Origin of the sequence: Bacillus sp. RB3 (genome assembly GCF_030164735.1) — a bacterium.
GTDB lineage: Bacteria > Bacillota > Bacilli > Bacillales > Bacillaceae_G > Bacillus_A > Bacillus_A cereus.
Genome location: NZ_JASNGE010000001.1, coordinates 461372 through 519042 on the forward strand (window position 1 = coordinate 461372; position 57671 = coordinate 519042).

Below are 57671 nucleotides of genomic sequence, written 5' to 3' on the forward strand. Positions count from 1 at the left end.
TTTTGTTTTATCTGGCTGCAGTAATGCAGGCACAATTGATTCACATAGTACGGGAATATGGAACCATTATTTCGTATATCCAATCTCGTATATGATTCAATTTGTTGCTCATCATATACCGGGAGCTAGCTTCGGGGTTGCTATCATTATTATGACGCTCGTTATTCGTTCAGCCATGATTCCATTAGCTGTTTCGCAATATCGCAGCCAAGCGAAAATGAAGAAAATGCAACCTGAATTGCAGAAGCTAAAGAAAAAATACGGTGATGTAAGCAAAGACCTTGAAAAACAAAAGCAGTATCAAAAAGAAATGTCAGAACTAATGAAATCAGGCGGTTGGAATCCACTTGCTGGTTGCTGGCCAATTTTTATACAAATGCCGATTTTCTCTGCTTTGTATTATGCGATTAGCAGAACGGAAGAGATTCGCACATCTTCGTTTTTATGGGTGAACCTAGGACATGCAGATCCATATCATATATTACCGATTATTGCAGCGTTAACGACATTTATTCAGATGAAAGTTTTCCAATCGAATATTACACCTGGAGAACAAGTACAGATGCTAAAGATGCAGCAAATTATGATGCCAGCAATGATTCTATTTATGGGGTTTGCGGCGCCATCAGGACTTGTGTTGTACTGGATAACAGGTAACTTATTTACAATGACACAAACAATTGTATTAAGAAAAATAATGGAACGTGAAGAGTTACAATTACAAAAAGCATAGAGAAACACCGCTCATTACGAGCGGTGTTTTTTATTTGAATCGTTAAGGAAATTTTAAGAAACCAATATTACTATTGGCGTTGTATACGAAAGTGTACATGCTTTAGAAATATGAAGGAGGAAATTTCCTATGAAGAAGAAAACAGTTGGTTATTTAGCGATTGCAGGTGCTTTATCATTCGGAATCATTGGAGGAGTCGGTGTTCCGGCATTCGCGGCAACAAATACTCCAACAGCTGAGCAAGCGACAAAAACAGCGAAAAAAGATTTAGATGACGCTACAAAACAAAAAGTAAAAACGATTATGGACGATACAAAGAAACAGTTACAGGAACTAGGTGTAAAGCTTCCAGAAAAAGAAAAACGTAAAGAAATGTTTGCGGGATTAGATGAACAAACAAAAGAAAAAGCGAAATCCATTTTAGAGCAAGAGAAATCTGGAAAATTAACACGTGAACAAGCAAAAGAGGAATTGACAAAGCTAGGCGTAAAAATGCCGGAGAAAGGTAAGCGTGGAGACATGTTTGCTAACTTAGATGAGCAGGCGAAAGAGAAAGCGAAGTCGATTTTAGAGCAAAAGAAATCTGGAAAATTAACGCATGAGCAAGCAAAAGAGGAATTAACAAAGCTAGGCGTGAAAATGCCGGAGAAAGGTAAACATGGAGACATGTTTGCTAACTTAGATGAACAGGCAAAAGAAAAAGCAAAGTCAATTTTAGAGCAAAAGAAATCTGGAAAATTAACGCATGAGCAAGCAAAAGAAGAATTAACAAAATTAGGTGTGAAACTTCCAGAGAAAGAGAAGCATGAAGACATCTTTGCAGGATTAGATGAAGCAACAAAAACAAAAGCAAAAGCGATTTTAGACAATGAAAAGAAACAATTAGAGGCATTGAATGTTGATTTACCGCACCATAAGTTTTTTATGAAAAAAGATGAGAAATAATTGAATGAAGTCGTATCTTTCGTGTGGGCAACCGAAAGGTACAGGCGTGAGGGGGCTTTCTTTTGAAAGACCTCCTTTTATTGTTGGCGTTTTTTGTTGGTAAATCGATATATTTGAAAAATCGCTGATATAATTTTTACAGCTACACTGCTCCAAAGATACGAGGGAATTAGAGAAATATTACAGCTTCTGTTATAATATAAGAAGATAAATATTTCCTATGTTATATAAAAAATATATTGATTTTTTCTAACAATTCAATATAATGAACAATAACTACAAAATTCGACATCAAGAAGTGATGATGAGGACACGATCAATTTTTTACGATTTACAGAGAGGGAAGCCTTTGGCTGTGAGCTTCCTAATACGGAAAAATAGATTACCACCTCTGAACTGCAGCAGTGAACGAGCATCTAGTAATTGCTTGCCGGCAAAAACCGTTATTTAGACTTGAGAAATTGGTGAAGTGTATTACTTTACGAATTGAAACAAGGGTGGAACCACGAATACAACACTCGTCCCTTTTTTAGGGAGGAGTGTTTTTTTATTTCATTTTTGCATCACACTAGGATTGGAAGGAGGATACGCAGCATGCATCATGATGAGAAGAACAAAATTGGTTTAACAGTAGCACTTTCTATCGTAGTAGGAACGATTATTGGATCTGGTGTGTTTATGAAACCAGGGAGCGTATTAGATTACTCGGGGAGTTCTAATATGGCCATTCTTGCTTGGGTAATTGGTGGTCTGTTGACGCTAGCAAGTGGTTTAACAGTAGCTGAAATTGGAGCGCAAATCCCGAAAAATGGTGGGTTGTATACGTATTTAGAGGAGATTTACGGAAGTTTTTGGGGATATTTATCAGGTTGGATGCAAACAATTGTTTATGGACCTGCTATTATCGGAACATTAGGTTTATACTTTAGTTCTTTAGTGATTAATTTTTTCTATTTAGATAAAGTGTGGAATTTACCAATCGCAATTGGAACGGTTGTGTTCCTTGGCGTTGTAAATAGTATGGGAACAAAATACGGAGGTATCGTTCAAACAATCACGACAATTGGGAAGATGATTCCGATTGTGTTAATTGTTGTGCTAGGTTTCTGGAAAGGGAATAGCGATATTTTTAACGTAGTTGTGCCGATATCGGAAAATCAAAGTATCGGTATGGCAATTTTAGCAACGTTATTTGCTTATGACGGCTGGATTTTACTTGCTTCGATTGGTGGAGAAATGAAGAATCCAACAAAGTTATTACCGAAAGCAATGACAGTAGGGATTTTAATCGTAACGGCTGCTTACGTATTAATTAACTTGGCATTATTAAATGTATTACCAGCAGCGAAAATTGTAGACCTTGGAGAAAATGCAACAGCGACAGCTGCAGGCATGTTACTTGGAGAATATGGCGGAAAAATTATTAGTATTGGTATTATCGTTTCTATTTTCGGCTGTTTAAATGGAAAGATTTTAACGTTTCCACGTATCCCAATGTCTATGGCAGAGCGTGGACAACTTCCATTTTCTAAGTTTATTGCAAAGGAAAGTCCGAGATTTAAAACACCAGCAAATGCGATTACTGTTGAAATCATTTTAGGAATTATTTTAATGATTATTAGTGATCCGAATAAGCTATCTGAGATTTCCGTATTCATTATTTATATTTTCTATGTAATGACGTTTATTGGTGTCTTCATTTTAAGAAAACGTAATAAGAATAAAGAGCGTGCATATAGTGTACCGTTATTCCCAATCGTACCAATCGTAGCGATTTTAGGTTCGTTATTTGTAATTGGTAGTGCGATTATTAACGATCCAGTAAGTTGTTTCTTATCGATTGGAATTGTATTTACGGGACTGCCGGTGTATTGGTACTTGAATAAGAAGAAAGAAACAAAATGATAAAAAGGTAGGCGTATTATACGCCTACCTTTTTTACTGTAAAAAAATTGTACTTGCTTCCACTTTCTGTTTTGGTTACTATGATGGTAGTAACCAAAACAGAAAGCGTGGGGAAAGACTTGAATTTTCGTGTTTATATTTTAGCTATCGCGGCTTTTGTAGTCGGAACGGTTGAGCTAATTATAGGAGGAACGCTCGATTTAGTTGCCAATGATTTAGGAGTATCTATTAGTGCAGCTGGTCAGCTTATAACAATATTTTCGGTAGTATTTGCTTTGTCAGGTCCAGTTTTATTAGCTTTGACAGGGAAGTTTGAAAGAAAAACATTGTATGTTGGAGCATTATCGATTTTCTTAATCGGAAATATTATTTCGGCATTTAGTGTGAATTACGGAATGCTAATGTTCTCAAGGGTTATTTGTGCGGCCAGTGGTTCATTAATTATTGCACTATCGGTAACACTTGCTTCTAGTGTAGTAGAACCGCATTTTCGTGCGCGTGCAATTGGAATCATTTTTATGGGAATTAGTGGATCACTTGTACTTGGAGTACCGCTTGGTCTTGTACTCGGAAATGCATACGGATGGCGTGCACCATTTGTATTAATTTCGGTATTAACAGTTATGGCAATTGCTTGTATTTCATTATTCTTAACGAAAGTACCACCGACATCGGTATTATCAATAAAAGAACAACTTGCTACTTTAAAAGATAAAAAAATTGTAAGTGCACAGTTAACATCATTTTTGTTTTTAACAGGGCATTTAACATTGTATGCATATTTAACACCGTTTTTAAAAGATGTCATGCATGTTGAAGCAAACTGGATTAGTGTGTTTTACTTTATTTTCGGAATCGCAGCAGTAATTGGTGGCGGATTCGGTGGCTGGCTTGCTGATAAATGGGGATCGAAGAAAAGTATTATTTCCATCATTATCGTATTTGCGTGTGCAATCTTCATACTGCCATTAATGACATTCTCATTCCCGCTCTTCATCATTATGATGGGACTTTGGAGTATGCTGAGCTGGGCGATTTCACCAGCGCAACAAAACTATTTAATTGAAATTGCACCAGAATCAGCTGGTATTCAGCAAAGTTTAAATAACTCTGCCCTTCACTTAGGTATTGCGCTCGGTTCAACAGTAGGCGGAGTTGTTATTGAAAAATCATCTGTTATATATAACGCTTGGGTAGGCGGTGGCTTTATTATATTAGCTCTGCTTTGTGCGATTTTCTCGATTACAAGAGGACGTTCTACTCAGTTTGCAAAAGAAGAATCTATCGTTTGATAGGTTCTTTTTTTTGTGAAAAATTGCAGGTTTTAGTAGATGTATGGAGAACGTTGTATATAGCGAGGTGATGGATATGTATACGAATTTTTCAATTATTGGTCTTCTAATTTCAATGCTCCCTTTGTTTCTTATTATTTTTGCACTTAGATGGGTTCGTTTCATCTATCAAAATTCAGAGAAACAAGTGGAGCAAAATGAGAAAATCATTGAGCTGTTGATTGAGATAAAGGAACAAAACGAAAAGGAGTCTAAGTGAAAAACTAGACTCCTTTTTATTATTTAATTAGTATCTTAATTTCATTAACAAACTCTTAATTTCCTCATCTTCCATAAAGAGGTCATGGTGTTTCTGGGTAATCTTTGCAAGTGCAACGTCATGATAGAAAAATTCTGTAAAGAACTTTACAAATGGTTGTGACATTGTTTTCATTGCTTGCCATGACTCTTGTTCTACGCCAGCAAATAAAATTTCACGATCGTCAACGATGAGTAGCAAGTAGCGCTCTAATGCATTAGGTTCTTCAGCTGGGATTAGAAAATGCATGTTTTCTAAGTCTGTTTCTACCTCTCCAACAATAAGGGATTCAATTTGAACACCTTGTTTTGCTTTTTGTTCTAGTAAAGGAAGATATTCTAAAAGAGTATCATTCCAAGCTGAAATACGGATTGATTCTTTTGCACTTTCAATGAGTTCCTTACTTTGAACTCGAATAGAAGATTGCATTTTTAAGCTCCACACACGGTCATCTGTAAATGATTTTTTTGATATATTTGTTTCCAGTTCTTTAATATTTGATTGGAATTCTGTCGTTAATTTTTCAATTGCTAGCTTTAGTGGTAATGCTGTATACAGTTTTTTCTTTTCTGAAACAGAATCCATTACCATTCCTTTATCGATTAGGCGTGCTAGCACTTCATATATTTTTGCTTTTGGAACACCTGAATGCTTCACAATCGTTGTAGCATCTAATGGTTCATTGCTTGATACGACAACTTCATAAGCTTGGCTTTCATATTGTGAGAAACCGAATTTTTGTAACATAGTTCCCTCCGAACGAATGAGATTATATTTTAAGGATAATGAACTATTTGTTTTTGCACAAGTGGTAGTCCGTTTTCTAATTGTATTAAGGTGAGAATTAATTTCAATTTTTTAATTTTATCTATTATACTTAATATAATGATTAATAAGATTTTAATTTAATGCGAAGGGGATGCTGGGGGGAAGATGTTAAGAAGTTTACGTTTAAAAATTGCGGTAGTGTTTTCAGTTCTTATTTCTATGATGTTCGTAATATTGGGTACAGCTGTGTATCAATTACAGAAAGAAAAGGAAGTGCGTTCCTTAGACGAGTATTCTCAAAATGCGATGGATCTTGTAACAGAGCAACTTACGACATTTGTTCAAAGAATGGATGAAGATATGGGGTATTACGCGAACAGTGAGATGATTCGTAATATACTTCAAGGTGGGGTTACTCCAGAAGAGGAAGCGTTTTTAACGAAAGAGTTTGTAGAGTATAAAAAGAATCATCCTGGTATTTTAGATTTATATATTGGTACGAAAGATAAAAAAACATTAAGTGCCAATCTTGCTGAAGGTGGGCAAGTGCCAGAAGGATACGATCCAACGACAAGACCATGGTATAAAGATTCAGAGGCTGATGTAAAAAAGGTTCACTGGGGACAACCTTCTTATGAAATTGCAACAGGAAAGTTAAGTGTAGGTGTTTCTAAAGCAATTACAGCTCAAGATGGATCTGTATTAGGCGTTGTTGCGATGGATGTATCGCTTGGGACGATTCAGAAGTTGCTTCACAATATTCAATACAATAATGACGGAGAAATGTTTATTATAAATGATAAAAATATGGCTCTTGTTTATCCAGAAAAGATAGGAAAAGATGTTTCTAAAGAGCCACTTATAAAGAGCTTAAATAAAGAGGTAACAAAATATGCGGTCAGTACAATAAAAGGTGAAGATGTAGTTGTTTACAGTCAATCATTTGATACGATGAAATGGACGATAGGAATCTTTTATCCGAAAGAAACGATCGATGGGCTATTAAATAGTACGAGAAATACAGTTATTATAATGGCATGTATTAGTTTATTAGTTGGAATCGTAGCTTCCTACTTGTTCTCAAGAAGATTAGCAAGACCACTGCAACTATTAAAGAATCACGTGCAAAAAGTAGCAGAAGGCGATTTAACGCTGCGAATGAAAGTGACAAGTAAAGATGAAGTTGGAGAGTTGACTAAGCACTTTAATGATATGGTTGAACAAATGAATGAAATGGTAAGTAAAATTAAAAACAGCGTATCAACGGTGCAACAATCAACGAATAGTTTACATTACTTAACGAATGAAACAGTAGCGGCTAGTAGAGAAGTTTCAGGAGCAATGGATGATGTGAGTGGAGGAGCCTCTACTCTTGCGAATGGTGTGGATGAAGTTTCAGCTCAGCTCGAGAATATGGCGGAGTCAGTGGAACAAATGAATAGCTCCGTTGGTGAAATAAAAGGAGTGGCTGGCAAAGCGGAAGAGGCATCTAAGCAAGGATTAAATACAATGAGGAATTTAATCCGTACGAGGGGACAATCATCTTCGATTGTTGTTCATACAGAAGAAGCATCGGATAAGTTAGAACAAAGAGTTGGATCGATTCAAAATGTTGTTGAGCTTATAAAAGGCATTTCGGATCAAACAAATTTACTTGCTTTAAATGCATCGATTGAAGCTGCCCGTGCAGGTGAGCAAGGTAAGGGATTTGCGGTTGTTGCTGAAGAGGTTCGGAAATTAGCGGAACAATCAAAAGAGGCAACCGGAGAAATCACAACGATGATTGGTGATGTACAATTAGAAGTAAAAAGGGTTGTAGAAGTTGTAAGTAAATTGAAAGACATTGCAGATGTGCAAAATAAAGTGACGACAGAGGCGGAAATGGAGTTCCGCACAATTATGTCAGTCGTAAATACGATTAGTACTTCAGTTGAAAAAATTGTAGAAGAGGTACATAACATAGGTTACGAGCAAGGGGAAATTACAGCGGTAATGCATACAATTGCTGGTACGAGTCAAGAAAGTGCAGCTGTTTCTGAAGAGGTACATGCTGCAACGGAATCACAGGTGAATCATTTAGAAAAGGTAGCTCACACGATGGAAAGTTTGACAGAACATATGAGAGATTTAGAAAGATTAGTCGAGCAGTTTAAAGTGGAAGAGTAACATATTAGTAAAATGATGAGGATTTCGGTAAAATAGACAATGGATATATAAGAAACGATTATAGGAGGAAGACTACTATGGCAATTGTTGATGTATCGATTATTCCAGTAGGAACAGGTAATCCAAGTGTTAGTGAATATGTAGCAGAAGTACAAAAGGTGCTAGAGAAAAATGCGGATCGCGTGAAGTATCAATTAACACCGATGAATACAATTATTGAAGGAGATCTTCCTGTCATTCTAGAAGTAATTCAACAAATGCATGAAGTTCCATATACGAAAGGTGCACAGCGTGTTGCAACAACAATTCGTATTGATGATCGTCGTGATAAAGTGAGCACAATGGAGAAAAAATTAAACTCTGTTCGATCAAAATTATAAAGAAAAGCAGCGATTTTCGCTGCTTTTTTCATATAGGAGGTAAATAAGATGAGTGAAAAGTTTAACGAACAATTTGACGGGTTGTTAGAGAAATACACGGAACTGTTACTTGGAGAGAGCAATGAAGAGAGAAAAGAACAGGTACAGAAGTGGGCACTTTATTCTTACATAGCGAAGACGATGCCAGCTTTAGTGAAGCATTGGAATGAGACGTATCCCGATGCGAAAGAAGAGATGGTGCAGTTAATTACGGATATTAAAAGGCTGAATGAAGAGAAGCGAAATGAGCAATAAAAAAACTTGAGGGAAATATAATCGTAAGTTTTCTGTATTAATATCCTTATATAATTTACATGGAATATTAAGGGTTTTATAGGCATGTCGAATATTTTCGACATGCCTATTTTATGCCTAGTAAACTCCATTTTTCTAAATGTCGAAAAATATTTCAGTTATATTTATAAGCGGAAATATAGGGTTTTAAATGTTTTTATAGTATTTTATAAATTATCTAAATAATTATTTGTATCCAATAATTTTAAACAATGATATAATTTTGAAGAGGGGTAAAAAACAGATAAATCAAGTCATAGGGGTGAATTACATGGAACAATTAATGCGAAATTCGTTTCTTTTCTTATCTAAAAATAAAGCGCTAACAAAACTGGCTAAAAAGTACGGTTTACGCTTTGGTGCAGGTCGCTTTGTCGCAGGGGAGACAATTGAATTAGCGACAGCAGCTATTAAACAATTGAACAAGCAAGGACTTTGTGTAACAATCGATTATTTAGGGGAATTCGTTGATAATGAAGCGGAAGCAAATGAAATGGCTAACCAATCGATTGAAGCAATCCGTGCAATTGGAAGAGAAGGTCTTGATTCGCAGCTTTCTTTAAAGATGACTTCTATGGGATTAGATATCTCTGATGAAATCGTAATGAACAATATGCGCCGTATTTTAGAAGCGGCGAAAGAAAATGGTGTGTTCGTTACCATTGATATGGAAGACTATACACGCTGTGGTAAAACAATTGATATCTTTAAACAATTAAAATCTGAATACGATAATATTGGTACTGTTATTCAAGCTTACCTATATCGTACAGAAAAAGATATTGAAGATTTAAATGCTTATAATCCTAATTTACGTCTTGTAAAAGGTGCTTATAAAGAACCTGAAGAAGTGGCATTCCCAGACAAGAAAGATGTAGATGACAATTATAAAAAAATTATTAAAATGCACTTATTAAATGGAAATTATACTGCAATTGCTTCACATGACGAAGCGATTATTGAATATACAAAAAAACTTGCTGAAGAACACAACATTCCAAGGGATCAATTTGAATTCCAAATGTTATATGGTATTCGTAATGAGCGTCAACTTGAGCTAGTAAAAGAAGGCTACAAAATGCGAGTTTACGTACCTTATGGAAACGACTGGTATGGATATTTCATGCGTCGTCTAGCAGAGCGTCCAGCAAACGTTGCGTTCGTATTAAAAGGTATGGTTAAAAAATAACCAAGGAGAAAATACTCCTTGGTTATTTTAATTGCTGAAATGCATAATGTGCCATTTTCTTCGTATCAGGATACAGTTGCTTGCGGGTAGAAGATAATACAACATTAATGACACGTTTACCGTCTTTTTCATCCACTGTTACGACTGTATATTTGCCAAGTGCTGATAGACCGCTTTTACTTCCAATCGCATATGGATCGTCATATAGTTCTTCTCGTCCGTAGTTTGCGATGTTTGGAGAGCGTTCTGAAGTATGTAGAGTTGTACGCGTTGAATTCATATATTCTAAAACAACTGGATACTTTAATGCTTCTTTCGTAATAATAGCAATGTCATATGGTGATACTTTATTCCCAATTGCATCAGCACCACTTGCGTTTTTGAAAGTCGCATGCTTTGTACCAAGTTCCTTCGCTCTAGCATTCATCATTTTCACAAATTCATTTTTTGATCCTGCAATATGTTCTGCAATTGATTCAGCTATTGGATCTGCACTAATGATAAGCATAAGTTTTAATGCCTCATCACGCTTTAATTTTTCTCCAGCACGAAGTTTAATTTTCTTGCTTTGACTTTCTGTTTTAATTGCGTTTTCTGTAACCGTAATTTCTTCATCTTCTTTTACATTCTCTAGTAAAAGAAGGGTTGTCATCATTTTGGCTATACTAGCCGGATAAGAGCGTTCGTCTTCGCGTTTCCCATACAAAATTTCACCTGTGTTTGCATCGATTGTAACCCCATATTGCCCAGTAATGTTGGGTTGATCAGCTCTTACAGCTTGTTGTCTTTGTGCATAAGAGAAGAAAATCATCCCTGTAAATAGTGTGGCAATCATTACAATCATAACTATTGTTCGTTTCATTATAATTCCCTCATTTGTTACAAATAAATTGGGCAGAAAAAGCAGCCATTAATCATTATGCCACGTTCTCTGCCCAAAAATATAGCGTTATTTTTCGCCCATATTATGCTTTTTATATTGTTGGTTATTACCTTGACGTCCTTTTTCCACGCCGTGGTTATGCGGACCTGCGTTTCCAGTTACACTAGCTGCACTAATTCCAGCCTTTGAAGGGTTCTTCTTAAGTTTTGCCATATATATTCCTCCAGTTTCGTCAGATTATAAAAAGGGAAAGTGTATTTTAGTGAAGAAAATACATATATAGCATGGCCAAATGAAAGAAAAATATTTATTTCAGAAAATTTTATCAATAAATATATTGCGAAAATTTAAACAGTATCATATATTTATTAGTAGAGGCTCACTCATTGATTGCGACTTATGTCGAAAAATTGAATGAGCATTCATTCAAGAATAGGGGGAGAATTGGATGTTCCAAATTAAAAAGGCTGCTGTTCTAGGTTCAGGCGTAATGGGTTCGGGAATTGCGGCACACTTAGCTAATATTGGTATTCCGACATTATTGCTTGATATTGTACCACCTGCGCTTACGAAAGAAGAAGAAGCGAAGGGACTTACATTAGAACATAAAAGTGTGAGAAATCGTTTTAGTAATACGGCTGTGCAAAAACTATTAAAGCAAAAACCAGCTCCTCTGACAGTGAAAGGAAATCTAGCACTGATTGAAGCAGGTAACTTAGAAGATGATCTTGAGCGTCTAGCTGATGTAGATTGGATTATTGAAGTAGTAGTTGAAAACTTAGATATTAAAAAGAAATTATTTGAAAAAGTAGACGCTGTTCGTAAACCGGGCTCAATTGTAAGCTCGAATACGTCAGGCATTTCAGTTGAAAAAATGGCAGAAGGTCGTTCAGACGACTTCCAGAAACACTTCTTAGGCACACACTTTTTTAACCCACCACGATATTTAAAACTTCTAGAGGTAATACCGACGAAAGAAACAGATCCACAAGTATTAAGCTTCATGAAACTATTTGGCGAAGACGTTCTTGGAAAAGGCGTTGTTATCGCAAAAGATACACCAAACTTTATTGGAAACCGCATCGGTACGTACGGTTTACTTGTTACTCTTCAAGAGATGGTAAAACGCGGCTATAGCATTGGGGAAGTTGATTCTGTAACAGGCCCACTTATTGGTCGTCCGAAGAGCGCAACGTTCCGCACATTAGATGTTGTCGGTTTAGATACATTCGTACACGTTGCAAATAACGTATATGAAAATGTGCAAGAAGAAGAGCGTGATGTATTTAAAGTACCAGCTTTCATGCATGACATGCTTGAGAAAAAATGGCTTGGAAGTAAAACGGGGCAAGGCTTCTTCTTAAAACAAGGAAAAGAAATTTTAGAACTAAATCCTGAAACGATGGAATACGAAGCGCGTAAAAAGTTAAAAGCTGCATCCGTAGAGTTAAGTAAACAAGAAAAAGGATTAGCGAATAAATTGAAAGCGCTTGTATACGCGAAAGACCGTGCAGGAGAGTTATTATGGAACATCATTACACCAACTCTTTTATACTCTGCAAAACTTCATAAAGAAATTGCTGACGATATCGTTGCAATTGACCAAGCGATGAAGTGGGGCTTCGGCTGGGAGCAAGGGCCATTTGAAGTGTGGGATGCAATCGGCGTTGAAAAATCTGTTCAAAAGATGGAAGAAAATGGCGTAGTTGTTCCTACGTGGGTGAAAGAAATGTTAGAGAAAGGTTTCACTACTTTCTATAAACATGATAACGGCGATAGCTACTATTACGATAATGGCGAATATAAGCTAATCGAACGTAATAAAAAAGCAATTTCTCTTAAGCAATTAAAAGCGAAAAATGGTGTATTAAAGAAAAATAGCGGAGCGAGCTTAATTGATTTAGGCGACGGCATCCTTTGCTTAGAGTTCCATTCGAAGAGTAATGCAATCGGTATGGATATTACGCAAATGATTAACTACGCTGTTGATGAAGTAGAAAAGAATTATAAAGGTCTTGTTATCGGTAACCAATCGAAGAACTTCTGCGTTGGTGCGAACCTAGCAATGATCTTAATGGAAGCACAAGACGACAACTACTTTGAAATTGAGTGGGTTGTGAAAAACTTCCAAGATGCAATGACGAAAATTAAGTACTCTTCTAAGCCAGTTGTAGCAGCACCATACGGTATGACGCTTGGCGGAGGTACAGAAGTTTGCTTACCAGCAGCGAGCATTCAAGCTTCTAGTGAAACGTATATGGGCTTAGTAGAAGTTGGTGTTGGCTTAATCCCTGGCGGAGGCGGTAATAAAGAGCTATACATTAAACACTTAAACAAAATGGCAAACGGTGTAGAGTTTGATCTGCAAAAAGTTGCAAATAAAGTGTTCGAAACAGTCGCAATGGCGAAAGTTTCAACTTCAGGACAAGAAGCAGTTTCTCATAACTTCTTAGGTGATAAAGATGGTATTAGTGTGAATGGTGATCACTTACTATACGATGCGAAACAGAAAGCACTTGCTTTATATGAAGCTGGTTATAAAGCGCCGATCCGTAAAAAGATACCAGTTGTTGGGGAAACAGGATATGCAACTCTTGCACTTGGTGCTGAAGCAATGCATTTATCTGGTTACATTTCAGAGTACGATCTTCACATTGCTAAGAAACTTGCATATGTCATTGCGGGCGGAAAAGTGCCGTACGGAACAGAAGTTGATGAGCAATATTTATTAGATGTAGAACGAGAAGCATTTATTAGCTTAGTAAGTGAGATGAAATCACAAGCAAGAATGCAGCACATGCTTGTAAAAGGAAAGCCATTACGTAACTAATAACGAGGGGAGATATCGTTCATGAGAGAAGCTGTCATTGTTGCGGGAGCAAGAACACCAATTGGAAAAGCAAAGAGGGGTTCATTAAAAACAGTTCGTCCTGACGATCTAGGGGCGTTAGTAGTAAAGGAAACGTTAAAGCGTGCAAATTATGAAGGACCAATCGATGATTTAATTTTCGGTTGTGCGATGCCAGAAGCAGAGCAAGGTTTAAATATGGCTCGTAATATCGGCGGATTAGCAGGACTTTCTTACGATGTTCCAGCTATTACGATTAACCGTTACTGTTCTTCAGGTTTACAAAGTATCGCTTACGGAGCTGAGCGTATTATGCTTGGTCACTCTGAAGCTGTATTATCAGGCGGAGCAGAATCAATGAGTTTAGTTCCAATGATGGGACACGTTGTTCGTCCGAATAGTCGCCTTGTAGAAGCGGCTCCAGAATATTATATGGGTATGGGACATACAGCAGAGCAAGTTGCTGTGAAATATGGAATTTCTCGTGAAGAGCAAGATGCATTTGCAGTAAGAAGTCATCAACGTGCTGCGAAAGCATTAGCTGCAGGAAACTTTGCTGATGAAACAGTACCTGTAGATGTGACGTTACGCTCGGTTGGATCAAACAATAAACTTCAAGAAGAAACGATCACTTTCGCACAAGACGAAGGTGTAAGAGCAGAGACGACACTAGACATTTTAGGAAAATTACGTCCAGCATTTAACGTTCGCGGTTCTGTAACGGCTGGTAACTCTTCACAAATGAGTGATGGTGCAGCATCTGTATTATTAATGGATCGCGAAAAAGCAGTGAGCGATGGCATGAAGCCACTTGCGAAATTCCGTTCATTTGCAGTAGCTGGCGTACCACCAGAAGTAATGGGAATCGGCCCAATCGCTGCAATTCCAAAAGCGTTAAAACTAGCTGGCTTAGAGTTATCTGATATTGGCTTATTCGAACTAAATGAAGCATTCGCTTCTCAATCGATCCAAGTTATTCGTGAACTTGGTTTAGATGAAGAAAAAGTAAACGTAAACGGTGGTGCAATCGCACTTGGACATCCACTTGGCTGTACAGGAGCAAAACTAACACTATCTCTTATTCACGAGATGAAACGTCGCAACGAACAATTCGGTATCGTAACAATGTGTATCGGCGGTGGAATGGGAGCAGCGGGAGTATTTGAATTACTTTAAAAAGTGCAGGTGGCTCGTTTAGAACAGGAGGGCGTTGGAAGCCTTGACGAAGAGGCGCTTTTTGCCTCACAGGAAGGGGTGAAACGACCGACTGTTTTAGCCACTGGAACTAGATTATAAAAAATGGAAGCAACAAAGGTTTATAAAAACAAAAGGGAGAGCTAGCTTCTTTCAAAAAGAGAGAAGCGGCTCATGAAAATATGAAGGAGGAAATTTTCATGGAAAAAACAGTAGGAAATGCGGTTAAAGGCGGTAGCTTTTTAGTAGATGAGATTACGATTGATCAAGTGTTTACGCCAGAAGATTTTTCATCTGAGCATAAAATGATTGCAAAAACGACAGAGGACTTTATCGTAAATGAAGTTCTTCCAGAGCTTGAATATTTAGAGCAACATGAGTTTGACCGCTCAGTTCGTCTTTTAAAAGAAGCTGGAGAACTTGGTTTATTAGGCGCTGACGTACCAGAAGAGTACGGCGGAATTGGTCTTGATAAAGTAAGCTCAGCGTTAATCGCAGAGAAGTTCTCTCGCGCTGGTGGCTTTGCAATTACTCACGGTGCTCACGTAGGTATCGGCTCTTTACCAATCGTATTATTCGGTAACGAAGAGCAAAAGAAAAAATATTTACCATTACTTGCAACTGGTGAAAAATTAGCTGCATACGCATTAACAGAGCCAGGTTCAGGATCTGATGCATTAGGCGCAAAAACAACTGCACGTTTAAATGCAGAAGGTACACATTATGTATTAAACGGTGAAAAACAATGGATTACAAACTCTGCATTCGCTGACGTATTCGTTGTATATGCAAAAATTGATGGCGAGCACTTCTCAGCATTTATCGTAGAGAAAGACTACGCTGGCGTATCTACAAGCCCAGAAGAAAAGAAAATGGGTATTAAATGTTCTTCAACTCGTACGTTAATTTTAGAAGATGCGTTAGTACCGAAAGAAAACTTACTTGGTGAAATCGGTAAAGGTCATATTATTGCATTCAACATTTTAAATATCGGTCGTTATAAATTAGGTGTTGGTACAGTTGGATCTGCGAAACGTGCAGTAGAAATTTCAGCACAATATGCAAACCAACGTCAACAGTTCAAACAACCAATCGCTCGCTTCCCATTAATTCAAGAGAAACTTGCGAATATGGCAGCGAAAACATATGCAGCTGAAAGCTCTGTATATCGTACAGTAGGTTTATTCGAAAGCCGCATGAGCACATTATCTGAAGAAGAAGTAAAAGATGGTAAAGCAGTAGCAGCTTCTATCGCTGAATATGCAATCGAGTGCTCTTTAAACAAAGTATTCGGTTCTGAAGTATTAGACTATACAGTAGATGAAGGTGTTCAAATTCACGGTGGTTATGGATTTATGGCAGAGTACGAGATTGAAAGAATGTACCGCGATTCTCGTATTAACCGTATTTTCGAAGGAACGAACGAAATTAACCGCCTAATCGTACCAGGTACGTTCTTACGTAAAGCGATGAAAGGTGAATTACCACTTCTTCAAAAAGCACAAAAATTACAAGAAGAGTTAATGATGATGATGCCAGAAGAAGTAGGCGATGAGCCATTAGCACTTCAAAAGTATTTAGTAACTAATGCGAAGAAAATCGGCTTAATGGTAGCTGGATTAGCGGCTCAAAAATACGGTAAAGCATTAGATAAAGAGCAAGAAATTCTTGTAAATATCGCTGACATCGTAAGCAATCTATACGCAATGGAATCAGCTGTTCTTCGTACAGAAAAAGCGATCAAAACAACTGGTCTTGAAAAGAATAAACAAAAAGTGTTATACACTGAAGTATTCTGCCAAGAAGCATTTAACGAAATCGAAGCAGATGCGAAAGAAACACTTATCGCAGTTGAAAACGGCGACATGCTGCGCATGATGTTATCATCATTACGTAAATTAACTCGTCACACACCACTTAACGTAATTCCGAAGAAACGTGAAATCGCTGCGAAAATTTTAGAAGATGAGCGTTACACAGTTTAATATCTTTAAAGAACAGTAGTCGTTTATACGGCTACTGTTCTTTTTTTTGAAAAAAATAAATTTTTTAGTGACATAAAACTAATAGTATTAGTTTTCGTGAAAAGGGAGATGGGACTATGAGGATGATACATGAAAAAACGTTATATCAATTGTCATTTTTGCCAAGAGCGTTTCCTGTAAATTGTTACTTTGTAGAGGAAGAAGATGGTTTAACTTTAATTGATGCGGCTTTGCCATATAGCGCAAAAGGTATTTTACAGGCGGCTGAGAAAATAGGAAAACCAATTACTAAAATTGTATTAACACATGCGCATGATGATCACATCGGTGCATTAGATGCATTAAAGGAAGTACTTCCTCATGTTCCAGTCTATATTTCTAAGCGGGACGCAAAGCTGTTAGAAGGAGATACGACGTTACAAAAGGATGAACCGAATATACCGATAAAAGGCGGTGTACCTAAAAAAGTAAAAACGGTACCTGATGTTTTATTAGAAGATGGCGACCGAGTTGGATCGCTTCTTGCAATTATGACACCGGGACATACACCAGGATCCATGTCGTTTCTTGATGTACGGAATAAAGCTCTTATTGTTGGGGATGCATTCCAAACAAGAGGAGGTATGGCTGTTTCGGGACAAATGAAATTTTGGTTTCCGTTTCCTGCGATGGCAACGTGGAGCAAAGAAATATCATTACAAAGTGCAGAGAAGTTAAGCGAATATGAGCCTTCCTTACTTGCGGCAGGGCATGGGGAAATGATAAAGAATCCAGGGACTGTCATAGAGCTTGCTATTAAGGAAGCGAAACGGAATATAGAAAGTAAGAAAGAGGGTTAATTTATGTCACCGAGAATCGGACTTACATTACAAAAAATTGTAGAAACAGCGGCAGAAATTGCAGATACAAATGGAATACAAGAAGTAACGTTAGCTTCATTAGCGCAAAGGTTAGGGATACGTTCGCCCTCACTATATAATCATGTAAAAGGGTTACAAGATGTACGGAAAAATCTTGGTATTTACGGAATAAAACAGCTGCATAACAAACTGGAAGAAGCGGCCGAGGATAAACGTATGGATGAAGCAATTCATGCATTAGGAGAAGCGTATGTAGCATTTGTCCGAAAACATCCTGGACTATATGAAGCAACTTTTTTACGAGATGAAGAAGTAAGAAAAGCAGGTGACGGAATTGTAAAGCTTTGTCTTCAAGTATTACAACAGTATGGCTTAGAAGGAGAGAATGCACTTCATGCGACACGCGGATTCAGAAGTATTTGTCATGGATTTGCTTCGATTGAACAGCAAGGCGGATTTGGTTTGCCGTTAGATCTAGATATAAGTTTACATGTATTATTGGAAACGTTTATTAAAGGGTTACGTGAATAAGAAGCAAGGTAAACAAAAACCTTAGAAGTGATTCTAAGGTTTTTTAGTGCATATGATTCGAAAAGAATGGTAGGCTTTTTCTTATGAAATGATATTATTTTGCAGGTTTGAAAAATGTATATATCGCTAAGAAAAAGCAAACGAAACTGAATACGATGGGGTCTTGATATGGACTAGGCTCAGAGCCCTTCTGGATTTCTGTAAGGAAGTCATGTGTTTTCATGTTTATTGCTCCTTTATATAAGAATACTTTTAATGAAGCTAATACTTACTAATAGAGTTGCACTAATAAACAATAGGAAAAATGTAGTGTTACGATTTTTATAATTGTTAAGTGCTATAAATAGAAAGCAAATGAGAAATAACATATGTAAAGCTATAGAAGTGAATAACGGCTTTAAATTTAATATATCAATCAACAGTTTTACATAGAGGATTGCGTAAATGATAAAGAAGATAACTTTAACATATTTTTGCATGAGCACACCTTCCTACCATGGTTTGTTTGAGGATTATACTGTTATTATAAGGTTAGCTTTTGAATATTTGTATTTTTCTGTAATTATAACATTTTTTTGTATTTATAAATAGATGTGATTGATTTGAAATGTAAGAAAGCTTTTTCATGAATACGATTTAAAAAGAACAGAATACTAAAGGAGAATGAAAGAAGAAAGGTAGGAGTATTCCATGCAAAATTTAACAGAGCTTGAAGTAGAAAACTTACGTCATTTAATTGGTGGACACGCAACAATTATTAACAAGTTGGAACAGTATGCACAGACGTGTACAGATCCACAATTGAAACAAATGTTACAAAAGGATGCGCAAGATGCACGAAATACGAAACAGCAATTAATGACTTTCCTAGGATAGGAGGAAGCGGAACATGAATGAAAAAGATATGGTAAATGATTATTTGGCAGGATTAAATGCAAGTTTAACAAGTTATGCAAATTATATTGCTCAGTCTGATAATGAGCAGTTACATCAAACGTTAATTCAAATTCGTAATCAAGATGAGATGCGCCAACGTAATATGTATGAGTACGCAAAGCAAAAAAGTTATTACAAACCGGCAGCACCTGCGAATCCAATGATTGTGCAGCAATTAAAAAGTCAATTAAGTGCGGAATAACAGGAAAAAGAAGACGAGCGAATTTATTCGCTCGTCTTCTTTTTTTATATGTCAATAAATACATAATAAATATTTTTCCAGCTGTAACAAATATGACGAAAATGGAATATAACAATTCACAAAAAGGACAAACGTTTTGCTCAATATTTCACAAAGTATCCATGGTTTCTATCGTGAGAACCTTTATAATTAGGAGTGTAAAGAGCAAAAGAAATAGATTATATGATCAATTAGGAGAGATTGCTATGAAAAGACATACAAGAAAAATTGCAATTATCGGTACTGGATTAGTTGGATCAAGTTGTGCGTATTCCATTGTAAATCAAGGGATTTGTGAAGAGCTATTATTAATTGATATAAATCATGAACGTGCAGTTGGGGAAGCAATGGATTTATCACATTGCATTAACTTTACAAATACAAGAACAAAAGTATATGCAGGAAGCTATGAAGACTGCAAAGATATGGACATTGTTATTATTACAGCAGGGCCAGCACCAAAACCAGGGCAAAGTCGCTTAGATACTTTAGGAGCGAGTGCGAAGATTATGGAAAGTGTTGTTGACGGCGTAATGGAAAGTGGATTTGATGGTATTTTCTTACTTGCATCGAACCCAGTTGATATTATTACATATGAAGTGTGGAAATTATCTGGATTACCTAGAAATCGCGTAATCGGTACTGGTACATCACTAGATTCTTCTCGCTTAAGAACAATTTTATCTGAAATGCTACATGTAGACCCTCGTAGTATTCATGGGTATTCATTAGGAGAACATGGTGATTCTCAAATGGTTGCTTGGTCTCATGTAACTGTTGGTGGAAAGCCAATTCTGCAAATTTTAGAAGAACAAAAAGAACGATTTGGTGAAATAGATTTAGATGAAATTGTTGAGAAGACTGCAAAAGCTGGTTGGGAAATTTATAAACGTAAAGGAACTACTTATTACGGAATTGGAAATTCTCTAGCATATATTGCGAGTTCAATCTTTAATGATGATCACCGTGTCATTGCTGTATCAGCCATTTTAGATGGTGAGTATGGTGAATATGATATTTGTACAGGAGTACCAGCTATTATTACTAGAGACGGTATAAGAGAAGTTGTAGAACTCAATTTAACAGAGGATGAAGAATCTCGATTCGCAAAATCAAACGATATTTTACGTGATTATATGAAAACAATTGGTTACTAACTTATAGAAGAAGGTGAAACAAATGAAGGAATATATAATGTCTCGTGTATTTAAAGCATCTGCTGGAATCGCACAAGGTATTTTCGTATCCCTCGGAATTGGTTTACTGATCGAAAATATAGGAAGAATTGTTGATATACCATTATTTATTACAATCGGAGTTGTTGCAAAATCACTAATGGCACCGGCAATTGGTGCCGGAATTGCTTTTATGCTCGGTGCAAACGGTCTTGTAATCTTCTCAGCGATGGTAGCCGGAGCAATTGGTGCCGGATCCATTTCAATTACTGAAGCTGGTCTAATTATTAAAACAGGTGAGCCAATCGGTGCATTATTAACAGCAACTTTAGCTGTATATATTGGTAAACGTTTAAGTGGAAAAACTGCGTTAGATATGATGCTCGTTCCATTTGCGGCCATATTAGGTTCTGGTTTAGTTGGTATTTGGTTATCTCATAATATTACTCCTGTTTTAAATACAGTTGGAGCGTTTATTAAAGATAGCTCAGCTGGTAGCCCATTCATCGCTTCTATCGTCATTGCAGTCGTTTGGGGACTATTACTTATCTCTCCAGCTTCATCAGCTGCGTTAGCAATTGCACTTAGCTTAGACGGTGTTGCAGGTGGTGCTGCTCTTGCCGGATGCGTCGCTCAGTTTATCGGATTCTCTGTCATCTCAGCGAAAGAAAATAATTTAGGTGGCATATTAGCTCAAGCACTTTGTACTCCGAAAGTACAGTTACCAAATATCACTAAAAATCCAATGATTCTCGTCCCAACTGTCGTTGCCAGTGCTATAGTCGGTCCAGTATCCGCATTAATTTTCCAACTGGAAGCAGGAAAGGAAATTGCAGGTCTTGGATTAAGTTCTCTTATCGCACCAATTAATTTAATTTCCAGCCAAGGATGGGAAGTTCTCCCGGCGATGGTAATTACTTATATCGTCATTCCAGTAGCTGTTTCTTATATACTTTACATTGCTCTTAAAAAAGCAGGTCGTATTCACTCTGGTGATATGACTGTACCGCAATCTTAAGTTGAAAATCTCCTTACTAATAGATAAAAGCAGACTGAGAAGCCACAGTCTGCTTTTTTGTCATGCTACATTCTATGATTTTGTTTTACTGGAACTCTTATCGGTTCTTTGGCCAATAAGAGCTGAACGCCGAAGTAAAGTATGCTTGCAAGCGTCATTCCAGAAACGGCATCTACAAAGGCATGCTGCTTCGTAAATAGCGTTGATAAAATAATAAGTGTACCGAAGAAAGTAAGGATGTAATATTCAAAAGCATGCTGTTCTCTACGCTTAAAGGCAGCTAACATAATTACGAATGTAGTAAGAACGTGAATGCTAGGGAAACAGTTTACAGGTTGATCGATACTATAAATATAGCGAACTAGTTCAGAAAATACATCTGTTCCAACGACAGTCGGACGCGGTACAGTTGTTTGCCAAAAATAATAAATAGAAAAACAAGCAAGCTTTCCAAAAATAACACTACTTAAAGTGACATAATATTGCTTTCGGTCAGCAAAGCAGTAATAAATAAGTGCGCCGTATAAGTATGGAAACCAAAGTAAATAAGGAATAATAAATGCTTTTACAAATGGAATCCAATCATCTACTACAGTTGTAACGTCTACTGCGTGAACAGTCGATTTATTTAATACGTCGTAAAGGGGACTTACGAGCACGAGTAGAAGTATATAACTTAACGGAAGAAAAGATGAAAGTTTAAATTTCTTCATGTTGATCTCCTATGTTTAGTAATGTAAGTAAATTCAATTGATTATAATATAGAAACGTGAATTGGGCTATCGATTTTACTTACATTTTCTTGAATTAACCTTACGTTTTTGTCACTTGACTAAAAAGAAGGAGAGGGTGCTAAATGAAGCGTTTATCGTATTTCTTATTTTTTATATTGATATGCCTAGTAGGTGCTGGGTGTGCAAAGGATAAAGCAGGAGAGAAATTAGAATATAACGGAAGAGCACTCGTAATTGGAGTTGTTGGAGAAAAGCCGAAAGATACGTTTAGGAATGTAAAGTTTGAAGAAATGAAGTTAGAGGAACTGGAAAAGAAATCTAAGGAAGTGGATGGTTTTCTAATAATGAAAGATCACTTTCAAGAAGCCTCAACAGAGCAGTATAAAAATGTATTTTCATCGCTAAAGAAACCAGTGTTTTTTATCGGTTTACAAGATAAATCATATTCAATTTTTATTACAAAAGGAATAGAGTATAACAGTGCACGAAAAGATGTAAATGCTATGTATACGCAAGGCTTTGCAAATATCGGAAGTGGTGAAGGGCAACAATGGGCAATTGGTTTATCTAATGGTGGAAATACAGAAGAAAGTATTCATAATATGTATATCGTCGTATTTCAAACCATCGCAGATTATTTGAATAGATGATGAGGGAGCCTGTAAACGAGGCTTCTTATTTTTTAATCAAACGTTTGTTTAAGCTGTATGTTCGGTAGGAAGAAACTGATGTAACTCAATGGTTAACAAAGAGAAATGGAGAATTAATCAAACGTTTGTTTAAGCTGTATGTTCGGTAGGAAGAAACTCCTGTAGTTCAAAGGTTAAGAAAGAAAAATGGAGAATTAATCAAACGCTTGTTTAAGATATATGTTTGGTGCAGAATCTAAAAAATTTATATATTTATTTTTTTCTTAACAAATGGCGGAAAAATAAGAAAAATTCGCAGGATTATTAAAAATTATCACGAAATAAGTAAAAGTTTAGCGAATAATGGTTTGAAATAATAAAACGTTTTCTATATGATAAAGGTAAAGGTTAGTAAAAAAGTAGGTGAATTTATGACAGTAACATTTTATTCATATCCAAAGTGTGGCACATGTCAAAAGGCAAAGAAATGGTTTGAGGCAAACGATGTAGCATATGAGATGATTCATATTGTTGAAAATCCACCATCAAAAGAAGATTTACGTAATTTACATGAAAAAAGTGAATTACCATTAAAAAAATTCTTTAATACAAGTGGAATGCGTTACCGTGAACTTGGTCTAAAAGATAAGTTGAAAGATGCAAGCGAAGACGAAATGTATGAGCTTTTAGCATCTGATGGCATGTTGATTAAACGTCCAATTGTAACAGATGGAACGAATGTAACACTTGGTTTTAACGAAGAGCAGTTTGAAAGTGTGTGGAAAAAGTACCAATAAGGTATTTTTACATAATTAATACATTCACTGGAGGTACAGTCATGAGCATTCCAAATAATTTACGTTACTCTGAAGAACACGAATGGGTAAAAACTGAAGGTAATGAAGTTGTTATCGGTATCACTCACTTTGCACAAGGTGAGCTAGGCGATATCGTATTCGTTGAACTTCCTGAAGTAGGTGCAACAATCGAAGCTGACGAGCCATTCGGAAGCGTAGAATCTGTTAAAACAGTTTCTGAGTTATACGCACCTGTAAGCGGTAAAGTTGTAGCAGTAAACGAAGAATTAAGTGACCAACCAGAACTTGTTAACGAATCTCCATACGAGGGTGCATGGATGGTTAAAGTTGAACTTTCTGATGCAAGCCAAGTTGAGAAGTTATTAACTGCAGAAAAATATGCAGAAATGACAAACCAAGACTAATTATAGTCGACTAAAGGACAGCCTTTGTGCTGTCCTTTTTTATTTTGTGTGAAATAATGAAATTCAAGTTATATGTAAATAAATAAGCTATTATGAGAAAAACTGTTTTGTGGTAAGGTTTCATAAGTCTTCACAATCTAAACGAGCCGCTTGCGCTTTTCATTGTCCAGCTCCACCTCCTAGCCCTTCATGTCTAAGAACCTTCCGTACGAGAAGACAAAAAGCGTCTTCTGTACGAAAGAACCTTAGCCAACAGGGCTGAACAGTCGGTTCCGCTTTTCGTTGTCTAGCTCCAGCGGCTAGAACAGTCGGTCATTTCACTCCTGAACTTGAGGCAAAAGGCGCCTCTAGTTCAGGAGTTCCAATGCCCTCCTGTTCTAAACGAGCCGCTTCCGCTTTTCTTTTGCAAAAATAAACAGGAAACAACATGAAAATAACGAATATACTATATACTAAGTTCAAGGTTATATAGTATATGGTGATCGGGTGATGACATATGATTTATGTAGAAAAAGTCATTATTGTAGAAGGTACATCAGATAGAAGAAAGATTGAATCTATTATTCGTGAACCGGTGGAAATTGTTTGTACAAATGGTACAATTGGTTTGTCGAAAATGGATGAGCTCGTTGATCAGTTTTTTGATAAGGAAGTGTATGTGCTAGTGGATGCTGATGATGCTGGAGAAAAGTTAAGGAAACAATTTCGAAAAGAATTTCCGCAAGCCGAGCATATCTATATTGATCGCTCGTACCGAGAAGTGGCAACTGCGCCATCTACACACTTAGCAAATGTATTATGGGGAGCCGACATTGACGTTTATACAGAATATTTACGGTAAGGAATGATAGAAGTGATTGATTGGACAGGAGCCGAAGCTACAGCCCTAATAGAGAATGAAGAAAAAACAGTATTATATGTATATACTCCAATGTGTGGAACATGCCAATTAGCAAAAAAGATGTTAACAGTTGTTGAGATGACAATTGAAGGCCTCAAAATTGGGATGTTAGATTTAAATTATGCTCCGTATTTAGCGAAAGAGTATGGGATTGAAAGTGTACCTTGTTTACTTGTTTTTGAAAATGGGACACTGATGAAGAAGATATACGCATTTCATTCGGTTGAATATTTATATACGGAATTAAAGTAGGCGGCAAAATTTTTGCCGCCTCGACATATTTCTTGGGAAATATGTCGAGATGCAGGGTGGATACAGTATTTGTCGAGCGAAAATAACAGGATTGCTCTTTAGTGAGAGGGAATGGTATGTAATAGAAAGTGATATGAAGGATGTGATTTAGGGTGAGATTATATTCTTTGCTTCAATCATTTGTAAATTACGCTAATGGTCAATATCATTTAGAACCGCTTTTAAGACAAGAAGAAAAAACTGTTAATTTTCGCTTTGGAGATGAAAGTTGTTCGTTACAAATTTCAAGAGATTATATAGAGCTGGTACATGAGGAAAGAGGAACGGAACAAATCATTTGCTTAGATGAAAAGGATATAGAACAATTGGTGAATGGAAATGTACGATTGCAAATGTTAATGAACGATGGACGTGTACAATATTCAGGAACGTACCGAACGATGTTATTAGTGGAATCGATGTTTCATATATGTAAACCGATGTCAGTAGGTGCTTAAAATTCTGAAGTTTCATTTTTTGCGAAAATTTCTGTTGACATGGTGAGTGTATATTGATACAATTCAAGTCATAAAATATAGACAATTTCATAAATTTCAAATCAGACGAAAATTGAATCTGATTTCTCTTATCAAGAGAGGTGGAGGGACTGTGCCCTGTGAAGCCCGGCAACCGTCAACTTATGTTGAAATGGTGCCAATTCCTGCAAAGCGAATGCTTTGAGAGATGAGAGAGAGGGATAATGTTGTTATATACGCATATAAACCTTTCTGCTTCTCTAAAGCAGAAAGGTTTTTTTATTGTTTGAATGTGGAGGACATTCAAATAATAAAAGTAATGATAACAGTGGACTACACGCATTAAAAATAAAAAATTGCGGAGTCGATCCAAACAAAAAAGGGGTGAACATCATGATTCTATTAGAGAACGTAAAGAAAATATATAAGGCGAAAAGCGGTGATGTCACTGCTGTAGATAACGCCAATTTAAAAATAGAAAAAGGCGAAATATTTGGTGTTATTGGATATAGCGGCGCTGGAAAAAGTTCGTTAATCAGATTGTTTAATCAGTTAGAGAAACCGACTTCTGGCCAAATTACAATTGCGAATCGTGTTATATCAGCAATTACAGGAAGTGAACTTCGTAAGGCAAGACAAGAAATCGGAATGATTTTTCAACACTTCAACTTACTTTGGTCACGAACTGTACGTGAAAATATTGAGTTTCCACTTGAAATTGCAGGTGTTGATAAAGCGAAGAGAAGAAAACGTGTTGATGAATTAATTCATCTTGTTGGATTAGAAGGAAGAGGAGACGCGTACCCATCTCAGCTGAGTGGAGGACAAAAGCAACGCGTCGGGATTGCAAGAGCATTAGCTAACAATCCACAAGTGCTTTTATGTGATGAAGCAACGTCAGCTCTTGATCCGGAAACGACAGATCAAATTTTAGATTTACTATTAGACATTAATAAGCGTCTTGGTTTAACAATTGTACTCATTACACATGAAATGCACGTGATTCGAAAGATTTGTAACCGAGTGGCGGTAATGGAGAGAGGAAAGATTGTAGAAACAGGTCCAGTACTTGATGTATTCCGTAATCCGAAGCAAGATATTACGAAACGATTTGTACAGCAGTTAACAGATTCTGAAGATACAAATGAAACAATTGAAAATTTAATTGAAAAATATCCAGATGGAAAAGTAATTCGTTTGCAGTTTATCGGTGAGGCTGTAGAAAGACCAGTGCTTCAACGATTAATGCAACGCAGTGATATAGAAGTTAGCATTTTGCAAGGAAATATTGCACAAACGAATAACGGTTCTTACGGTAGTTTAGTTGTTCATTTAAATGGTGAGGAAACAGCGATCCAGCAAGCAATAGAAGGAATTCATCAAGATCAAGTAGAGCTGGAGGTGATTGCACATGGATAAGTTACTCGCAAATGTTGATTGGAATCAAATGTTAGAAGCAACTGGTGAAACGTTATATATGACGGCAATCGCAGCCCTTGCGACATTTGTTTTAGGACTAATTTTAGGATTGTTACTCTTCATGACAGCAAAAGATAATTTATGGGAAAACAAATCAATTAATACGGTGATTGGAGCATTCGTAAATATATTCCGCTCTATACCGTTCATCATTTTAATTATTTTATTAATCCCATTTACAAAGATTCTTCTTGGAACAATTCTTGGAGCAAGTGCAGCTCTGCCGGCTTTAATTATTGGAGCCGCACCATTCTACGCGAGAATGGTTGAAATTGCACTTCGCGAAATTGATAAAGGTGTAATTGAAGCTTCAAAAGCAATGGGAGCAAAAACAAGCACAATTATTTTGAAAGTGTTAATTCCAGAATCATTACCAGCATTAGTATCTGGTATTACGGTTACGACAATTGCTTTAGTAGGCTATACAGCAATGGCGGGAGTTGTTGGTGCTGGTGGCCTTGGAACACTTGCTTACTTAGAAGGATTCCAGAGAGGGAATAACGATGTAACAATCGTTGCGACAATTTGTGTATTACTAGTTGTATTTTTAATCCAGTGGATTGGTGATAGTTTAACGACTCGAATAGATAAACGATAATAAAAACGGGAGGATATTTTAAATGAAAAAATTATTACTTACGGCACTTATTTCAACTTCAATTTTTGGGTTAGCTGCTTGTGGCGGGAAAGATAAAGATGAAAAGAAACTTGTTGTTGGTGCTTCTAACGTACCGCATGCTGAAATTTTAGAAAAAGCAAAACCGTTACTTGAGAAAAAAGGAATTGAATTAGAAGTGAAAAAATTCCAAGATTACGTGTTGCCAAATAAATCGTTAGCGGATAAGGAATTAGATGCAAACTATTTCCAGCACATTCCGTATTTAGAAAAAGAAATTAAAGATAAAAAATATGATTTTGAAATAGCAGGGAAAATTCATATTGAACCAATTGGTGTATATTCTCAAAAATATAAGAGTTTAAAAGAACTTCCAGACGGGGCGACAATTATTATGAGTAATTCCGTTACTGACCATGGACGTGGTTTAGCAATTTTACAAAAAGAAGGCATTTTAAAAATTAAAGACGGAGTAGATCCAGTTAGTGCAACTCCAAAAGATATTGCAGATAATCCGAAACACTTAAAATTCAAAACGGATATTGAGCCTGGTTTGTTGCCACAAGTGTATAACAATAAAGAAGGCGACGCTGTTTTAATTAACTCGAACTATGCAATTGATGCGAAATTAAACCCAGAAAAAGATGCAATTGCAATTGAAGGCGATGATTCTCCATACGCAAACGTACTAGTGGTTCGTAAAGGTGATAAAGATAAAAAAGCGATTAAAGAGCTTGTAGAAGTATTACATTCTAAAGAAATTGAAGACTTTATTACTAAAGAATATAAAGGTGCAGTTGTTCCTGTAAAAGAATAATTGCTGAAAAAGGGCTGGTGTATGCCGGTCCTTTTTTACTACATAACTATAGGGAGAAGGGGACGTCATATGAAAAAGATTCTATTGTCAGTTGTTACAGCATTATCTGTATTTACATTAGCTGCTTGCGGAGGGAAGGAAGAGAATAAGCTTGTTGTGGGAGCTTCTAACGTGCCGCACGCTGTTATTTTAGAAAAGGCACAGCCGATATTAGAGAAAAAAGGCATTAAGTTAGAGATTAAAAAGTTTCAGGATTATGTACTGCCAAATAAAGCGTTAGCGGATAAAGAAATTGATGCGAACTACTTCCAGCATATTCCGTACTTAGATAAAGAAATTCAAGAAAAGGGATATAAAATTGTAAACGCAGGAAAAATCCATTTAGAGCCGATGGGTATTTATTCTAAGAAGTATAAAAGCTTAAAAGACTTACCAGATGGCGGGACAGTGATTATGAGTAATAACGTAGCGGAGCGTGGCCGTATGCTAGCACTGTTACAAAAAGGCGGCGTTATTAAATTAAAAGACGGAGTAGATGTTGTTAAGGCAACAGTAAAAGATGTAGTCGAAAATCCGAAAAACTTAAAGTTTAAAACAGATGTAGAGCCTGGATTGTCACCAAAGCTGTATGAAAATAATGAAGGTGATGCTTTATTTATTAATTCAAACTATGCAATTGATGCAAAATTAAATCCAACAAAGGATGCAATTGCGATTGAAGGAGCAGACTCTCCGTATGCAAACATCATTGCAGTTCGTAAAGGTGATGAGAAGAAAAAAGAAATTAAAGAGCTAGTAGAAGTGCTACATTCAAAAGAAATTCAAGATTTTATTAATAAAGAATATAAAGGTGCTGTACTTCCGGTAAGTGAATAAATATAAGGAAAGGGCTGGAAAATTACCAGTCCTTTTTTCTTTATATAAATAAGAAGAAAGGTGTATCATAGAAAGATGTGAAGGAAATACTTATATACATTTGTGAAAAAACGGTTACTTTTTTTCGTCGTTTGCGATATCATTTTATTTGATATAAAATTAGAATGAGAATAAAATGAGAATATGAACGTTTTAGGAATTTTTAAAATGTATATATAGGATTAATGGAGGTATTGAGATGGCTGGTTCTACATTAACGGTTAAAGACTTACACGTATCAATTGATGGCAAAGAAATTTTAAAGGGTGTAAACCTTGAAGTAAAAGGTGGAGAAATCCACGCAATTATGGGACCTAACGGAACAGGTAAATCAACTTTATCTTCTGCAATTATGGGTCACCCAAAGTATGAAGTAACAGAAGGTAGCATCATCATCGACGGTGAAGATGTATTAGAAATGGAAGTAGACGAGCGCGCACAAGCAGGTCTATTCCTAGCAATGCAATATCCAAGTGAAATTAGCGGAGTAACAAACGCTGACTTCTTACGTTCTGCAATTAACGCACGTCGTGAAGAAGGCGATGAAATTTCTCTTATGAAATTTATCCGTACATTAGATAAAAACATGGAATTCCTAGAAATGGATCCAGAAATGGCACAACGTTACTTAAACGAAGGTTTCTCTGGTGGAGAGAAAAAACGTAATGAAATCCTTCAATTAATGATGATTGAGCCAAAAATCGCAATCTTAGATGAAATCGACTCAGGTCTTGATATCGATGCATTAAAAGTTGTATCTAAAGGTATTAACGAAATGCGCGGCGAAGAGTTCGGTTGCCTAATGATTACGCATTACCAACGTTTATTAAACTACATCACTCCAGACTTCGTTCACGTTATGATGAACGGTCGTATCGTTAAATCTGGTGGCCCTGAGCTTGCACAACGTCTAGAAGCTGAAGGTTACGACTGGATTAAAAAAGAATTAGGTATTGAAGACGAAACAACAGAGCAAGAAGCGTAAGAGAGGAGCATAAACATGACAATCGGTACATTACCTTTCGATCAAGAAACAATCCGTCAACGCGCAAGCGAAGTAAACGAAGCTGCTTGGTTGACTGAGTTCCGCTTACAAGCTCTTGCACAAGCAACTGAACTTCCAATGCCAACGCCTGATAAAACGAAAATTGACAAATGGGACTTTATCGGAAAAGGCGACGCTGCTAAGCAAGAGCCTGTAAGTTCTTTAACTGAACTTCCAGAAGCAGTGAAAAACTTAATCGATGAAAATAACAGCGTATTAGTACAACGCACTGGTACAACTGCATTCGTTTCTTTAGCAGACGAAGCAAAAGAAAAAGGTGTTATTTTTACAGACATCGTAACAGCAGCAACTGAGCATGCTGAACTAGTACAAAAGTACTTAATGAAAGACGGCGTGAAAGTAGACGAGCATCGTCTAACTGCACTTCATGCTGCATTAATCAACGGTGGTGCATTCGTATATGTTCCGAAAAACGTTGTTCTTGAAACTCCACTTCAAGCTGTATTCTTAGTAGACGGCGAAGAAGCTAACGTATATAACCACGTACTATTCGTAGCTGATGCGAACAGTACTGCAACTTATGTAGAAAACTATGTTGCAAATGAAAATGCTAAAGGTATTGCAAATATCGTAGCAGAAGTAATCGTGGAACAAGGCGCACAAGTGAAATTCGGTGCGGTTGATCTATTAGCAAAAGACGTAACAACTTACGTTAACCGCCGCGGCGTTGTAGGACGCGACGGCCGTATTGATTGGGCTCTAGGCCTTATGAATGACGGAAACACAATTTCAGAGAACGTTACGAACTTAATGGGCGACGGTTCATATGCTGATACGAAAACAGTAACAATTGGCCGTGGCAACCAAACACAAAACTTTACAACTAAAGTTGTTCACTTCGGTAAACATTCTGAAGGTTGGATTTTAAAACACGGTGTACAAAAAGATAGTGCAACATCTATCTTTAACGGAATTGGTAAGATTGAACACGGTGCATCTAAATCAAATGCACAACAATCTTCTCGCGTTCTTATGTTAGATGAAAAAGCTCGCGGTGATGCAAACCCAATTCTTTTAATCGACGAAGATGATGTAATGGCAGGTCACGCAGCTTCAGTAGGTCGCGTAGATCCAGTCCAACTATACTACTTGATGAGCCGTGGTATTCCAAAACGCGAAGCAGAACGTTTAGTCATCCATGGATTCTTAGCACCTGTAGTTAATGAGCTTCCAATTGAAGGAGTAAAGGCACAGCTTGTTGAGGTAATTGAAAGGAAAGTTCGCTAATGAATATTCATGAAATACGCAAACAGTTTCCAATTCTTGATCAAAAAGTGAACGGCAAACAACTTGTTTATTTCGATAGTGCAGCAACTTCTCAAAAACCAATTCAAGTCATTGAAACGTTAGAACGTTACTATAAAGAATATAATTCTAACGTGCATCGCGGTGTTCATACGCTCGGTACGAAAGCTACCGACGCGTATGAAGGTGCACGTGAGAAAGTTCGCAAGTTTATCAATGCGAAATCAATGGAAGAGATTATTTTCACGCGCGGAACGACAACTGCATTAAATACAGTAGCGGCTAGCTATGGTCTTGAAAATGTAAAAGAGGGCGATGAAATCGTTATTTCTTACATGGAGCACCATAGTAATATCATTCCGTGGCAACAAGTTGCGAAGAAAACTGGTGCAACTTTAAAATATCTTCCGCTTCAACCAGATGGGACAATTTCAATAGAAGATGCTCGTCAAACAATTACACCGAATACAAAAATCGTTTCTATCATGTATGTTTCTAACGTACTTGGAACGATTAACCCTGTAAAAGAAATCGGAGCAATTGCACACGAAAATGGCGCAATTATGGTCGTTGACGGTGCACAAAGTACACCTCACATGAAAGTAGATGTACAAGATTTAAACTGTGATTTCTACGCATTATCTGCTCATAAGATGTGTGGCCCTACAGGTATCGGCGTATTATATGGTAAAAAAGAATTGCTAAACAATATGGAGCCAATTGAATTTGGTGGTGAAATGATTGATTTCGTAGATTTACAAGAATCTACTTGGAAAGAGCTTCCGTGGAAGTTTGAAGCAGGTACACCGATTATCGGTAATGCAATCGGACTTGGTGCGGCAATTGATTTCCTAGAAGAAATCGGTCTTGATAATATTGAAAAGCATGAGCATGAATTAGCGCAATACGCTTTAGAAAGACTATCAGAAGTAGATGGCGTTACAATTTATGGTCCAAAGCATCGCGCTGGTCTTGTTACATTTAATATTGAAGACGTACATCCTCACGATGTAGCGACTGTATTAGATGTAGAAGGCATTGCAGTTCGCGCAGGACATCACTGTGCACAACCGCTTATGAAGTGGCTAAAAGCTTCTTCAACAGCACGTGCGAGCTTCTATTTATATAATACAAAAGAAGAAATTGATACATTTGTTGACTCGCTAATCAAGACAAAGGAGTATTTCACAAATGTCATTTAATAATTTAGATACGTTATATCGTCAAGTTATTATGGATCATTATAAAAATCCTCGTAACCATGGCGTATTAGAAGATAGTGTTACCGTTAACTTGAACAATCCAACTTGCGGCGATCGTATTCAACTTACGATGAAAGTAGAAGAAGGTATTGTGCAAGAGGCGAAGTTTGAAGGCGAAGGATGTTCAATCTCAATGTCTTCAGCTTCAATGATGACACAAGCAGTAAAAGGTAAGAAAATTGAAGAAGCACTTCAGCTTTCGAAAATTTTCTCTGACATGATGCTAGGAAAAGAGTACGATGACAGCATCGATTTAGGAGATATTGAAGCATTACAAGGCGTATGCAAGTTCCCTGCACGTATTAAATGTGCAACATTAGCGTGGAAAGCGTTAGAAAAGGGCTTAAACGAAGATAAGTAATGTTAAAGGTTCCTAAAAACGAGGTTATCTAAGGAGGGACACACCAACATGGCGAAGCAACTGCCAGATATCGGCGATTATAAATATGGTTTCAAAGACAAAGACGTTTCGATTTTCCGTGCTGGACGCGGTTTAACAAAAGAAATCGTTGAAGAAATTTCACGTATGAAAGAAGAACCACAGTGGATGTTAGACTTCCGTTTAAAATCACTGGATAAGTTCTACGAAATGCCAATGCCACAATGGGGCGGCGACTTAAACGACTTAGATTTCGATGAAATTACGTACTACGTAAAACCATCTGAGAAATCTGAGAAGTCTTGGGATGAAGTACCTGATGAAATTAAAGCAACATTTGATAAATTAGGTATTCCAGAAGCTGAGCAAAAATATTTAGCTGGTGTATCTGCACAGTACGAATCTGAAGTTGTATACCACAACATGAAAGAAGACCTAGAAGCTCTAGGAATCGTCTTCAAAGATACAGATAGCGCATTAAAAGAGAACGAAGATATTTTCCGTGAACATTTCGGAAAAGTAATCCCACCAACAGACAACAAATTCTCTGCATTAAACTCTGCAGTTTGGTCTGGTGGATCATTCATCTACGTTCCAAAAGGTGTTAAAGTTGATACACCACTTCAAGCGTATTTCCGTATTAACTCTGAAAATATGGGACAATTCGAACGTACGCTTATCATTGTAGACGAAGGCGCACACGTACACTACGTAGAAGGTTGTACAGCACCTGTTTACACTACTAACTCACTTCACAGTGCGGTAGTAGAAATCATCATTAAAAAAGATGCTTATTGCCGTTATACAACAATCCAAAACTGGGCGAACAACGTATACAACCTAGTTACAAAACGTGCGGTTTGTGAAGAAAACGCAACGATGGAATGGATTGACGGTAACATCGGATCTAAATTAACGATGAAATACCCAGCAGTTATCTTAAAAGGCGAAGGCGCTCGTGGTTTAACATTATCTATCGCGATTGCTGGTAAAGGCCAACACCAAGATGCTGGTGCGAAAATGATTCACTTAGCACCAAACACGTCTTCAACAATCGTTTCTAAATCGATTGCGAAGCATGGTGGTAAAGTAACTTACCGTGGTATCGTACACTTCGGACCAAAAGCGAAAAACTCTCGCTCTAACATCGAGTGTGACACGTTAATCATGGATAACCAATCTACATCTGATACAATTCCTTACAACGAAATCAAAAACGATTACGTTTCACTTGAGCACGAAGCGAAAGTATCTAAAGTATCAGAAGAACAATTATTCTACCTAATGAGCCGTGGTATTTCTGAGCAAGAAGCTACAGAAATGATCGTAATGGGCTTCATTGAACCATTCACTCGCGAACTTCCAATGGAATACGCAGTTGAAATGAACCGCCTAATCAAGTTTGAGATGGAAGGTTCTATTGGTTAAATAGAAATGCGGAGCCGACTGTTCAGACCCGTTGGCTAAGGTTCTTTCGCACAGAAGATGCTTTTTATCTTCTCGTGCGGAAGGTTCTTAGACATGAGGGTCTAGGAGGCGAAGCTGGATAATATATGTATGAAGAAAGCGTCCTGCTGTGCAGGGCGCTTTTTTGTTTTGCGGATTTGTCTTGGCTTGGGAGAGGATACCCAGGTAGGTTTCCAGCTAAATATATCAGCGGTTTTTCAAATATATCGACCATAACTCGGAATATATCAGCGATTATTTCAATATATCAACGTGTCGACAAGGAATATCGATTTGTCGACAAGATAAGACAAAAGAAAATCCTCACATACCCCAAACATTTTATAAGAACAGAGAACGACTAGGTTTAAGACAAAGATACTGACAAATCCACTTGAACAACCACCCACTGAATTTTCTATTAAACTTTTTGACAAATCCACCCCTCCCTCCACTATCTGGAATTCTTTCCTGCATTAGCAAAAGTTTCTCATATAAAAAGGACAATCTTTTGCTTTTTCTCACAATGCGAGTACAATGTAAAATAGCAAGAAAAGACGAAAAGTATTTACAGGATTATTGTGTGCGCATAGCGTAAATGGCAGTAAGGAACTGAGAGGAGGTTTTTTCTCTGAATACAAATAAAGAAACAATCATCCACCTTTATCATACAAACGATATACATAGTCATTTTGAAAATTGGCCGCAAATTTCTCGGTTTGTTCTAGGGGAGAAAAAGCGAAGACAGGAAGCGGGAGAGACTGTTTTGACGGTTGATATCGGCGATCATGTGGATCGTTTTCATAGTATTTCGGAAGCGACGAATGGACTTGGGAATACGAAGCTTTTGAATGAGGCGTTATATGATTATGTAACGATCGGAAATAATGAAGGAATTACGTTAGCGAAGGAGCATTTGAATCGGCTCTATGATGATGCTGGATTTGAAATACTTGTCGCAAATTTATTTGAAAAAGAAGGGGTACGTCCGTCATGGGCAAGGCCTTATAAATTGCATACAACGACGGATGGGATTACCATTGCTTTTATCGGATTAACGGTAGCTTATCCAGAGTTTTATCAGATGCTCGATTGGCATATTGAAGATCCCATTATTCATTTAGAGTCTATTTTAGAAGAAGTGAAAGATGAGGCTCATATTACGGTTGTCCTTTCTCACCTTGGAAAAAGTATGGATGAGTATATGGCAGAGCATTATGATATAGATGTTATTTTAGGAGCACATACGCATCATTTATTTGAGCGTGGTATTCTACTGAATAATACTTTACTTTGTTGTTGTGAAAAGTGGGGGCGTTACGTTGGTCACGTGCAGCTTACTGTGGATATAGAGATGAAGAAATTGCTGAAAAAAGACGGTAGGGCGATTAAGACGGAACGTTTAGGTGCTTATAGCGAGCCGTTATCCACAATTGAAATACTGCAGGAAGAAAGTGAGCATATAATGGCAGAGTCTGTCGTTCATTTAAAAGAGTCATTACCGGTTGATTGGTTTCATGAGACGCCGTTTTCTCACATGTTAGCAAGTGCGCTGAAAACATGGTGCAATGCAGAGATTGGCATGGTGAACGCTGGTGTACTTCTTGAAGGGTTAGAAGAGGGTGTTGTAACGCGCGGAGATATTCACAGAATTTGTCCACATCCAATTAATCCGTGTGCTTTGAAAGTTCCAGGAAAGATATTAAGAGAAGTTATTTTGAAAGCACGTAAGCCGAATATGGAGAACCTTGAGGTAAAAGGATTCGGATTTCGGGGAAAAGTGATGGGGAAAATGATTTATGCTGGTGTAGAAGTCATTCCAGATACGATTCCCGGGAATAAAATTTTACTCAAAGATGTATTAATTAACGGGGAATCGCTGGAATTAGATCGTATATATACGGTAGGAACGATCGATATGTTCACATTTGGATACTTATACCCAGAGCTATCCACACTTTCTGACAAACAATATTATATGCCAGAACTACTGCGGGATGTGTTAACAGACATGTTAATAACTCATACATCTTCCGTCAAACTATAGGCTAGTTAACTTGTAACACTCATTTTTCTCTTGTCATACAGATAAGAAAGAGAGGAGTGTGAACTATGGTTAATGTGGAGCCAATTATAATCGATAATTATACGTTTATTGCGGTTAGCGTCAAACTTCCAAAGACAAATTTGCTAGCTGTAATGAGCGATAAAGGATATATTATGTGCGGTGCATTAGATGTAGGTCTTTTAAATGAGAAGTTAGGGGATCGAGGAATTATTGCTGGCCGCGCGGTTGGTGTAAGAACGATTGAACAACTTCTTGAAGCACCGCTAGAATCAGTAACGATTGAAGCTGGAGCTTTAGGTATTACGGCTGGCACAATCGGAAAAGAAGCATTATTAAAAATGAGATAAGCATATATCGTCCCTCCTTCTTGCATAGAAATGATATAAGAAGGAGGGTTTTTTATGAGTATATTTCGTTCGAAAAATTCGCGGTTTCGAAGGGGGCCTATTTCCTTTCGGCACATACTGCTTATGTCATTTATTCTTTTTATTATATTACTCGTGCAAGGATTATGGATTGTGAATAGCAGCATTCAGCCGACATTAATGAAATATGGAGAAGTAGAGACACATAAAATGGCGACAGCGGTTATGACGAAGGCGCTAAAAGATAGAATCGATGAAGGATTCGATGTCGATTCATTAATGAAAGTACAAAATGATAAAAACGGGAAAGTATCCACAATTAATTTAAATACGAAGCAAGTAAATGAAATCGTAACGTCAACGACCACATACATAGAAAAATATTTACAGCAAGTAGAACAAGGGAATTTAAAGGGAATAGGTATTTCTGAAAAAAATGGGGCAACGATGGCAGTTCCTTTTGGTCGTGTAACAAATAATGCGCTTCTTGGAAATATAGGACCAGATATTCCAATTGATTTCACGACGATTGGTCATGTAAATACGGATATTAAACAAAAAATTGAACCGCACGGGATCAATACGACAGCGATTCAAATTATTATGGAGATGGAAGTCACGTTGCAAGTGATTATTCCATTTCATACGAAAGAGATAAAGGTGAAACAAAATGTTCCGATTGCGACGCGTATCGTTCAAGGGGAAGTGCCTACGTATTATGGAAGCGGAAGTGTTGCTGTACCTGATAAAAAGAAAACAGATAGTTAGTTGTAAATAAAGTGAAACCCGGCTCAGTCAGACTCTTACTGGATAAAAAATAACCGTAGCAATGCAGCTACGGTTATCGTTTTGTATTTGCTCGTTCTTTGCGCTCCCAAAGGCTTAAATGCATGTATGGATCGAAGGCCCATTCTGTATAGCCATTGTCTTTATACATGCCAAAATGTAAGTGGGGCGGAAATTTTCCGGCTGTACCAGGAGGTCCATAACCAGTGCTACCAACAAATCCGATTACTTTCCCTGGCTCAATAATTTGTCCAAGCTGTATTTCTTTTGAAAACCCGCCTAAATGAGCGTAATAATGGTAATTGTTATGAAGGTCGCGAATACCAATGCGCCATCCACCAAGGCGGTTCCAACCTTTCGTTTCAATAATGCCATAGCAAGTCGATCTTACTGGCACGCCATATCCGGCAAAAATATCGGTTCCTTCATGAATCCTTCTGCCGCCAAAACTTCTTCCAGCGCCGAAAGTACTACGGTAGCTATGGTCACTACGGATCGGAAGAGGAAAAGCATTTCCTTCTAAATTAATACGTCCATAATGTTTATAAATTTGGGCGTATTCGCTAATTAAATCAACTGTTTTGGCACGTCTATAATATTCCCAGAGCATAATTTTAATACGGTCTTCTGATGTTCCTTGTTTCCTTAAAATAGTCGCTGCGGTATGCAGAAGATCACGGTCGCTATTTGCATTTGCAAATCCATCTTTGTCACCATCTAAACCTATTCCGCCAAATAGAGAAATTGTATGGGGAAGAGTATCGTTACTATTAATAGGTCCAGCCCATATTTCTGGTTTGAAATAAAGGGAAATGATGGCATCTGGTTTTTTCGGAATATCTTTTCTTACGCTCCGTATATTTCTTTCATATTGATCCATTGCAGCTAAGTAATACCATGGAATGCCTGAAGACTGCTCGGTTTCTTTATATAGTGCCATGCGCTTTTCGTATATGCTTTGCTGATTATCTTCACCGTAAGCGATGTTTTGGTGGAGAAGAAAACAAATAGAAAGCAAAAGAGAAATTTTTCGAAGCATGAAATAGACTCCTTTCACAACATCACTCTTTTTAGTGTGGGATATACGGAGTATTTCATTATAGGGAACGATTGGAAAAAATCTTAGAATCTTCATTTGAGCAAATCGCTTTCATACGTTAGAATAGATATGTTACATTGAAAGAAGCGAACACGGTAAACTATTTCATATTGTGCGGAGTTGATAACCATGACAAAACAAACAGAATATAAGCGCAAGCCCGAATGGTTGAAAATTAAGTTAAACACGAATGAAAACTATACAGGCTTAAAGAAAATGATGCGTTCTAAAAATCTTCATACAGTTTGTGAGGAAGCAAAATGTCCGAATATTCATGAATGCTGGGCTGTAAGAAAAACAGCAACATTTATGATTTTAGGTGCGGTTTGTACACGTGCTTGTCGTTTTTGTGCGGTTAAAACAGGCTTACCAACTGAGCTTGATTTACAAGAACCAGAACGCGTGGCAGATTCAGTAGTACAAATGGGCTTAAAGCACGTTGTTATAACAGCGGTTGCACGTGATGATTTAAAGGACGGGGGAGCAGCTGTTTTTGCTGAAACAGTACGAGCAGTACGTCGTAAAAACCCATTCACGTCTATCGAAGTATTACCATCTGATATGGGTGGAGTAGAAGAAAACTTAAAAATGTTAATGGATGCAAAACCAGATATTTTAAACCATAACATTGAAACAGTACGTCGATTATCTGACCGAGTTCGCGCTAGAGCAAAATATGAACGTTCATTAGAGTTTTTACGTCGAGCGAAAGAAATGCAGCCTGATATTCCAACTAAATCGAGCATTATGGTGGGCTTAGGTGAAACGAGAGAAGATTTAATTGAAGCAATGGATGACTTACGTGCAAACAATGTGGATATTTTAACTCTTGGGCAATACCTACAACCATCTAAGAAGCACTTACCAGTTCTTAAATATTACCCACCAGCAGAATTTGCAGAGCTTAAAGAAATTGCACTTAGCAAAGGATTTAGCCACTGTGAAGCTGGCCCACTTGTGCGCTCTTCTTACCATGCGGACGAGCAAGTACGTTCTGCAAAAGAAAAAACAGCAGAAGCTAAATAATGAAAAAAGAGAGCTAACGATTAGCTCTCTTTTTGTTTATACTCTAAAACGGTATTTGGACATGTTAATAAAATCTTTTTTAATTCTTCTGTGGATAATTCAATTGTAAATTCAGGTACACCAGGTGTAATTAAAATTTTATCGTACGTATAAATAGCGTTATCCACAATAATTGTTACATCGTGTGAATATCCGAAAGGAGCCACACATCCCGGCGTACAACCAGTTTTGTCTCGCAGTTCATCAGGAGAACAGAGAGATAAGCGTTCTCCTGTTAGTTCTTTCATCTCTCCCCGGTTGAGCCTTGTGCCCTCTAACGTAAAAAATACGTAATAATCTCCAGACTTTGATTTTAAAAATAAGCTTTTACTTGGAGTGCCTTGTAAGCCGAGTCTCTCACGTACAATCCGATCTGTCTCATAATCGAGTACTGGTTCGTGTTCAAATTTTTCATAAGAAACATTTGTTTTATGTAGTAGAGCAAGTACATCTTCGTACATATGGAGTGATACCCCTTTCTATTATTAGTACAGTTTCTTCTCGTGGCGTCAACTGAATGTTTTGGAAAGGGATATTACTTAGACGATGCTTCCCATAAGCGTTTTATGATACATTGTTCGTCGATTGTAATTTCGTAAATATCAGGATTCGTTAAAGTTCTCCATTCATTAAAGCCAATCGTATGATTAAAATGCTTTAAAATGAGCGTAAGTAAATTGCCATGTGTAACAAGTAGTGTTGTTGTATGGTTTAATTGTAAAACGTCTTGAATAAGCGATATGGCACGGTCTGTTGCTTGTTTTGTTGACTCTCCGCCTGAAAAGGCAATATCTATATTTGTAAAAGTAGATTCTAGTTTTTGCATCCAATCATCCATTGGAACGTTGCTCAATATGCGTTCAGTTAATCGTTCATCTTCTTGGATAGATAAGTTAGCTTGGAGCGCATAGGGCCGAATGGAATCGATAGCTCGGACAAATGGGCTTGAAATAATATGATCGATTTGTAGATGATTTTCTAAGAGAAATGTAGCAAGGGTATTTGCCTGGTCTTTTCCATCGGTCGTTAATTCAGCATCACGTTTTTGCCCAGTTGCTGAACAATGTCGTATTACAATAATTTTCTTCATAATTCATCCCCATCTTTCAAGTTGACGCTATATACTTCGACAAATGTGGAAATAATTCCTTTTTCTTGTAAAACGGCATATGGATTTAAATATGTGGAAAAGTAATGTGGATAATGAACATTTGAGGTGCAATCATGAATAAAATGATATGTATTGTAGTTAGTCTTTGTTTTTTAATACACTTGTCCACAACTTATGCAGAGTCGAATCAAAAAGTAAATTATCCAAGCAATCGAAATAAGTCATTTGTGAGTGAGGATATTTTTTATAAACAGTTAGATAAGAAAATCTATAAAGAATACAATAATGCAGCATATAGTGTTCGAAAAAAAATCTTATTTAAAGAAGTGCCCGATGAAGAATTTTCTTTCCTACAAAAAACAGCCGTGGGTTGTCGGAGTAGTGTGATGCTTCAAGATTTTTTTGTTCATCCTGATCGCCAAGTTTATTTTTTTGCTTCCTTTTCTCAAAATGAAGTAGAAGAGTTTCATAAATATATCGTTATAGATGCAGAAACAAAGAGGGAGCTGCAAGAAGGAAAAAGCTATCATCATTGCGACAATCCATAAAAAATAAACCACCAATCGGTGGTTTATTTTTTACTCCGGTACACTCATTAATTTCGCTTTCATTTTGCGAATAAGAACGACAGCGCCAATTGTACAAAGAAGTGTAATTCCTTCTGCAACGAAGATATTGATTATTTTTGTTTGGTAAAGTGCCGCGAAAAAGTCTACAAATGCGTGGAATAGTATAGCGTATACTAGGAAGATATATTTCTTCTGTTTTACTGCGTATAAAACAAGCATTGTAAAGGCAATTTGAAGCACGAGTGCCATAATTCTTTCTAAGCTACCAAGGAAGTATAAGTAGGCAGGTTGCTGAATTAACATGTCCTGTAAAATGCTCAGCTCGGGTTTTTGTTCAATCAGTCGAGCGAAGCTACCATCGTTAATAGAATTAGCAAAGATTAATGCTTGTAATGCAGAAAAACCGCCAATTAAAATAGATTCAATTCCGCCGTGACCAATTCCATAAGCGAAGCCATCTTTATATTCTAGATATTTTTTTAGTAAGAAGAAGAAGGCAACGAAGCGTCCTAATTCTTCAAAAATACCAGCAGTCAATCCGCCATAAATTGCGAAGACAAACGGATTTTCTAAAAATGGAGCGATTGTTGGATTACCGCGCATAAATAGGTGGAATGGTGTTTCAAGAATTTGGGTAAATCCGATAAAGATAAGAACACCAATGCCGACTACTTTCCAATTCATATTATATTTTTTACGGAAATAAACGAGTACAATAATTGGGACCAGAATCGAGATAATGAGTTGAAAAATGATGCTGGCAATTACAGTATTTGAAACCATACTTTCACCGCTTTCTAATATATGTACATAACTATTATGCATCAAATATAGGAGAGATGAAACTTTTTAAGATAAAATGAATTTACTTATTGACTCTAACGTTGCGTCATACTTTATCGTATGTACTAAGGGGGAGATACAAATGACAATGAGAGTAAAAGAAGTAGCTGATTTAGTTGGAATTAGTGTGCGCACACTGCATCATTACGATGAAATTGGGTTGTTAACCCCGGACGAGACGACAGAGTCTGGATATCGTCTGTATTCCAATGAAAATTTAGAGACATTGCAGCAAATTTTGTTTTTTAAAGAACTAGGCTTCCCTTTGAAAAAGATTAAAGAGATTATCATGAGTCCATCATTTGATCGCGAAGAGGCACTACAGCTTCATAAGAAAATGCTTCTTGAAAAGCGTGCTAGATTAGATAAAGTGATTGCGACGATTGATAAAACAATTCAGCATACAAAAGGAGAGATTGAAATGACGAACAAAGAGAAATTTGAAGGATTCGATTTCAGCCATAACCCATATGAAGAAGAAGCACGTGAAAAATGGGGAGATGCAGCTGTAGATAAAGCGAACGAATATGCAAAAGGTATGTCAAAAGAGAACCAAGAGGAGTTTAATGCTATTTATAGAAATTTAGCAGCGCTTAGACACGGAGCACCAGATTCTAAAGAGGCACAAGAAGCAATTGGAGTGTGGTACGATTACTTGCAAAACTTCGGTGCATATTCATTAGATGCTTTTAAAGGACTCGGTCAAATGTACGTCGCTGATGAGCGCTTCACGAAAAATATCGATAAGTTTGGTGAGGGGTTAGCGCAATTTATGTGTGATGCGATGGAGGTTTATGCGAATCGTAATAAAAAATAAAAAGTAAAACAGGTGGAGATTTTCTCCACCTGTTTTACTTTTTAATCATATCATTCAAAGTCTGATCTCCCGTATTGTTCAAATGAGGATTTTTACTCATTTCACGTTTTAGCATATCGAGGCTTTGCGTATATTCTGTATCATTTAATGCGCCAGATTGAAGACCTTGAATTTGGGAAATCAACTTTTGGTCTGTTGATACATATGCTTTATAATAGCGAGGGACGATGGACAAAGCAGCTCTATATACTTGATCTGCTACGAGTTTTGGATCCGTTGTGTTTGCACGGTATACAACAAATACTTCATCATCGGTAACGAGCGTAGCGGCGTTTGTAACGTCAGGAAGTTTGACTGTCATACTTGTAATCATTTCAGCAACTTTCTCACGGTTAATGGCTCCTACTTGTTTGTTAGATACTTCATGCTTTTGTTTAGATGAATAGCCGACCCTTGTGAGCCGTGTATTTGTATTTTCCGTATGATACATGTCATTTTTATTGGAAACAAGAACACGGCTTCCTTCTTCACGTTCCATTTCAGCTTTGTTCGCTGATTGGCAGCCTGCAAATAAGGAAATAGTGAGAAGGGAAAGTAAAATTTGTTTTTTCACGATGTATCACCTCCTTCTCCATAGCATGTACTAATTTGCAATTTTTTGTATTTGAAATTGTTGGTTGTTATGCTTTGTGATACGATAAAAAGAAGAATGCTTAGAGAGGAAGTTAATGATGGAGCAAAAGCAAGAGATTCATGCTACGGTGAGCATTAATAATGTTCAGTACGAAGTAATTAAAAACTTTCGTGACGGTTTTAGTGAAGAAGCATTTAAAGAGCGCTATGCAGAAATTTTAAATAAATATGATTATATCGTTGGAGACTGGGGATATGAGCAACTTAGATTGCGCGGATTCTTTGATGATAGTAACCAGCGTGCGACATATGATACGAAAATTAGTACGTTAACGGAGTATTTATACGAGTACTGTAACTTCGGTTGTGCACACTTCGTATTGCGAAAAGTGAAGAAATAAAAAAATCCTCTTACGATTGTAAGAGGATTTTTTGCATTATAAACAAATCGAGATATAATCTCCTTGAGATAGTATTGTATTTGGCTTCATTTGTTGTCCATTCAATTGAATATCCCCATTTTTAATTTTATCCACAATGAGTGTACGGCTCCAGTCGGAAATATATGTGGATAAGGCTTTATCGATGCGGTGGGAACCGAAAACGATGTCTAATACGATCGTGATTTTAGCTATGCCGTTTTCTTTATGTTGCATAATGGAAATAGTAGTAATTGTTTCGGCTTGATCTTGCTGCGTCATATCGACTGTTTCAACGTGATCAGTAAATGATTTATAAATACGCAGTTTTTGATTCCACGTATGATCTTTCGGACATTTATAAATGGCAAAGCGGTATATGTTTTTTCCGTTGGCGTTATGCCTACGAATATTCGTGTCAGTAAATAAGGTAGTGCGTCTGCAATTTTTACAATACTTTTCGATTGTGTTTTGCTCATTTTCATATAAACTCCAAGAAAGTTGTACTTTCTGCATTTTTCTTCACCTCTTATAGTAGTGGCAAAGAAACGTAATACAGCTATTTGGATGTCTTGTAGTATGAAGACATGAGAAAAAGACAAAAATAAAAGGAGGTTCCCTTAGGAACCTCCGTAAACATCATACTACAGATGCGTTACGTTCCTTTGTAATGGGAATGGGCAGACTACTCCCTTGAAAAAGCGTGGTGCTTTTTTGAGAGTAATGCTATCCAATTGCTGGTCCATTACAAAGTAAATGTTGGCATACGTAGATAACGTCCTTTCTATCCAAATAGATTTATTCTTAATTATAACATATTAGTTTGAAAATTAAAAATACTTGCAATGAAAAAACACCAGCTAAAATAGCTGGTGCATACGATAAATTATATAAGTTCAAATAAAAATGAGCGTAGTTCTTCTGCAATTTCTTCAGTCATAGAAAATGCGTGCTCTAAGTAGCCTGGTTCGTTTAAATCGTCAGCACCGATGATTGCAAATTTATTGCGTTGCATATCAAGGACAATTGTTTTACCGTAATGACGATCGGAGTATAATAGCGCTAAATCGTGACGCTCATTTTCTCCCATAAAGCTAACGAAACGAGTTTTTGTAGCGACAGTATCGTCGTACAGAAAGAAACGTTCTTCCATACACATGGCTCCTTTATTAAATATCTAAGTTTAAGTGTGGTTTATGATCTAAATGGTGATGCGTTTTAATGAATCGTACTGTTCTTGTTTTGTAACGCATTACGATAGAGTATGTTTCAGCTAAATCTCCACCAAGGAATTTAACACCGTCTAATAACTCACCAGCAGATACACCAGTTGCTGAGAAGATTGCATCATCCCCAGATACTAAGTCATCTAACATAAGAAGTTGACGAGGATCTTCTAATCCCATTTCACGACAACGAGCTTCTTCTTCTTCGTTCATTGGAACTAAACGAGCTTGCATTTCACCTTCAAGGCATTTTAATGCTGCTGCAGAAATAACACCTTCTGGAGCTCCGCCAATACCTACGAATAAGTCGATACCCGTTCCAGGTAGTGCTGTTGCGATTGACGCACCAACATCACCGTCACCAAATAATTTTACGCGTGCACCCTTTGCACGAACACGGTCAATAATATCTTGATGACGTTCACGTTCTTGAACGATAACTGTTAGATCGCGAATCTTTTTATTGTTAGCTTCTGCTACAATTTCAATTGTTTTTTCAATTGGATCATCTAAGCTAATTTTACCAGCTGCTTTTGGACCAACCGCGATTTTTTCCATGTACATATCAGGAGCATGAAGAAGGTTCCCTTTGTCTGCGATTGCAATAACTGCCATTGCATTTGCAAGACCTTTTGCAACGATGTTTGTACCTTCTAATGGATCAACGGCGATGTCTACTTCTGGACCGTTACCTGTTCCTAGTTCTTCACCAATATACAACATCGGTGCTTCATCAAGTTCTCCTTCACCAATTACAACTGTACCTGCCATGTTTACTGAATCGAACATATCACGCATTGCTGTAGTTGCTGCATCATCTGCTTCATTTTTCTTTCCGCGGCCCATCCACTGTGCGGATGCTAAGGCTGCTGCTTCTGTTACACGGACAATTTCTAGTGCGAGTTCACGTTCCAAGATTCCATTCCTCCAATTTCAAAAATCATACAAATATAACTATAACAAATAACGGAGAAAAGGTGAATTCGAAAAATTGTCGATTTTTTCAGAAGAAAGCGTTACAATTAAAATGTAAATGCTTTAATTTCCAGGTAGGTGACATTCATGTATTTTGTAGACAGAAAGAAAATAGAACAAATGCTAGTATGTTTAGAACGAGCAACAAGTACATTTCAAGAGAAAAAGATATATGAAACCGAGTTTGAATTTTACGCATTAGAGCGCATAGCCCATCTTATTATTGATTGTGTATTAGATGCCGGGAATGCGATGATTGATGGATTTATTATGCGCGATCCAGGAAGCTATGAAGATATTATTGATATTTTAATGGACGAGCGAGTGATAAGTGAAGAAGATGGACAAGGGATGAAAGAAATTATCCTTCTTCGAAAAATGCTTACGCAAGACTATATTCAAATGAATCATGATGAATTATATAAGACGATTCAAAAACATATTGCAGTGGTAGAGAAATACCCAGCAAATATTCGCAGTTATTTAGAAAAGGAATTAGGACCTGTATCTGCATTTGTACCAGAATAATTATGCTTATAAGATCCCCAGAGAATGCCTTTTGGGGATCTTATATTGTATGTGAGAAAGAAAAGGGAGAAGGGTGAAGTATGGGGGAAGCACGTACGACGAAAGACGAAATTGTACAATTGTTGAAAGTAAAGGGAGAGCACACGGTAGCTGAACTAGCTGACGTTTTAGAGATTACAGAAATGGCGATCCGAAGACATTTAAGTAATCTTGAGAAAGACGGACTCATTTATTCTAAGATGGTAAGGCAACATGTCGGAAGACCAACTTATTTGTATGGATTAAGTGAAAAGGGAGAAGATACATTCCCGAAAGAGTATAAGCAATTTGCGATTGATATGCTAGAAGATTTAGCTCGAATGGGTGATGAAAAAATACTTCGTTACGTTTTAAAAGAGAGAACGAAGCGAATGGAAGAACAGTTACAAAAGAGAGTGAGTAATCAAAAGAATTTAGCATATAAAGTGCAAGAGATAGCAGCTATGCAAGAGAAAAACGGTTATATGGTTCAAATAAAGAGAGATGGAGAGAATTCTTTCGTAATTGAAAAACAAAACTGTCCGTTAAAGGAAATTGCAGAGAGATTCCCGCAAGTATGTGAAGATGAAAAAGAGATGTATAAGCGTTTATTTGCAGGAGCAGATGTAAAGACGTTAGCAAATATGTGTGAGGGCGATTGTAGTTGTTCTTACCAAGTAAAAGAGAAAAAATGAACGTTATGGGGCGCTTTTAGGTAAAGCGTTTTTTTCTTTGGAAAAAGCGGGTAATATAAGAGTGGTATGATAAGGTGAGAACGTTAGCATAGAAGGAGAGACATAATCAATGTATAAAGGTTACTTAATTGACTTAGACGGTACGATGTATCGCGGAGAAGAACAAATTGAAGAGGCAAGCGACTTCGTAAAAGCATTAGGAGAGCGCGGCATTCCTTATTTATTCGTTACGAATAACTCAACGCGTAAACCAGAACAAGTGGCAGAAAAACTTGTTCGTTTCGATATTCCAGCGAAAGCAGAGCAAGTATTCACAACGAGTATGGCGACTGCGAACTTCATTTATGAACGTAAACAAGACGCAACTGTATATATGATTGGTGAAGAAGGCTTACACGATGCACTTGTGGAAAAAGGATTTGAACTTGTGGATGAAAATCCTGATTTCGTTGTTGTTGGTTTAGATCGTGACATCACATATGAAAAGTTAGCAAAAGCGTGTCTTGCTGTGCGTAATGGCGCGACGTTTATTTCTACAAATGGGGATATTGCCATCCCAACTGAGCGAGGATTATTACCAGGTAATGGTTCATTAACATCAGTTGTAGCAGTATCAACAGGTGTGGATCCAATCTTTATCGGAAAACCAGAATCAATCATTATGGAACAAGCTTTAAAAGTACTTGGCATAGAAAAAAATGAAGCATTAATGGTTGGGGATAACTACGATACAGACATTTTAGCAGGAATAAATGCTGGCATGCATACCCTTCTTGTCCACACTGGAGTCACAACTGTGGAGAAGTTAACAGAATACGAAGTACAACCAACGCAAGTTGTGCATAACTTGACGGAGTGGATTGAGAAGATGTAATGAAGAAAGCTGTTCCAAACTTTGGAACAGCTTTTTTTCTAATATTTGCGGGCAGCCCGATTGGTGTGGGCTAACATTCAGTTATGACTAGTGTCGATTTTTGTCGGTAAGTCGATATATTTGAAAAATCGCCGATATAATCTGAGTTGCGCCGATATATTTAGAAAATCGCTGATATAATATGAGTTGCGCTGATATATTTAGAAAATCACTGATATAATTTTATTAGAACGCACGATTCACAACGTCTTTAACCTCTTCAAGATATTGCTTACGCACACTGTTATCCACAGAAGGAACACTTGTATAGAATGTATGCTCAATTGTTTCAATGCCTGTAAATTCAAAAATACCAACACCCGCTGTTTTCTTCATTGCATCAAACATGCCGCCTGCTGTGTATGCCTCTTTCGTATTACCCATTGTAGATAATAACAATCCTTTTTTACCGCTTAATAACTTTTCAATACCGTTTTCACCGTAAGCATAAGCAAATCCATGGCTAAACACACGGTCAACGTATCCTTTTAAAATAGCAGGAAGTCCCGCCCACCAAACTGGATAAATAAATGTAATGCTGTCAGCCCAAGAGATATGCTCTTGTTCTTCTTTAATATCTTCTGGTGTATTTCCTTTAGAAAATGAGATGAAATCGGAAGCGCCTAATACTGGATTAAAGTTTAATTCGTATAGATCGCGAACGCGTACTTCGTGACCTTTTCCTTCTAATTCACTTTTTACCGTTTCTAAAATCGCATGGTTGAAGCTTTCTGTATTCGGGTGTGCATAAACGATTACATGTTTCATTTTTCTTCCTCCTATTTGTGGATATGTGAATAGTTATTTGTATATCTGTAACTATTATGGTTACTACCTTTATAGAAGTCAAGTAATACATATGTATGTATAAAAAGACGCCCGAAAATCGCCTTTTTATACCCCGCTCATACAAAGTACAAAAAAGACAAATAAAATAATGACAATACCAATGCCGAAGTTAAATACGAGAGTACTATCCATATATGTAGCCTCCTTGTTTGAAAGTAAAAAGCACTCTAGTTAAGAGTGCTTTTTTATTTTGAATCTACTTTATAACTTTTAGAAAGTGATTCATGCGTGTAATGATTTACATTATTTTATGTATTTATACTTTGAAATGAGTAAGTCCTTGTTGGATATAGAAAAAAAGACACTCGTGGAGTGTCTTTTAAGATGACAAAATGTGCCAATTGCTTGAGGTTGATAAGACGCTAATTTCCGTGTTAACGCCTTTTCTTTAATCAAGAAGTGTAGCAACAGCGATTCAAATAGATTGTACCATTTGTTTAATTGTGGTGCGTATGCAATTGTGCATATTATGATCATGAGGTAGGTAATGAACTGTAAATAATTTGAAGTGATTTATTTACGATTTCTTCTGCGGCATATATGCCGATTGCGTCTGTTTTTAAAATATGAGGTTGTAAGTTATCATGCATTGCCCCTAACTCACCATGAAGTGGTGCAAAGGCATGGTTCGCCTTTTCAAGCATGCATAAATCAAGTAAAGAATCCCCAGCTGTAATAATCGTATCTATTTGCAAAATTTCTTTTATATATTGCACGGCGTCCCATTTGTTAATTGGTTTTGGTACAAAGTATAGCTTTCTACCTTGAAGTGAATGATTCCAGCCTTGTTTGTCTAACCAGGAAGTGAAGGATGATAATTCATCATAAGGAATGTTCTCCCGTTTAATAATGCAATAATGGAATAGATCATCAGCTGTTTTTTGTGATATAACCCAATCTTTATGAGCTATTTGTCCAAATTCCTTTAGTATGTCGTTTCCCTCTATACATTCAAACGATAGTCTTTCTTTTACTATCCTGTTCCAAGTACCATCTTGTTTACCGTTATGAAGGATATTACCGCCGTTACTTGTAATGACGTATTCGGGAATGATTTCGTCTTGGAATAAAGAAATACGCTGAAACTGCTCAATAGTTCTTGTTGTAACTGGGATGAAATGTGAGTGCAGTTGCAATTTTTTTAGTAGTGAAATGGTTTTATGTGATATGAAAGAAATTTCTTTCCCATCTAAAGTTTCAATGAGTTGAATTGATTCATCTTCTATAGGGGCACGAAACGATTTCCGGGAATAAATAAGCGTCTGATCAAGATCACTGGCGAAAATCATATCGTTTCCCTCTTAAGAGGCTTAATGAGCCCGCAACATGAATAAGCCATATTCTCATAGATTTCAATAGGGACATTCTTTTCTTTAGCAAGAAGTAAAATATGCTTTAAATCGGGATTGTTTTGCTTACGTATTAAAATCTTCCACGGTATTCTCCGGAGTAATACACGAGTTGTTTCGCCCACTCCTGGTTTGATTAAGTTAATATCGTCAATTTCAAAGTGATTTTGGATAGACTGTATATCTTTTAATCCTTGCCAAGAGGGATCAGTGTAAGTTGAAGTAATATAACGTAATTGATTATCTATATGAGAATGAACAGAAGGGAATAAATCTGTTACCTCATCAATGAATAAATTTGATAAGTCTTCTTGTTCTAGCTCTTTATAATATTTAACACCATGAAAATCATTTGGACCGATATAGGTGTCATTTAGTACAGTGCGGCTAATGAGTCCAGAGACTGTTGCATTTAAGCAAGCGCTAGGAATAAGAAAATCTTCACGTGTACCGTAAATTGAAGTACAGTAACCGGGATCAGCAAGCACAGCCATACAATGAGAAATGTGTGTATTATTTCGTTCGTTAAATGTGTGTACTGCATATTCTAATTCTTTTTTTATTGCACCTTTTCCAGTCCACCCATCAATGAATTGAATTGTTTCTTTAGGGTGATGTTCCAAAATATAATGGAGTGCATTTTCATCAATACCGCGTCCGCGAACAATAGAAATACAGTAGTGAGGTACATCAAGGTTGTATTGATAGCGTATGTAGCGTTTGATAAGAATGCCAATAGGTGTACCAGCACGAGCTAATGAAACGAGGACAAGGTTAGTTCCTTTAGTTTGTATAATCTGTTCGGCGACAACTCCAACAGCGATGGCTAGTTTGTGTTTGTATTGTTGCAGGGAAGAAAAGAATAAATCCATATACGCTTTAGAGGGTTTATATTCCATTGGTAACATTTCGGAATAATGTGTGCCAGCTTGAATTGCTTGTTCTCTAGTTTCCGTGGAACTTTCTTTCATTAAATCACTAATATCTTTTAATAGAAAAATAGCATCATTTGGATTGTAACTACTAATATGAGAATTTACTTTTACCATAATTATCAACCTTCCTTTTCTATGCTATTTGAAAATGAGACGATATGAATAAAAGGAATAACTGTTTGTAACTGCTGTAGAAGAGGAAACAGGGCTTCTTCTCCTAAATCACGCTCAATGAAAACAAATACTTCATCGTAATCATGAGGTGAAATATTATAAAAGTAATTTGTAATAGTAGAATCTTCAGGACTTGGATATGAGAAATGATTATGAATGGCATAGTTCACATCATTTGAAACAGGATGGATAGGGCTTCTTGTTGTAGATTGATATAAAATATTTTCACCCATTTCAGCAGCAATTTTCATTGGGATATACATAAATTCACCCGTTCCGAGACAGAGTGTTCGTTTTCCCATTCTTTCTCTTTTTAAAGTTTTTCCTGCTTCTTGGGCGAAAGAATGAATGTGCTTTTGTTCATATGCTGAAATGCCAAATCGCCCAGTATATTTTATATAATTTGATGTATAGGGTGATTTTAGGCAGGTAAGGGTATGTTTTTTGAAATCAGGTTTTGTTTCTTCAATTTGAATCTCTTTTTTTGCAATATTTAATGGTTGGCCAGTTGTATGAATACTGCCTTCTAATAAAGAAATAACATGAACCTTAATTTGAAGTTCTTCTTCTAATTGTTTAAATTGTTTTCTATTAGTATGAGAACGCCAGTCTAACAAAGAAGCAATTATATATTCTTCTCGTGGGAATTTATTTTGAATAGATCTAATAATATTTAATGCTGTTTTTCCTGTTGTCATCTCATCATCTACGAGAACAATTGGATTGTTGTTTTGAAAAAAGCTTTCATCTACATAACAACGGTGTGATGTTGCATGAGAATGTTCTTCCTCAAATGTAATGACAGATTCTAGGTGGGGTATCGATTCCCTAGTTGTATGTACATACTTTGCATTTTGAAAGCATTGAAACATAGAATGACCAAGTGATGTCGCTGTTTCAGCGAATCCGATGAACAAAACTTCTTCTTGCAGAGGATATTGATAACGAAATACTTCCTCTGGGATTTCATCAATTTCTAATGAAATGAGATTTAAAATTTCTTTTTGAAATGGATGAGAAATATTATGTAGTATTTCCATATATCTTGCAGCGAGAGCAACTCCACTTGATAGAGAGACTGCAGGTTTAATAGGAAGATGCTTTCCAAGGATTGTACTCACAAATAAAAAACTACGTTTCTTATTTATTCTCGCAGCCATTTGAAAAAGATTGTCTAGCGCTAAATTATATGGATTATCACGTACTTCTACATGAACTTGTATATTATTTAAAACGTTATACGTGTTGCTTTGCGTTTGTAATAAGGAGATCGGTGAATTGTTTGTTTTCATGTAGCACCCCGTAAATATTAGATTTTAAAATGGTTTTGCGAGCCCACCCATAATGAGGTTTTACTTCATTCATTTTGTTAGAAAAACTGCTTTTTAGCACTCCATTATACGTATCTGCATTTTGTAAAATTAATCTCGCATCTAAATAATCTTCCATTGTGACAATGTGCATTGCCTGTACAACTTTAATATGAGATGGGTGAATAACTGTCTTTCCGATTAAGCCATTTGCATGGTCAAGTGATACCTCTTGAATAAGCCCTTCTTCATAATCATTAGAAAAATATTCCCATACACATCCTGAAATAATATATTCATTTGTTGCCCTTGAGAAAACGTTAATAATGTCTGAAATACAATCACGGACAACAGTAATATGATAGATAGGTGTGTATTTATTACGCCGAATACTAAATATACTTGAAAAATCAGTAGCACCAATACGTACATTTAAGATGTAATCGTGATAAGAATCTAGTAAATCCTTTATTTGTAATAATGATTCTGCCCGTGTTTCCTTATACATAATTTCGGGTGATTCTAAAATCGGCATGCCATATAACGATAATGAGTATAACTCGTTTATATATGCAAGCTGATCGATATAAGTCTTTCCGTTAATCGGTGTGAATTTTGGAAAGACAAAACCACATAAACAATGAACGGCACTACCTAATTCAGTAACAATTTTCTTCATTTGACTTGGCTGTCGAACTCTAATAAAAAGGAGTGGGATGTCTGCTTGATTTAGTATGTTGGCACTGACTAAGTTAGCGATTTGCTGTATTTGAACGACGATGTTTTGCTCTGCAAGTTTTACTTCCTCATCGCTTATAGCGTCCTCTAGACAAAGAATAATTGAGATAGCATCCACATGTTTCCTTCTAATTATATCTTCCGCAATCGTTTCTTTCGTGCCAGGAGTATATAGTGTAGCGCCTAGTGCGTAAGCTAGTTGTTCTTTTCCTATATTTTTTGAAAAATTAAGAGGTTCTTTATAGAAAAAATTTTGCCGTTCTTCTGAGGAGAGATAAGAAAAGTAATTCAAATTGTCACCACCTTATTTATAATGATTCTGTTTAATCGTAACATAATAAGAAAAATCTTCCATAAAAATGAAGCAAGAAATTAAAAAAATATATTGAGAAAGATGAATTATAAGATGAATATCGAATATTGTTAATAGAAATATAATAGGGGGAAAGAGAAAGTGGATATACATAAATTAACAGAGGAAGAAGCAAATGAGATAAATACTTGGACGTACGAGGAACCATATAATTTATATAGTTTTTCAGGCGAGAAAGAAGTAATGGAAGAGCTATTAGATGGAACGTATTATGGCTGTTGTGATGATCAAGGAGACTTCATCGGTTATTTTTGTTTTGGAGCAAATGCACAAGTACCAGGTGGAAGAGATGCTCATTTATATGGTGGAGAAGATGTGATTGATATCGGACTTGGCATGAAGCCGGCGTTAACCGGGAAAGGAATGGGGAAAGAATTCTTCCAAGCTGGAATAGCGTTTGCCACGAAAGAGTTTAATGCAAAAATGTTTCAATTAAGCGTAGCGACATTTAATACAAGAGCGATTACGTTATATAAAAATATCGGATTTAAGCAAGGGCCTATTTTTTTGAGTCGCGGAAGAGAATTTATGCTGATGGAATATGAAAGACCGTCAGCATGAACCTGACGGCCTAGAAAACACTATTATTCTGAGTGCTCAGCTCGGTGCGCTAAACGGCTTGAAGCAGCGGCAGCGATTCCGCCAACGATATCATCAAGGAATGTATGCACCTTTCCAGTTGATTTATCATTTAAGTATTCTAAAATACCAGGTTTTAATTTATCAATATATCCAAAGTTTGTGAAACCGATAGAGCCGTACACATTCACGATAGAAAGTGCGATAACTTCATCAATTCCGTATAAGCCTTCGTCACGTTTTACAATATCTTGTAACGGTTCACTTAGCATTCCCTTTTCAGCAAGGACATCAAGCTCGATACCAGTAATCAGTGCGTTTTGTACTTCACGTTTTGATAGTACACGTTCTACATTGTAACGGCATTCTGACATCTCTAAATTTGGATGATATTTTTTTTGAAGAAAATGAACAAGTTCAGCAATATCGTCAATTGTTACACCGCGTTCTTGTAATAGTTTTAATGCTCTTTCTTGTAGTTGATTTGATTCTTTCATGTTTATCACCTTTTTTTCTTTTTAGTATTTGTATACGTTTCGTTGCTTTATCATGTGCATAGGAATGAAAGGCGAGCACAAGCTCATATATATAAAGAAAAACCATAGGTGGCGACTGCGATGATTCAGCATATTTATGAGCATTATCACATGCATGTTAAAGAATTAATCCCCCTTGGCCCCTATAAAAGCTTTTGGATTCGCAACAAAATTTATGTACTTGTTCCAATTGGAGAAATGGAGGAAGAAGTACTTGTAGAGATGAAAAAGCTCAGTGATTATATGAACCAGCAAGGGGATATAACTGTAGCGACTTTCGTTCCGACTATACACGGCTACTATGTAAGTGAGATAGAAGAACAAAATTATTGCTTATTAAAAGGTATGCGCACGTTAGAACGACATGCTATGTCATTAGGAAGTGAGCTTTCTATATTCCATAAACGAGGTGCATTCTTTCCAGAAGAAATTGAGCAATTAAGCCGAATTGGTGAATGGAAAGCGTTATGGGAAAAAAGGCTCGATCAATTAGAAAAGTTTTGGCAATCACAAGTGATGAACCACCCTTCAGATGTATTCGATCAATTGTTTATTGAATCCTTCCCGTATTACTTAGGAGTTGCAGAAAATGCCATTCAATATGTTGTCGATACAGAAATGGATGATACGCCGCAACTAACGGATGCAGCAACAATTTGCCAAGAACGATTCACACCTTTATTATGGCATCAAACGAAGCGGCTCAAACTCCCTTTTGATTGGGTGTATGATCACCCGAGTCGTGATATTGCAGAATGGATCCGCCATATGACGATAGAAAAAAAGAAAGACTGGGAGCAAACAATCGTTCAATTTGTTACAGATTATGAACGGAATTATTCGCTATCCTCATTTGGCTGGCGCTTATTATTTGCAAGGCTCCTGTTCCCGCTTCACTATTTTGAAACGGTCGAACGATATTACCAAACTGGAAACGAAGAACAAAAAAGCATATATAGAGATCGCTTAGAAGCCATTTTACACGATGTGAACCGCTCAGAGCAATTTATGAAGCATTTTTATGGCTCGCTTCGTTTACCAGTAGATAAGCTTGGGATTAGAAAATTAGATTGGCTATCTTAAAAGTATAAAAAAGAGACCGATGGAGGTCTCTTTTTTATACCACAATTTTATGTAATACATTATGCCCCTACCTGCTGATCTGCACATATATTTAAAACGAATTGATGCCCTTCGAGTTTTTCATTTACTTTACCCAATAATTCTTGCTGGATTTCTTTAAATAAAAATTGATAGCTTGTACTCCATGTTGGTATAACGGATGAAAGGCCTAATAAATATTCTTTTTTCTTTTCTAGTTCTTGAATTGTTAAAAAAGTGTTCCCCATTTTTGGCATCTGTCGTCCCCCCTATGTTTTTTACTTTATATGTGTGAACGATTCACTATATAGTATTAATTATCGCATTTTTTGAGAGGGATTTCCAATTTTGTTTTATGATGTTAACGGATAAATGTGATTTGAATAAAAAAAGGAGACCAAATTTGGTCTCCTTTTAGCAAGTGACTTTGAACGAGCCG

At 36.8% G+C, this 57671-nt stretch carries 64 protein-coding genes, 1 riboswitch and 1 other annotated feature (1 of these 66 cut by a window edge); of the genes, 45 read left to right on the forward strand and 19 right to left on the reverse strand.

The window, feature by feature from the left end; all coding sequences use genetic code 11:
* The 5 genes from QO049_RS02215 to QO049_RS02235 form a co-directional block, all read left to right on the forward strand.
* Positions 1–733, forward strand: the 3' portion of a protein-coding gene (locus QO049_RS02215; RefSeq protein ID WP_000920519.1) for a membrane protein insertase YidC. 50 nt of this gene lie to the left of the window's left edge; 733 of the gene's 783 nt are visible here — the last part of the coding sequence; the start codon falls outside the window, past its left edge; it ends in the stop codon at positions 731–733.
* A gap of 129 nt (positions 734–862) precedes the next feature.
* Entirely contained in the window at positions 863–1678 is an 816-nt protein-coding gene (locus QO049_RS02220) for a hypothetical protein (RefSeq protein WP_098299430.1), read from the forward strand.
* 292 nt (positions 1679–1970) lie between these two features.
* Positions 1971–2207, forward strand: a binding site (T-box leader).
* Between the two features lie 65 nt (positions 2208–2272).
* On the forward strand, positions 2273–3583 hold the full coding sequence (locus QO049_RS02225; RefSeq protein WP_284489107.1) for an APC family permease: 1311 nt from the start codon (positions 2273–2275) through the stop codon (positions 3581–3583).
* Positions 3584–3690: 107 nt separating this feature from the next.
* Positions 3691–4875, forward strand: coding sequence for an MFS transporter (locus QO049_RS02230; RefSeq protein WP_033697573.1), 1185 nt, complete (start codon positions 3691–3693; stop codon positions 4873–4875).
* A gap of 76 nt (positions 4876–4951) precedes the next feature.
* The gene (locus tag QO049_RS02235; protein ID WP_000288470.1) at positions 4952–5134 is read left to right on the forward strand and encodes a hypothetical protein; all 183 of its coding nucleotides are present in this window, start codon (positions 4952–4954) and stop codon (positions 5132–5134) included.
* A 27-nt stretch (positions 5135–5161) separates the two neighbouring features.
* Here the strand turns inward: QO049_RS02235 and QO049_RS02240 are convergent, their stop codons facing one another.
* Positions 5162–5920, reverse strand: coding sequence for a TrmB family transcriptional regulator (locus QO049_RS02240; protein WP_000939479.1), 759 nt, complete (start codon positions 5918–5920; stop codon positions 5162–5164).
* Between the two features lie 186 nt (positions 5921–6106).
* Here QO049_RS02240 and QO049_RS02245 point away from each other — a divergent pair, with 186 nt between their 5' ends.
* The 4 genes from QO049_RS02245 to QO049_RS02260 all read left to right on the forward strand — a co-directional run bounded on the left by QO049_RS02245 (position 6107) and on the right by QO049_RS02260 (position 10009).
* Positions 6107–8107 (forward strand): methyl-accepting chemotaxis protein, encoded by a 2001-nt coding sequence (locus QO049_RS02245; protein ID WP_284489108.1) that lies wholly within the window; start codon positions 6107–6109, stop codon positions 8105–8107.
* 77 nt (positions 8108–8184) lie between these two features.
* A complete protein-coding gene (locus QO049_RS02250) occupies positions 8185–8487 on the forward strand; it encodes an MTH1187 family thiamine-binding protein (RefSeq protein ID WP_001018860.1) in 303 nt (100 codons plus the stop codon).
* A gap of 48 nt (positions 8488–8535) precedes the next feature.
* Positions 8536–8781, forward strand: a complete 246-nt coding sequence (locus QO049_RS02255) for a YusU family protein (RefSeq protein WP_001290594.1) — start codon at positions 8536–8538, stop codon at positions 8779–8781.
* A 310-nt stretch (positions 8782–9091) separates the two neighbouring features.
* Entirely contained in the window at positions 9092–10009 is a 918-nt protein-coding gene (locus QO049_RS02260; protein WP_000436772.1) for a proline dehydrogenase family protein, read from the forward strand.
* A gap of 22 nt (positions 10010–10031) precedes the next feature.
* Here the strand turns inward: QO049_RS02260 and QO049_RS02265 are convergent, their stop codons facing one another.
* Positions 10032–10871, reverse strand: coding sequence for a D-alanyl-D-alanine carboxypeptidase family protein (locus tag QO049_RS02265; RefSeq protein WP_000831466.1), 840 nt, complete (start codon positions 10869–10871; stop codon positions 10032–10034).
* An 87-nt stretch (positions 10872–10958) separates the two neighbouring features.
* Entirely contained in the window at positions 10959–11105 is a 147-nt protein-coding gene (locus QO049_RS02270) for a YuzL family protein (RefSeq protein WP_001096344.1), read from the reverse strand.
* A gap of 235 nt (positions 11106–11340) precedes the next feature.
* On the opposite strand from QO049_RS02270, the gene QO049_RS02275 reads away from it, so the two are divergent.
* The 9 genes from QO049_RS02275 (at position 11341) to QO049_RS02315 (ending at position 21680) form a co-directional block, all read left to right on the forward strand.
* Complete coding sequence (locus QO049_RS02275; protein ID WP_000486378.1) at positions 11341–13722, forward strand: 3-hydroxyacyl-CoA dehydrogenase/enoyl-CoA hydratase family protein; 2382 nt, start codon at positions 11341–11343, stop codon at positions 13720–13722.
* Between the two features lie 21 nt (positions 13723–13743).
* The gene (locus tag QO049_RS02280; RefSeq protein WP_001206324.1) at positions 13744–14916 is read left to right on the forward strand and encodes an acetyl-CoA C-acetyltransferase; all 1173 of its coding nucleotides are present in this window, start codon (positions 13744–13746) and stop codon (positions 14914–14916) included.
* 218 nt (positions 14917–15134) lie between these two features.
* A complete protein-coding gene (locus tag QO049_RS02285) occupies positions 15135–16919 on the forward strand; it encodes an acyl-CoA dehydrogenase family protein (RefSeq protein ID WP_000416291.1) in 1785 nt (594 codons plus the stop codon).
* Between the two features lie 116 nt (positions 16920–17035).
* Complete coding sequence (locus tag QO049_RS02290; RefSeq protein WP_001242324.1) at positions 17036–17758, forward strand: MBL fold metallo-hydrolase; 723 nt, start codon at positions 17036–17038, stop codon at positions 17756–17758.
* Positions 17759–17761: 3 nt separating this feature from the next.
* Positions 17762–18310 carry a TetR/AcrR family transcriptional regulator gene (locus QO049_RS02295; RefSeq protein ID WP_000074937.1) on the forward strand — a complete coding sequence of 183 codons (549 nt, stop codon included), beginning with the start codon at positions 17762–17764 and terminating at the stop codon, positions 18308–18310.
* Positions 18311–19000: 690 nt separating this feature from the next.
* Positions 19001–19186 carry a hypothetical protein gene (locus tag QO049_RS02300; RefSeq protein WP_001180555.1) on the forward strand — a complete coding sequence of 62 codons (186 nt, stop codon included), beginning with the start codon at positions 19001–19003 and terminating at the stop codon, positions 19184–19186.
* Positions 19187–19199: 13 nt separating this feature from the next.
* Positions 19200–19448 carry a spore coat protein gene (locus QO049_RS02305; protein WP_001002987.1) on the forward strand — a complete coding sequence of 83 codons (249 nt, stop codon included), beginning with the start codon at positions 19200–19202 and terminating at the stop codon, positions 19446–19448.
* 245 nt (positions 19449–19693) lie between these two features.
* On the forward strand, positions 19694–20644 hold the full coding sequence (locus QO049_RS02310; RefSeq protein ID WP_423774711.1) for an L-lactate dehydrogenase: 951 nt from the start codon (positions 19694–19696) through the stop codon (positions 20642–20644).
* 22 nt (positions 20645–20666) lie between these two features.
* Positions 20667–21680, forward strand: coding sequence for a PTS sugar transporter subunit IIC (locus QO049_RS02315; RefSeq protein ID WP_246961534.1), 1014 nt, complete (start codon positions 20667–20669; stop codon positions 21678–21680).
* Positions 21681–21745: 65 nt separating this feature from the next.
* Here the strand turns inward: QO049_RS02315 and QO049_RS02320 are convergent, their stop codons facing one another.
* On the reverse strand, positions 21746–22393 hold the full coding sequence (locus QO049_RS02320; RefSeq protein ID WP_000713772.1) for a phosphatase PAP2 family protein: 648 nt from the start codon (positions 22391–22393) through the stop codon (positions 21746–21748).
* 143 nt (positions 22394–22536) lie between these two features.
* On the opposite strand from QO049_RS02320, the gene QO049_RS02325 reads away from it, so the two are divergent.
* The 18 genes from QO049_RS02325 (at position 22537) to yunB (ending at position 38359) form a co-directional block, all read left to right on the forward strand.
* Entirely contained in the window at positions 22537–23064 is a 528-nt protein-coding gene (locus tag QO049_RS02325; protein ID WP_000826869.1) for a hypothetical protein, read from the forward strand.
* Between the two features lie 410 nt (positions 23065–23474).
* Entirely contained in the window at positions 23475–23840 is a 366-nt protein-coding gene (locus tag QO049_RS02330) for an arsenate reductase family protein (protein WP_000218968.1), read from the forward strand.
* Positions 23841–23881: 41 nt separating this feature from the next.
* Complete coding sequence (gcvH, locus tag QO049_RS02335) at positions 23882–24265, forward strand: glycine cleavage system protein GcvH (RefSeq protein ID WP_000026896.1); 384 nt, start codon at positions 23882–23884, stop codon at positions 24263–24265.
* A gap of 496 nt (positions 24266–24761) precedes the next feature.
* On the forward strand, positions 24762–25106 hold the full coding sequence (locus tag QO049_RS02340; protein WP_000640870.1) for a toprim domain-containing protein: 345 nt from the start codon (positions 24762–24764) through the stop codon (positions 25104–25106).
* 3 nt (positions 25107–25109) lie between these two features.
* Complete coding sequence (locus tag QO049_RS02345; protein WP_002062684.1) at positions 25110–25418, forward strand: thioredoxin family protein; 309 nt, start codon at positions 25110–25112, stop codon at positions 25416–25418.
* A gap of 152 nt (positions 25419–25570) precedes the next feature.
* On the forward strand, positions 25571–25915 hold the full coding sequence (locus QO049_RS02350; protein ID WP_001242139.1) for a hypothetical protein: 345 nt from the start codon (positions 25571–25573) through the stop codon (positions 25913–25915).
* Positions 25916–26040: 125 nt separating this feature from the next.
* Positions 26041–26148: riboswitch (SAM riboswitch) on the forward strand.
* A 178-nt stretch (positions 26149–26326) separates the two neighbouring features.
* Entirely contained in the window at positions 26327–27352 is a 1026-nt protein-coding gene (locus QO049_RS02355; RefSeq protein ID WP_000601778.1) for a methionine ABC transporter ATP-binding protein, read from the forward strand.
* Entirely contained in the window at positions 27345–28010 is a 666-nt protein-coding gene (locus tag QO049_RS02360; protein WP_000359401.1) for a methionine ABC transporter permease, read from the forward strand. The genes QO049_RS02355 and QO049_RS02360 overlap by 8 nt, the downstream gene beginning before the upstream one ends.
* 22 nt (positions 28011–28032) lie before the next feature.
* Positions 28033–28845 (forward strand): methionine ABC transporter substrate-binding lipoprotein MetQ, encoded by an 813-nt coding sequence (metQ, locus tag QO049_RS02365; protein ID WP_000735096.1) that lies wholly within the window; start codon positions 28033–28035, stop codon positions 28843–28845.
* A gap of 69 nt (positions 28846–28914) precedes the next feature.
* Positions 28915–29721: a methionine ABC transporter substrate-binding lipoprotein MetQ gene (gene metQ / locus QO049_RS02370; protein WP_000722399.1), complete on the forward strand. Its 807-nt coding sequence runs from the start codon at positions 28915–28917 to the stop codon at positions 29719–29721.
* Positions 29722–29959: 238 nt separating this feature from the next.
* Positions 29960–30745, forward strand: coding sequence for a Fe-S cluster assembly ATPase SufC (gene sufC / locus QO049_RS02375; RefSeq protein ID WP_000929160.1), 786 nt, complete (start codon positions 29960–29962; stop codon positions 30743–30745).
* Positions 30746–30760: 15 nt separating this feature from the next.
* Positions 30761–32053, forward strand: a complete 1293-nt coding sequence (gene sufD / locus QO049_RS02380) for a Fe-S cluster assembly protein SufD (protein WP_000152167.1) — start codon at positions 30761–30763, stop codon at positions 32051–32053.
* Positions 32053–33273, forward strand: coding sequence for a cysteine desulfurase SufS (sufS, locus tag QO049_RS02385; protein WP_001020760.1), 1221 nt, complete (start codon positions 32053–32055; stop codon positions 33271–33273). The genes sufD and sufS overlap by 1 nt, the downstream gene beginning before the upstream one ends.
* Complete coding sequence (sufU, locus tag QO049_RS02390; RefSeq protein WP_000009523.1) at positions 33263–33694, forward strand: Fe-S cluster assembly sulfur transfer protein SufU; 432 nt, start codon at positions 33263–33265, stop codon at positions 33692–33694. Before sufS ends, sufU begins: the two co-directional genes overlap by 11 nt.
* A 48-nt stretch (positions 33695–33742) precedes the next feature.
* Complete coding sequence (gene sufB / locus QO049_RS02395) at positions 33743–35140, forward strand: Fe-S cluster assembly protein SufB (protein ID WP_001118827.1); 1398 nt, start codon at positions 33743–33745, stop codon at positions 35138–35140.
* A gap of 673 nt (positions 35141–35813) precedes the next feature.
* Entirely contained in the window at positions 35814–37205 is a 1392-nt protein-coding gene (locus QO049_RS02400; protein ID WP_097995221.1) for a bifunctional metallophosphatase/5'-nucleotidase, read from the forward strand.
* Between the two features lie 65 nt (positions 37206–37270).
* Positions 37271–37573, forward strand: coding sequence for a YunC family protein (locus tag QO049_RS02405; RefSeq protein ID WP_097995222.1), 303 nt, complete (start codon positions 37271–37273; stop codon positions 37571–37573).
* A gap of 54 nt (positions 37574–37627) precedes the next feature.
* A complete protein-coding gene (yunB, locus tag QO049_RS02410) occupies positions 37628–38359 on the forward strand; it encodes a sporulation protein YunB (RefSeq protein WP_097995223.1) in 732 nt (243 codons plus the stop codon).
* 73 nt (positions 38360–38432) lie between these two features.
* Here yunB and QO049_RS02415 read toward each other — a convergent pair whose 3' ends face one another.
* Positions 38433–39416 carry a M23 family metallopeptidase gene (locus tag QO049_RS02415; protein WP_000944662.1) on the reverse strand — a complete coding sequence of 328 codons (984 nt, stop codon included), beginning with the start codon at positions 39414–39416 and terminating at the stop codon, positions 38433–38435.
* A 189-nt stretch (positions 39417–39605) separates the two neighbouring features.
* Here QO049_RS02415 and lipA point away from each other — a divergent pair, with 189 nt between their 5' ends.
* The gene (lipA, locus tag QO049_RS02420; protein WP_000166372.1) at positions 39606–40502 is read left to right on the forward strand and encodes a lipoyl synthase; all 897 of its coding nucleotides are present in this window, start codon (positions 39606–39608) and stop codon (positions 40500–40502) included.
* 20 nt (positions 40503–40522) lie between these two features.
* Here the strand turns inward: lipA and QO049_RS02425 are convergent, their stop codons facing one another.
* The gene (locus tag QO049_RS02425) at positions 40523–41002 is read right to left on the reverse strand and encodes a YbaK/EbsC family protein (RefSeq protein WP_000272747.1); all 480 of its coding nucleotides are present in this window, start codon (positions 41000–41002) and stop codon (positions 40523–40525) included.
* A 74-nt stretch (positions 41003–41076) separates the two neighbouring features.
* On the reverse strand, positions 41077–41631 hold the full coding sequence (locus QO049_RS02430; RefSeq protein WP_000721050.1) for a histidine phosphatase family protein: 555 nt from the start codon (positions 41629–41631) through the stop codon (positions 41077–41079).
* A gap of 134 nt (positions 41632–41765) precedes the next feature.
* Between QO049_RS02430 and QO049_RS02435 the strand changes: the two genes are divergently transcribed.
* Positions 41766–42200, forward strand: coding sequence for a hypothetical protein (locus tag QO049_RS02435; RefSeq protein ID WP_001038440.1), 435 nt, complete (start codon positions 41766–41768; stop codon positions 42198–42200).
* 30 nt (positions 42201–42230) lie between these two features.
* Here QO049_RS02435 and QO049_RS02440 read toward each other — a convergent pair whose 3' ends face one another.
* Positions 42231–43046 (reverse strand): YhfC family intramembrane metalloprotease, encoded by an 816-nt coding sequence (locus QO049_RS02440; RefSeq protein ID WP_246963100.1) that lies wholly within the window; start codon positions 43044–43046, stop codon positions 42231–42233.
* Positions 43047–43146: 100 nt separating this feature from the next.
* Between QO049_RS02440 and QO049_RS02445 the strand changes: the two genes are divergently transcribed.
* Positions 43147–43881 (forward strand): MerR family transcriptional regulator, encoded by a 735-nt coding sequence (locus QO049_RS02445; protein WP_113710568.1) that lies wholly within the window; start codon positions 43147–43149, stop codon positions 43879–43881.
* Positions 43882–43915: 34 nt separating this feature from the next.
* Here QO049_RS02445 and QO049_RS02450 read toward each other — a convergent pair whose 3' ends face one another.
* Complete coding sequence (locus QO049_RS02450) at positions 43916–44494, reverse strand: YhcN/YlaJ family sporulation lipoprotein (protein ID WP_000744128.1); 579 nt, start codon at positions 44492–44494, stop codon at positions 43916–43918.
* A 118-nt stretch (positions 44495–44612) separates the two neighbouring features.
* On the opposite strand from QO049_RS02450, the gene QO049_RS02455 reads away from it, so the two are divergent.
* Entirely contained in the window at positions 44613–44915 is a 303-nt protein-coding gene (locus QO049_RS02455) for a YutD family protein (protein ID WP_000435943.1), read from the forward strand.
* Positions 44916–44951: 36 nt separating this feature from the next.
* Here QO049_RS02455 and QO049_RS02460 read toward each other — a convergent pair whose 3' ends face one another.
* The 3 genes from QO049_RS02460 to glpX all read right to left on the reverse strand — a co-directional run bounded on the left by QO049_RS02460 (position 44952) and on the right by glpX (position 47074).
* Positions 44952–45449: a cytoplasmic protein gene (locus tag QO049_RS02460; RefSeq protein WP_246961526.1), complete on the reverse strand. Its 498-nt coding sequence runs from the start codon at positions 45447–45449 to the stop codon at positions 44952–44954.
* A 370-nt stretch (positions 45450–45819) separates the two neighbouring features.
* A complete protein-coding gene (locus QO049_RS02465; RefSeq protein ID WP_000392606.1) occupies positions 45820–46086 on the reverse strand; it encodes a DUF3055 domain-containing protein in 267 nt (88 codons plus the stop codon).
* Between the two features lie 16 nt (positions 46087–46102).
* Entirely contained in the window at positions 46103–47074 is a 972-nt protein-coding gene (gene glpX / locus QO049_RS02470) for a class II fructose-bisphosphatase (protein WP_000439090.1), read from the reverse strand.
* A gap of 147 nt (positions 47075–47221) precedes the next feature.
* Between glpX and QO049_RS02475 the strand changes: the two genes are divergently transcribed.
* The 3 genes from QO049_RS02475 to QO049_RS02485 all read left to right on the forward strand — a co-directional run bounded on the left by QO049_RS02475 (position 47222) and on the right by QO049_RS02485 (position 49249).
* Positions 47222–47662, forward strand: coding sequence for a DUF86 domain-containing protein (locus tag QO049_RS02475; protein ID WP_000273999.1), 441 nt, complete (start codon positions 47222–47224; stop codon positions 47660–47662).
* A gap of 80 nt (positions 47663–47742) precedes the next feature.
* The gene (locus QO049_RS02480) at positions 47743–48375 is read left to right on the forward strand and encodes a helix-turn-helix transcriptional regulator (RefSeq protein WP_000503346.1); all 633 of its coding nucleotides are present in this window, start codon (positions 47743–47745) and stop codon (positions 48373–48375) included.
* 109 nt (positions 48376–48484) lie between these two features.
* A complete protein-coding gene (locus tag QO049_RS02485) occupies positions 48485–49249 on the forward strand; it encodes a TIGR01457 family HAD-type hydrolase (RefSeq protein WP_000276467.1) in 765 nt (254 codons plus the stop codon).
* Positions 49250–49474: 225 nt separating this feature from the next.
* Here QO049_RS02485 and QO049_RS02490 read toward each other — a convergent pair whose 3' ends face one another.
* The 5 genes from QO049_RS02490 to QO049_RS02510 form a co-directional block, all read right to left on the reverse strand.
* A complete protein-coding gene (locus QO049_RS02490) occupies positions 49475–50056 on the reverse strand; it encodes an NAD(P)H-dependent oxidoreductase (RefSeq protein WP_246961524.1) in 582 nt (193 codons plus the stop codon).
* A 554-nt stretch (positions 50057–50610) separates the two neighbouring features.
* A complete protein-coding gene (locus QO049_RS02495; protein ID WP_246961522.1) occupies positions 50611–51426 on the reverse strand; it encodes an HAD family hydrolase in 816 nt (271 codons plus the stop codon).
* Positions 51423–52535: a cysteine protease StiP family protein gene (locus tag QO049_RS02500; protein ID WP_074618681.1), complete on the reverse strand. Its 1113-nt coding sequence runs from the start codon at positions 52533–52535 to the stop codon at positions 51423–51425. Before QO049_RS02500 ends, QO049_RS02495 begins: the two co-directional genes overlap by 4 nt.
* A 5-nt stretch (positions 52536–52540) precedes the next feature.
* On the reverse strand, positions 52541–53887 hold the full coding sequence (locus tag QO049_RS02505; RefSeq protein ID WP_098508558.1) for a phosphoribosyltransferase family protein: 1347 nt from the start codon (positions 53885–53887) through the stop codon (positions 52541–52543).
* Positions 53832–54935 (reverse strand): HpcH/HpaI aldolase/citrate lyase family protein, encoded by a 1104-nt coding sequence (locus QO049_RS02510; RefSeq protein WP_246961520.1) that lies wholly within the window; start codon positions 54933–54935, stop codon positions 53832–53834. Before QO049_RS02510 ends, QO049_RS02505 begins: the two co-directional genes overlap by 56 nt.
* A 162-nt stretch (positions 54936–55097) precedes the next feature.
* Here QO049_RS02510 and QO049_RS02515 point away from each other — a divergent pair, with 162 nt between their 5' ends.
* Positions 55098–55577 (forward strand): GNAT family N-acetyltransferase, encoded by a 480-nt coding sequence (locus QO049_RS02515; protein ID WP_246961518.1) that lies wholly within the window; start codon positions 55098–55100, stop codon positions 55575–55577.
* Positions 55578–55600: 23 nt separating this feature from the next.
* Here the strand turns inward: QO049_RS02515 and QO049_RS02520 are convergent, their stop codons facing one another.
* Entirely contained in the window at positions 55601–56092 is a 492-nt protein-coding gene (locus tag QO049_RS02520) for a phosphatidylglycerophosphatase A family protein (protein ID WP_000665094.1), read from the reverse strand.
* Positions 56093–56212: 120 nt separating this feature from the next.
* Between QO049_RS02520 and yutH the strand changes: the two genes are divergently transcribed.
* Entirely contained in the window at positions 56213–57214 is a 1002-nt protein-coding gene (yutH, locus tag QO049_RS02525; RefSeq protein WP_000614218.1) for a spore coat putative kinase YutH, read from the forward strand.
* Positions 57215–57273: 59 nt separating this feature from the next.
* Here yutH and QO049_RS02530 read toward each other — a convergent pair whose 3' ends face one another.
* Entirely contained in the window at positions 57274–57489 is a 216-nt protein-coding gene (locus QO049_RS02530; RefSeq protein ID WP_246961516.1) for a carbonic anhydrase, read from the reverse strand.
* Positions 57490–57671: the final 182 nt, after the last annotated feature.

What these genes read in the sequence shown, in the direction of transcription:
- QO049_RS02220 (WP_098299430.1), top strand. Translation starts at nt 863, where the DNA reads ATGAAGAAGAAAACAGTTGGTTATTTAGCGATTGCAGGTGCTTTATCA.
- QO049_RS02225 (WP_284489107.1), top strand. Translation starts at nt 2,273, where the DNA reads ATGCATCATGATGAGAAGAACAAAATTGGTTTAACAGTAGCACTTTCT.
- QO049_RS02235 (WP_000288470.1), top strand. Translation starts at nt 4,952, where the DNA reads ATGTATACGAATTTTTCAATTATTGGTCTTCTAATTTCAATGCTCCCT.
- QO049_RS02240 (WP_000939479.1), bottom strand. Translation starts at nt 5,920, where the DNA reads ATGTTACAAAAATTCGGTTTCTCACAATATGAAAGCCAAGCTTATGAA.
- QO049_RS02245 (WP_284489108.1), top strand. Translation starts at nt 6,107, where the DNA reads ATGTTAAGAAGTTTACGTTTAAAAATTGCGGTAGTGTTTTCAGTTCTT.
- QO049_RS02250 (WP_001018860.1), top strand. Translation starts at nt 8,185, where the DNA reads ATGGCAATTGTTGATGTATCGATTATTCCAGTAGGAACAGGTAATCCA.
- QO049_RS02255 (WP_001290594.1), top strand. Translation starts at nt 8,536, where the DNA reads ATGAGTGAAAAGTTTAACGAACAATTTGACGGGTTGTTAGAGAAATAC.
- QO049_RS02260 (WP_000436772.1), top strand. Translation starts at nt 9,092, where the DNA reads ATGGAACAATTAATGCGAAATTCGTTTCTTTTCTTATCTAAAAATAAA.
- QO049_RS02265 (WP_000831466.1), bottom strand. Translation starts at nt 10,871, where the DNA reads ATGAAACGAACAATAGTTATGATTGTAATGATTGCCACACTATTTACA.
- QO049_RS02270 (WP_001096344.1), bottom strand. Translation starts at nt 11,105, where the DNA reads ATGGCAAAACTTAAGAAGAACCCTTCAAAGGCTGGAATTAGTGCAGCT.
- QO049_RS02275 (WP_000486378.1), top strand. Translation starts at nt 11,341, where the DNA reads ATGTTCCAAATTAAAAAGGCTGCTGTTCTAGGTTCAGGCGTAATGGGT.
- QO049_RS02280 (WP_001206324.1), top strand. Translation starts at nt 13,744, where the DNA reads ATGAGAGAAGCTGTCATTGTTGCGGGAGCAAGAACACCAATTGGAAAA.
- QO049_RS02285 (WP_000416291.1), top strand. Translation starts at nt 15,135, where the DNA reads ATGGAAAAAACAGTAGGAAATGCGGTTAAAGGCGGTAGCTTTTTAGTA.
- QO049_RS02290 (WP_001242324.1), top strand. Translation starts at nt 17,036, where the DNA reads ATGAGGATGATACATGAAAAAACGTTATATCAATTGTCATTTTTGCCA.
- QO049_RS02295 (WP_000074937.1), top strand. Translation starts at nt 17,762, where the DNA reads ATGTCACCGAGAATCGGACTTACATTACAAAAAATTGTAGAAACAGCG.
- QO049_RS02300 (WP_001180555.1), top strand. Translation starts at nt 19,001, where the DNA reads ATGCAAAATTTAACAGAGCTTGAAGTAGAAAACTTACGTCATTTAATT.
- QO049_RS02305 (WP_001002987.1), top strand. Translation starts at nt 19,200, where the DNA reads ATGAATGAAAAAGATATGGTAAATGATTATTTGGCAGGATTAAATGCA.
- QO049_RS02310 (WP_423774711.1), top strand. Translation starts at nt 19,694, where the DNA reads ATGAAAAGACATACAAGAAAAATTGCAATTATCGGTACTGGATTAGTT.
- QO049_RS02315 (WP_246961534.1), top strand. Translation starts at nt 20,667, where the DNA reads ATGAAGGAATATATAATGTCTCGTGTATTTAAAGCATCTGCTGGAATC.
- QO049_RS02320 (WP_000713772.1), bottom strand. Translation starts at nt 22,393, where the DNA reads ATGAAGAAATTTAAACTTTCATCTTTTCTTCCGTTAAGTTATATACTT.
- QO049_RS02325 (WP_000826869.1), top strand. Translation starts at nt 22,537, where the DNA reads ATGAAGCGTTTATCGTATTTCTTATTTTTTATATTGATATGCCTAGTA.
- QO049_RS02330 (WP_000218968.1), top strand. Translation starts at nt 23,475, where the DNA reads ATGACAGTAACATTTTATTCATATCCAAAGTGTGGCACATGTCAAAAG.
- gcvH (WP_000026896.1), top strand. Translation starts at nt 23,882, where the DNA reads ATGAGCATTCCAAATAATTTACGTTACTCTGAAGAACACGAATGGGTA.
- QO049_RS02340 (WP_000640870.1), top strand. Translation starts at nt 24,762, where the DNA reads ATGATTTATGTAGAAAAAGTCATTATTGTAGAAGGTACATCAGATAGA.
- QO049_RS02345 (WP_002062684.1), top strand. Translation starts at nt 25,110, where the DNA reads ATGATAGAAGTGATTGATTGGACAGGAGCCGAAGCTACAGCCCTAATA.
- QO049_RS02355 (WP_000601778.1), top strand. Translation starts at nt 26,327, where the DNA reads ATGATTCTATTAGAGAACGTAAAGAAAATATATAAGGCGAAAAGCGGT.
- QO049_RS02360 (WP_000359401.1), top strand. Translation starts at nt 27,345, where the DNA reads ATGGATAAGTTACTCGCAAATGTTGATTGGAATCAAATGTTAGAAGCA.
- metQ (WP_000735096.1), top strand. Translation starts at nt 28,033, where the DNA reads ATGAAAAAATTATTACTTACGGCACTTATTTCAACTTCAATTTTTGGG.
- metQ (WP_000722399.1), top strand. Translation starts at nt 28,915, where the DNA reads ATGAAAAAGATTCTATTGTCAGTTGTTACAGCATTATCTGTATTTACA.
- sufC (WP_000929160.1), top strand. Translation starts at nt 29,960, where the DNA reads ATGGCTGGTTCTACATTAACGGTTAAAGACTTACACGTATCAATTGAT.
- sufD (WP_000152167.1), top strand. Translation starts at nt 30,761, where the DNA reads ATGACAATCGGTACATTACCTTTCGATCAAGAAACAATCCGTCAACGC.
- sufS (WP_001020760.1), top strand. Translation starts at nt 32,053, where the DNA reads ATGAATATTCATGAAATACGCAAACAGTTTCCAATTCTTGATCAAAAA.
- sufU (WP_000009523.1), top strand. Translation starts at nt 33,263, where the DNA reads ATGTCATTTAATAATTTAGATACGTTATATCGTCAAGTTATTATGGAT.
- sufB (WP_001118827.1), top strand. Translation starts at nt 33,743, where the DNA reads ATGGCGAAGCAACTGCCAGATATCGGCGATTATAAATATGGTTTCAAA.
- QO049_RS02405 (WP_097995222.1), top strand. Translation starts at nt 37,271, where the DNA reads ATGGTTAATGTGGAGCCAATTATAATCGATAATTATACGTTTATTGCG.
- yunB (WP_097995223.1), top strand. Translation starts at nt 37,628, where the DNA reads ATGAGTATATTTCGTTCGAAAAATTCGCGGTTTCGAAGGGGGCCTATT.
- QO049_RS02415 (WP_000944662.1), bottom strand. Translation starts at nt 39,416, where the DNA reads ATGCTTCGAAAAATTTCTCTTTTGCTTTCTATTTGTTTTCTTCTCCAC.
- lipA (WP_000166372.1), top strand. Translation starts at nt 39,606, where the DNA reads ATGACAAAACAAACAGAATATAAGCGCAAGCCCGAATGGTTGAAAATT.
- QO049_RS02425 (WP_000272747.1), bottom strand. Translation starts at nt 41,002, where the DNA reads ATGTACGAAGATGTACTTGCTCTACTACATAAAACAAATGTTTCTTAT.
- QO049_RS02430 (WP_000721050.1), bottom strand. Translation starts at nt 41,631, where the DNA reads ATGAAGAAAATTATTGTAATACGACATTGTTCAGCAACTGGGCAAAAA.
- QO049_RS02435 (WP_001038440.1), top strand. Translation starts at nt 41,766, where the DNA reads ATGAATAAAATGATATGTATTGTAGTTAGTCTTTGTTTTTTAATACAC.
- QO049_RS02440 (WP_246963100.1), bottom strand. Translation starts at nt 43,046, where the DNA reads ATGCATAATAGTTATGTACATATATTAGAAAGCGGTGAAAGTATGGTT.
- QO049_RS02445 (WP_113710568.1), top strand. Translation starts at nt 43,147, where the DNA reads ATGACAATGAGAGTAAAAGAAGTAGCTGATTTAGTTGGAATTAGTGTG.
- QO049_RS02455 (WP_000435943.1), top strand. Translation starts at nt 44,613, where the DNA reads ATGGAGCAAAAGCAAGAGATTCATGCTACGGTGAGCATTAATAATGTT.
- QO049_RS02460 (WP_246961526.1), bottom strand. Translation starts at nt 45,449, where the DNA reads ATGCAGAAAGTACAACTTTCTTGGAGTTTATATGAAAATGAGCAAAAC.
- QO049_RS02465 (WP_000392606.1), bottom strand. Translation starts at nt 46,086, where the DNA reads ATGGAAGAACGTTTCTTTCTGTACGACGATACTGTCGCTACAAAAACT.
- QO049_RS02475 (WP_000273999.1), top strand. Translation starts at nt 47,222, where the DNA reads ATGTATTTTGTAGACAGAAAGAAAATAGAACAAATGCTAGTATGTTTA.
- QO049_RS02480 (WP_000503346.1), top strand. Translation starts at nt 47,743, where the DNA reads ATGGGGGAAGCACGTACGACGAAAGACGAAATTGTACAATTGTTGAAA.
- QO049_RS02485 (WP_000276467.1), top strand. Translation starts at nt 48,485, where the DNA reads ATGTATAAAGGTTACTTAATTGACTTAGACGGTACGATGTATCGCGGA.
- QO049_RS02490 (WP_246961524.1), bottom strand. Translation starts at nt 50,056, where the DNA reads ATGAAACATGTAATCGTTTATGCACACCCGAATACAGAAAGCTTCAAC.
- QO049_RS02495 (WP_246961522.1), bottom strand. Translation starts at nt 51,426, where the DNA reads ATGATTTTCGCCAGTGATCTTGATCAGACGCTTATTTATTCCCGGAAA.
- QO049_RS02500 (WP_074618681.1), bottom strand. Translation starts at nt 52,535, where the DNA reads ATGGTAAAAGTAAATTCTCATATTAGTAGTTACAATCCAAATGATGCT.
- QO049_RS02505 (WP_098508558.1), bottom strand. Translation starts at nt 53,887, where the DNA reads ATGAAAACAAACAATTCACCGATCTCCTTATTACAAACGCAAAGCAAC.
- QO049_RS02520 (WP_000665094.1), bottom strand. Translation starts at nt 56,092, where the DNA reads ATGAAAGAATCAAATCAACTACAAGAAAGAGCATTAAAACTATTACAA.
- yutH (WP_000614218.1), top strand. Translation starts at nt 56,213, where the DNA reads ATGATTCAGCATATTTATGAGCATTATCACATGCATGTTAAAGAATTA.
- QO049_RS02530 (WP_246961516.1), bottom strand. Translation starts at nt 57,489, where the DNA reads ATGCCAAAAATGGGGAACACTTTTTTAACAATTCAAGAACTAGAAAAG.